48 protein-coding genes, 1 other RNA gene and 1 other annotated feature (2 of these 50 cut by a window edge) are annotated in these 57,671 nt (G+C 52.9%); of the genes, 18 read left to right on the forward strand and 31 right to left on the reverse strand.

What is annotated here, in order from left to right; translation table 11 throughout:
- On the forward strand, nucleotides 1-129 hold the 3' portion of the coding sequence (ybaK, locus tag AC2A1E_RS11160) for a Cys-tRNA(Pro)/Cys-tRNA(Cys) deacylase YbaK (protein ID WP_484383804.1). The gene continues 351 nt to the left of window position 1, outside the view; 129 of the gene's 480 nt are visible here — the last part of the coding sequence; the start codon falls outside the window, past its left edge; its stop codon occupies nucleotides 127-129.
- Between the two features lie 96 nt (nucleotides 130-225).
- Here ybaK and AC2A1E_RS11165 read toward each other — a convergent pair whose 3' ends face one another.
- Both AC2A1E_RS11165 and ushA read right to left on the reverse strand, forming a co-directional pair.
- On the reverse strand, nucleotides 226-3,621 hold the full coding sequence (locus AC2A1E_RS11165) for a glycoside hydrolase family 3 protein (protein WP_484383805.1): 3,396 nt from the start codon (nucleotides 3,619-3,621) through the stop codon (nucleotides 226-228).
- Nucleotides 3,622-3,941: 320 nt separating this feature from the next.
- Entirely contained in the window at nucleotides 3,942-5,594 is a 1,653-nt protein-coding gene (gene ushA, locus AC2A1E_RS11170; RefSeq protein WP_484383806.1) for a bifunctional UDP-sugar hydrolase/5'-nucleotidase UshA, read from the reverse strand.
- Nucleotides 5,595-5,830: 236 nt separating this feature from the next.
- Here ushA and AC2A1E_RS11175 point away from each other — a divergent pair, with 236 nt between their 5' ends.
- Both AC2A1E_RS11175 and ybaL read left to right on the forward strand, forming a co-directional pair.
- Complete coding sequence (locus tag AC2A1E_RS11175; RefSeq protein WP_484383807.1) at nucleotides 5,831-7,051, forward strand: MFS transporter; 1,221 nt, start codon at nucleotides 5,831-5,833, stop codon at nucleotides 7,049-7,051.
- 228 nt (nucleotides 7,052-7,279) lie between these two features.
- Nucleotides 7,280-8,971, forward strand: coding sequence for a YbaL family putative K(+) efflux transporter (ybaL, locus tag AC2A1E_RS11180; protein WP_484383808.1), 1,692 nt, complete (start codon nucleotides 7,280-7,282; stop codon nucleotides 8,969-8,971).
- 191 nt (nucleotides 8,972-9,162) lie between these two features.
- Here ybaL and AC2A1E_RS11185 read toward each other — a convergent pair whose 3' ends face one another.
- The 9 genes from AC2A1E_RS11185 to AC2A1E_RS11225 all read right to left on the reverse strand — a co-directional run bounded on the left by AC2A1E_RS11185 (nucleotide 9,163) and on the right by AC2A1E_RS11225 (nucleotide 18,764).
- A complete protein-coding gene (locus tag AC2A1E_RS11185; RefSeq protein ID WP_484383809.1) occupies nucleotides 9,163-10,467 on the reverse strand; it encodes an inosine/guanosine kinase in 1,305 nt (434 codons plus the stop codon).
- 59 nt (nucleotides 10,468-10,526) lie between these two features.
- Nucleotides 10,527-11,489 carry a ferrochelatase gene (gene hemH / locus AC2A1E_RS11190; RefSeq protein WP_484383810.1) on the reverse strand — a complete coding sequence of 321 codons (963 nt, stop codon included), beginning with the start codon at nucleotides 11,487-11,489 and terminating at the stop codon, nucleotides 10,527-10,529.
- Between the two features lie 175 nt (nucleotides 11,490-11,664).
- Nucleotides 11,665-12,309: an adenylate kinase gene (gene adk, locus AC2A1E_RS11195; RefSeq protein WP_459399607.1), complete on the reverse strand. Its 645-nt coding sequence runs from the start codon at nucleotides 12,307-12,309 to the stop codon at nucleotides 11,665-11,667.
- A 191-nt stretch (nucleotides 12,310-12,500) separates the two neighbouring features.
- Complete coding sequence (gene htpG / locus AC2A1E_RS11200; RefSeq protein ID WP_484383853.1) at nucleotides 12,501-14,366, reverse strand: molecular chaperone HtpG; 1,866 nt, start codon at nucleotides 14,364-14,366, stop codon at nucleotides 12,501-12,503.
- A 275-nt stretch (nucleotides 14,367-14,641) separates the two neighbouring features.
- Nucleotides 14,642-15,247 (reverse strand): recombination mediator RecR, encoded by a 606-nt coding sequence (gene recR, locus AC2A1E_RS11205; protein ID WP_484383811.1) that lies wholly within the window; start codon nucleotides 15,245-15,247, stop codon nucleotides 14,642-14,644.
- Nucleotides 15,247-15,576, reverse strand: coding sequence for a YbaB/EbfC family nucleoid-associated protein (locus tag AC2A1E_RS11210; RefSeq protein WP_037394553.1), 330 nt, complete (start codon nucleotides 15,574-15,576; stop codon nucleotides 15,247-15,249). Before AC2A1E_RS11210 ends, recR begins: the two co-directional genes overlap by 1 nt.
- Before the next feature lie 42 nt (nucleotides 15,577-15,618).
- On the reverse strand, nucleotides 15,619-17,574 hold the full coding sequence (gene dnaX / locus AC2A1E_RS11215; protein WP_484383812.1) for a DNA polymerase III subunit gamma/tau: 1,956 nt from the start codon (nucleotides 17,572-17,574) through the stop codon (nucleotides 15,619-15,621).
- Nucleotides 16,222-16,286 (reverse strand) — a sequence feature (DnaX frameshifting element). (Overlaps the previous gene by 65 nt.)
- 97 nt (nucleotides 17,575-17,671) lie before the next feature.
- Nucleotides 17,672-18,223, reverse strand: coding sequence for an adenine phosphoribosyltransferase (gene apt / locus AC2A1E_RS11220; RefSeq protein WP_484383813.1), 552 nt, complete (start codon nucleotides 18,221-18,223; stop codon nucleotides 17,672-17,674).
- A gap of 160 nt (nucleotides 18,224-18,383) precedes the next feature.
- Nucleotides 18,384-18,764 (reverse strand): DUF454 family protein, encoded by a 381-nt coding sequence (locus tag AC2A1E_RS11225; protein WP_484383814.1) that lies wholly within the window; start codon nucleotides 18,762-18,764, stop codon nucleotides 18,384-18,386.
- 126 nt (nucleotides 18,765-18,890) lie between these two features.
- Between AC2A1E_RS11225 and priC the strand changes: the two genes are divergently transcribed.
- Both priC and rsmS read left to right on the forward strand, forming a co-directional pair.
- Complete coding sequence (gene priC, locus AC2A1E_RS11230) at nucleotides 18,891-19,427, forward strand: primosomal replication protein PriC (protein ID WP_484383815.1); 537 nt, start codon at nucleotides 18,891-18,893, stop codon at nucleotides 19,425-19,427.
- Nucleotides 19,428-19,523: 96 nt separating this feature from the next.
- On the forward strand, nucleotides 19,524-19,706 hold the full coding sequence (gene rsmS / locus AC2A1E_RS11235) for a pleiotropic regulatory protein RsmS (protein ID WP_473190286.1): 183 nt from the start codon (nucleotides 19,524-19,526) through the stop codon (nucleotides 19,704-19,706).
- A gap of 49 nt (nucleotides 19,707-19,755) precedes the next feature.
- Here rsmS and mscK read toward each other — a convergent pair whose 3' ends face one another.
- The 3 genes from mscK to acrR all read right to left on the reverse strand — a co-directional run bounded on the left by mscK (nucleotide 19,756) and on the right by acrR (nucleotide 24,274).
- Entirely contained in the window at nucleotides 19,756-23,088 is a 3,333-nt protein-coding gene (gene mscK, locus AC2A1E_RS11240; RefSeq protein ID WP_484383816.1) for a mechanosensitive channel MscK, read from the reverse strand.
- Nucleotides 23,089-23,244: 156 nt separating this feature from the next.
- The gene (locus tag AC2A1E_RS11245) at nucleotides 23,245-23,598 is read right to left on the reverse strand and encodes a DsrE/DsrF/TusD sulfur relay family protein (protein ID WP_484383817.1); all 354 of its coding nucleotides are present in this window, start codon (nucleotides 23,596-23,598) and stop codon (nucleotides 23,245-23,247) included.
- 10 nt (nucleotides 23,599-23,608) lie between these two features.
- A complete protein-coding gene (gene acrR, locus AC2A1E_RS11250) occupies nucleotides 23,609-24,274 on the reverse strand; it encodes a multidrug efflux transporter transcriptional repressor AcrR (protein WP_459399615.1) in 666 nt (221 codons plus the stop codon).
- 142 nt (nucleotides 24,275-24,416) lie between these two features.
- Here acrR and sdeX point away from each other — a divergent pair, with 142 nt between their 5' ends.
- From sdeX to AC2A1E_RS11280, 6 genes are all read left to right on the forward strand, one after another.
- Nucleotides 24,417-25,607 (forward strand): multidrug efflux RND transporter periplasmic adaptor subunit SdeX, encoded by a 1,191-nt coding sequence (sdeX, locus tag AC2A1E_RS11255; protein ID WP_484383818.1) that lies wholly within the window; start codon nucleotides 24,417-24,419, stop codon nucleotides 25,605-25,607.
- A gap of 18 nt (nucleotides 25,608-25,625) precedes the next feature.
- Nucleotides 25,626-28,772: a multidrug efflux RND transporter permease subunit AcrB gene (acrB, locus tag AC2A1E_RS11260; RefSeq protein ID WP_484383819.1), complete on the forward strand. Its 3,147-nt coding sequence runs from the start codon at nucleotides 25,626-25,628 to the stop codon at nucleotides 28,770-28,772.
- 175 nt (nucleotides 28,773-28,947) lie between these two features.
- Entirely contained in the window at nucleotides 28,948-29,205 is a 258-nt protein-coding gene (locus AC2A1E_RS11265) for a type B 50S ribosomal protein L31 (protein ID WP_484383820.1), read from the forward strand.
- A 12-nt stretch (nucleotides 29,206-29,217) separates the two neighbouring features.
- Nucleotides 29,218-29,358: a type B 50S ribosomal protein L36 gene (ykgO, locus tag AC2A1E_RS11270; RefSeq protein ID WP_459399619.1), complete on the forward strand. Its 141-nt coding sequence runs from the start codon at nucleotides 29,218-29,220 to the stop codon at nucleotides 29,356-29,358.
- 754 nt (nucleotides 29,359-30,112) lie between these two features.
- Nucleotides 30,113-30,481, forward strand: coding sequence for an Hha toxicity modulator TomB (gene tomB, locus AC2A1E_RS11275; protein ID WP_484383821.1), 369 nt, complete (start codon nucleotides 30,113-30,115; stop codon nucleotides 30,479-30,481).
- A gap of 50 nt (nucleotides 30,482-30,531) precedes the next feature.
- Nucleotides 30,532-30,735 (forward strand): HHA domain-containing protein, encoded by a 204-nt coding sequence (locus tag AC2A1E_RS11280; RefSeq protein WP_431223464.1) that lies wholly within the window; start codon nucleotides 30,532-30,534, stop codon nucleotides 30,733-30,735.
- 573 nt (nucleotides 30,736-31,308) lie between these two features.
- Here AC2A1E_RS11280 and ffs read toward each other — a convergent pair.
- An RNA gene (gene ffs, locus AC2A1E_RS11285) (signal recognition particle sRNA small type) lies at nucleotides 31,309-31,405 on the reverse strand.
- A gap of 155 nt (nucleotides 31,406-31,560) precedes the next feature.
- Between ffs and AC2A1E_RS11290 the strand changes: the two genes are divergently transcribed.
- Nucleotides 31,561-31,875, forward strand: coding sequence for an MGMT family protein (locus AC2A1E_RS11290; RefSeq protein WP_484383822.1), 315 nt, complete (start codon nucleotides 31,561-31,563; stop codon nucleotides 31,873-31,875).
- Between the two features lie 51 nt (nucleotides 31,876-31,926).
- Here the strand turns inward: AC2A1E_RS11290 and AC2A1E_RS11295 are convergent, their stop codons facing one another.
- Entirely contained in the window at nucleotides 31,927-32,418 is a 492-nt protein-coding gene (locus tag AC2A1E_RS11295; protein WP_484383823.1) for a YbaY family lipoprotein, read from the reverse strand.
- 277 nt (nucleotides 32,419-32,695) lie between these two features.
- Between AC2A1E_RS11295 and tesB the strand changes: the two genes are divergently transcribed.
- Nucleotides 32,696-33,559, forward strand: a complete 864-nt coding sequence (tesB, locus tag AC2A1E_RS11300) for an acyl-CoA thioesterase II (RefSeq protein WP_484383824.1) — start codon at nucleotides 32,696-32,698, stop codon at nucleotides 33,557-33,559.
- Nucleotides 33,560-33,633: 74 nt separating this feature from the next.
- On the opposite strand, the gene amtB is transcribed toward tesB, so the two are convergent.
- The 5 genes from amtB to AC2A1E_RS11325 all read right to left on the reverse strand — a co-directional run bounded on the left by amtB (nucleotide 33,634) and on the right by AC2A1E_RS11325 (nucleotide 39,682).
- Nucleotides 33,634-34,920, reverse strand: coding sequence for an ammonium transporter AmtB (gene amtB, locus AC2A1E_RS11305; RefSeq protein WP_484383825.1), 1,287 nt, complete (start codon nucleotides 34,918-34,920; stop codon nucleotides 33,634-33,636).
- 36 nt (nucleotides 34,921-34,956) lie between these two features.
- Nucleotides 34,957-35,295 carry a P-II family nitrogen regulator gene (gene glnK / locus AC2A1E_RS11310; RefSeq protein WP_002208627.1) on the reverse strand — a complete coding sequence of 113 codons (339 nt, stop codon included), beginning with the start codon at nucleotides 35,293-35,295 and terminating at the stop codon, nucleotides 34,957-34,959.
- A 289-nt stretch (nucleotides 35,296-35,584) separates the two neighbouring features.
- Nucleotides 35,585-37,363: a SmdB family multidrug efflux ABC transporter permease/ATP-binding protein gene (locus tag AC2A1E_RS11315; RefSeq protein WP_484383826.1), complete on the reverse strand. Its 1,779-nt coding sequence runs from the start codon at nucleotides 37,361-37,363 to the stop codon at nucleotides 35,585-35,587.
- Nucleotides 37,356-39,131 (reverse strand): SmdA family multidrug ABC transporter permease/ATP-binding protein, encoded by a 1,776-nt coding sequence (locus AC2A1E_RS11320; RefSeq protein ID WP_484383827.1) that lies wholly within the window; start codon nucleotides 39,129-39,131, stop codon nucleotides 37,356-37,358. The genes AC2A1E_RS11315 and AC2A1E_RS11320 overlap by 8 nt, the downstream gene beginning before the upstream one ends.
- 89 nt (nucleotides 39,132-39,220) lie before the next feature.
- Nucleotides 39,221-39,682, reverse strand: a complete 462-nt coding sequence (locus AC2A1E_RS11325) for an Lrp/AsnC family transcriptional regulator (protein ID WP_248944693.1) — start codon at nucleotides 39,680-39,682, stop codon at nucleotides 39,221-39,223.
- A gap of 120 nt (nucleotides 39,683-39,802) precedes the next feature.
- Between AC2A1E_RS11325 and AC2A1E_RS11330 the strand changes: the two genes are divergently transcribed.
- A complete protein-coding gene (locus AC2A1E_RS11330; RefSeq protein ID WP_484383828.1) occupies nucleotides 39,803-40,843 on the forward strand; it encodes a PLP-dependent cysteine synthase family protein in 1,041 nt (346 codons plus the stop codon).
- Between the two features lie 179 nt (nucleotides 40,844-41,022).
- Here the strand turns inward: AC2A1E_RS11330 and cof are convergent, their stop codons facing one another.
- Nucleotides 41,023-41,841 carry an HMP-PP phosphatase gene (gene cof, locus AC2A1E_RS11335; RefSeq protein ID WP_484383829.1) on the reverse strand — a complete coding sequence of 273 codons (819 nt, stop codon included), beginning with the start codon at nucleotides 41,839-41,841 and terminating at the stop codon, nucleotides 41,023-41,025.
- Nucleotides 41,842-41,985: 144 nt separating this feature from the next.
- Here cof and AC2A1E_RS11340 point away from each other — a divergent pair, with 144 nt between their 5' ends.
- Entirely contained in the window at nucleotides 41,986-43,695 is a 1,710-nt protein-coding gene (locus AC2A1E_RS11340; protein ID WP_484383830.1) for an SgrR family transcriptional regulator, read from the forward strand.
- Nucleotides 43,696-43,845: 150 nt separating this feature from the next.
- Nucleotides 43,846-44,544, forward strand: coding sequence for a 7-cyano-7-deazaguanine synthase QueC (gene queC / locus AC2A1E_RS11345; protein WP_484383831.1), 699 nt, complete (start codon nucleotides 43,846-43,848; stop codon nucleotides 44,542-44,544).
- 54 nt (nucleotides 44,545-44,598) lie between these two features.
- Here queC and AC2A1E_RS11350 read toward each other — a convergent pair whose 3' ends face one another.
- From AC2A1E_RS11350 to bolA, 9 genes are all read right to left on the reverse strand, one after another.
- Nucleotides 44,599-45,012, reverse strand: coding sequence for a YbgC/FadM family acyl-CoA thioesterase (locus AC2A1E_RS11350; RefSeq protein ID WP_484383832.1), 414 nt, complete (start codon nucleotides 45,010-45,012; stop codon nucleotides 44,599-44,601).
- 168 nt (nucleotides 45,013-45,180) lie between these two features.
- Nucleotides 45,181-45,570, reverse strand: coding sequence for a ComEA family DNA-binding protein (locus tag AC2A1E_RS11355; protein ID WP_484383833.1), 390 nt, complete (start codon nucleotides 45,568-45,570; stop codon nucleotides 45,181-45,183).
- 138 nt (nucleotides 45,571-45,708) lie between these two features.
- Nucleotides 45,709-47,592 (reverse strand): peptidylprolyl isomerase, encoded by a 1,884-nt coding sequence (gene ppiD, locus AC2A1E_RS11360; protein WP_484383834.1) that lies wholly within the window; start codon nucleotides 47,590-47,592, stop codon nucleotides 45,709-45,711.
- A 167-nt stretch (nucleotides 47,593-47,759) separates the two neighbouring features.
- The gene (gene hupB, locus AC2A1E_RS11365; protein WP_024913884.1) at nucleotides 47,760-48,032 is read right to left on the reverse strand and encodes a nucleoid-associated protein HU-beta; all 273 of its coding nucleotides are present in this window, start codon (nucleotides 48,030-48,032) and stop codon (nucleotides 47,760-47,762) included.
- 215 nt (nucleotides 48,033-48,247) lie between these two features.
- Nucleotides 48,248-50,602 (reverse strand): endopeptidase La, encoded by a 2,355-nt coding sequence (lon, locus tag AC2A1E_RS11370; protein WP_459399633.1) that lies wholly within the window; start codon nucleotides 50,600-50,602, stop codon nucleotides 48,248-48,250.
- 195 nt (nucleotides 50,603-50,797) lie between these two features.
- Complete coding sequence (clpX, locus tag AC2A1E_RS11375) at nucleotides 50,798-52,069, reverse strand: ATP-dependent protease ATP-binding subunit ClpX (protein WP_484383835.1); 1,272 nt, start codon at nucleotides 52,067-52,069, stop codon at nucleotides 50,798-50,800.
- Nucleotides 52,070-52,219: 150 nt separating this feature from the next.
- Nucleotides 52,220-52,843 (reverse strand): ATP-dependent Clp endopeptidase proteolytic subunit ClpP, encoded by a 624-nt coding sequence (gene clpP / locus AC2A1E_RS11380; RefSeq protein ID WP_021180167.1) that lies wholly within the window; start codon nucleotides 52,841-52,843, stop codon nucleotides 52,220-52,222.
- Between the two features lie 410 nt (nucleotides 52,844-53,253).
- Nucleotides 53,254-54,558: a trigger factor gene (gene tig / locus AC2A1E_RS11385; RefSeq protein WP_484383836.1), complete on the reverse strand. Its 1,305-nt coding sequence runs from the start codon at nucleotides 54,556-54,558 to the stop codon at nucleotides 53,254-53,256.
- A gap of 364 nt (nucleotides 54,559-54,922) precedes the next feature.
- Nucleotides 54,923-55,237 (reverse strand): transcriptional regulator BolA, encoded by a 315-nt coding sequence (gene bolA / locus AC2A1E_RS11390; RefSeq protein ID WP_484383837.1) that lies wholly within the window; start codon nucleotides 55,235-55,237, stop codon nucleotides 54,923-54,925.
- A gap of 328 nt (nucleotides 55,238-55,565) precedes the next feature.
- Between bolA and AC2A1E_RS11395 the strand changes: the two genes are divergently transcribed.
- Nucleotides 55,566-56,144: a lipoprotein gene (locus tag AC2A1E_RS11395; protein WP_459399637.1), complete on the forward strand. Its 579-nt coding sequence runs from the start codon at nucleotides 55,566-55,568 to the stop codon at nucleotides 56,142-56,144.
- Nucleotides 56,145-56,197: 53 nt separating this feature from the next.
- On the forward strand, nucleotides 56,198-57,671 hold the 5' portion of the coding sequence (ampG, locus tag AC2A1E_RS11400; RefSeq protein WP_484383838.1) for a muropeptide MFS transporter AmpG. The gene runs 5 nt beyond the window's last position; the window shows 1,474 of its 1,479 coding nt (coding positions 1-1,474); its start codon is at nucleotides 56,198-56,200; its stop codon lies beyond the right edge, outside the window.

Below are 57,671 nucleotides of genomic sequence, written 5' to 3' on the forward strand. Positions count from 1 at the left end.
AGCCAGGCACAGCAATTCACCACGATTTTCGTTTCCGGCGGCAAGCGTGGGCTAGATATTGAACTGGCCGCTAGCGATTTATGTCGTTTGCTAACCGGCAGCTTTGCGGATATCGCCAAACGGGACTGAATGGCGGATGCTGATTCGGTGATAAATGCTGAACAACGGGGATTGAGAATAGAAAACGGTGGCCGCATCGCAGCCACCGCAGTTCACAGCTTAGGGTTACTTGATAAACTTGATGTTTTTAATCTCGTACTCAAAGCCCGCTTGCGTATTCCCCCACGCAGGGAATATCGTGAAGCTCTTAAGACTCTGATCAAAGTAAGTATTACTGACTTTAGCAATCACGCTACTCATCGGGACAACAATGGTTTGCCATTCGCCTATAACCAGCTTTGATCCTGCCAGTGATTCGACAAACATATCCCCTGTGTCACCTTTGTTGCCGTCGATTTTAATCACTAACCCGGTTTGTGCAGCATCTTGCTTTTGCGCGCCTAGCGATTTAACCAAGACATCGAACTGTAAATTACCGCTGGCGAACTGTTTGAAATTCTGGGGTGCGAAATTAAAGTGCAACAGGCCTTTGTATGACTCTGGGCTATTCGCGTTATAAGCAACGCTGGTGACAGAATCCGCCGTCGTCACCATCATATGCGTGAAGCCTTGCGGTATTGGTTGCAAATTATCCGTACTGTACTGATCGCTGGTGACTATTGTCGCATTCAAGTCCGCCAGAATATCGTAGCTTGCCCCTGCTAACGGCGGTAATTCACTTTCATGGAACGTCGTACAGGGAATGGCGTCTTTAGGTAAACCCTCTGGTTGCGGCACATAACGGATGGCACCGATATCAAAGTTTATCGCTTCTGCGGTGTAGATCAGGAAAGGCGTATTCATCATCTGGTACGACATACCCGTTTCTACCATGCATTGAACGGGGATTTTAATTGTCGACCAATCGCTTGAGGGTTTAGGTAGAACATTGGCAATGTTGACTTCACCACGGCAAGGATATTCACAGTGCGTAGACAAGTTAACCAGAGCCGGATTACCCGAGTTGACGCGAATGTCAAACTCAATAGTCGCATTAGCATTCACATAGCGGCTGTAATCAGCTCCTTTACCATCAAGGGTCTGCATATAAATTTGAGCCGCCGACTTACCGACAAAACCTTCGGTTTCCCCGGTGAAATTGACGTTCAAGGCCGACTGCTGCATCCCTTGATAATCGATCCCTTTGGTGGTTAACGTACCAATGGTCGTTTCACCTTTGGTTATGTCATGTTTGGACCAACCATTAATTTCACCTGACATTGCAGCTACAAACTCGCCTTTCGCATTCTTACCGTAAATCTCCAGAGGGGAGTCAGCGACACCGGTATCAGGTGCAGATATACCGCAACCATAATCACGGGGATCCAGAGGGAGATTATTCAAATCTTTTTCAGTCGCGGCAACGTCGGTTTTACCTGCATAGTTCAGACCATAGCCGTAGGGAAAGAGCTGTTTATATTCACCGTCAAGCTCCTGCTCAATAACCTGGCCGGTGATCCCATCAACGGGAGTGATATAGCCGGCAATATTAGGCGCAGCACGGTTAATGGTGGTGGAACACTTGGTGGCTCCCCATGTATAGGATAATTTGCCTTTAAAGTCCTTATCACCGAACAGTACATCCGTAATACCCAGCCCTTCCGTTCCGGGCAACCAGGCCGCGACAAAGGCGTCAGAGTTATTGATCTCTTCGTTGACATAAAGTGGACGCCCGGAATAAAACACCGTGACCACTTTATAGCCCTGCTCTTTGAGCGATTTAATCAGTTCTGAATCTTGCCGGTATTTCGATTTCAGCGCGGCAAACTCAAGCGTTTGTGATTTTGAGATATCACCGAACATTTCAGCGTAGGGATCTTCACCAATGACGACCACCGCCACCGCTTCTGCAGGCGTGGTGGCAGCAGCCTCGGTAATCACGTTATCTGCGCCGACTACGCTTTTCATTGCCATTAACAGGGTCTGAGCGTGTGGGAAGTCTTTTTCAATGGTGTTGCCATCCCCCTGCCATGATAACGACCATCCCCCTGTTTGCTTGGTGATATCGTTGGCAGCAGACCCCACCACCAGATATTTAGCCTTTTTCTTCAGCGGCAGCGTTTGCCCTTCGTTCTTCAACAGCACCAGTGATTCAGATACCGCTTGGCGCGCGACGGCAACGTGTTCAGGGGCACTCAGGATCTCCTGCTTACCTGCTAGAGCACGTTGGCTGGGCATCGGCTTTTCCCACAGGTTTGCACGCATTTTAACGCGCAGAATACGGGTTACCGCATCATCAATACGCTCCATCGGGATAATGCCGGATTTAACCTGATCGATGACGTTCTGGTAAAATGCATGCCAATCATTGCGTGATGTCACCATGAGAACGTCGTTACCTGCGATAACGGCTTGCGGGCAATTAGCCGCAGAACAGCCGTTGATCTCACCTTGGCCATTCCAGTCGGTCACCACCAAACCATCAAAACCCATTTTGCCTTTCAGCACATCGATGATGAGATATTTTGAGCCGTGGATTTTCTGGTTCTGCATGTAACCAGAGCCAATATCTGAAGCAGAGTAATGAGGGTTATCTACCATCGGATCGTAGTTGGCCGGGTTCCACCATGAGTTAAATGAACTCATCACTACCTGTGCCCCGGCACTCAGGCCGCCGATATAGCCCATGGCATGGATATTACGCAGATATTCTTCGGTGTAGCGGTTTTGGCCGTGATCGATACCTTGCAGAGTGCCACCGTCACCCACCCAATGCTTAACGTTCGAAATCACGTTCAGCTCGCCTTTCAGGCCTTCTTCACCACCCTGAATGCCTTGCACCATGCGTTTCGCATACTCGTAAACGATCTCGGGATCTTCAGAATAACCTTCATATACACGGCCCCAGCGGTAGTCACGCGGTGTGGCAACGGTCGGGGCAAAGGTCCAGTCTAAACCGGTCGCGACAATCTCACGCGCGGTCACCTCACCGATCTTTTCAATCAGATCCGGGTCACGCGCGGCCCCCAAGCCAATGTTGTGTGGGAAAACCGTTGCCATAAACACATTGTTATGGCCGTGTACCGCATCCGTAGCCCACATAAAGGGAATTCTGAATCCGCGCCCTTCATAAGCACGCTCCAGTGCCAACCAATATTTATCCGCTTCTTTCGCCCAATCTTCAGCCGTGGCGTACTTATTATTGCTTGGAACCGCACCGCCGCCGTTCAAGATAGAACCTAACTTATATTGTTCTGCCTCTTCGGGTGTCACATCGCGTAAATCAGGCTGTATCATCTGCCCTACTTTTTCTTCCAGCGTCATCATCGCCAGGATGCGCTGAATTTCTGCCTCCATGGCAGGATCTTTTTTGATTACGCTGTTAACGTTTTCCCAGTCGGCAAAGTAAGGCAGGCTGGTACTCGGTGGTTTAATATCGCCGCCATTACTGTTGCCGCCATTACTGCTACCACCATTGTTGTTACCGCTATTATTAGTGCTATTGCTCCCGCTATTGTTGCTGTTATCCGTAATACTTTTTTCAGCAGTATCACAGCCAGCCAAGGCTAAAGAAATAAGCATGCTAATGATTACACTTTTCGTCTTTATCACAGAATCCCTCTCCGATTAGAAAAGTAAACACCTTGGAAGATTCCAAGCCTTCTAAAACATAAGCAATGTTTAACAGAGGGGAGTAAAGAATACTAAGATATATTTCACACTTCGAAATAAATGCATGACTGGGTAGATTGGGAATGGGATGGGAGCCAGAAAACCGTTCAATTTCACTTTTAACCGGAAGAAAAATTCTCCTATTATCTTAACTTTTGCTTCGCAACAGGCCCATTGTCGGCTAAGCGCAGCCTATTACCAGACCGCGCTTATTCAACCAGACAACCCCTTTACTGATAAACAATCTCACCTTTCGGTTCAAACGCCGCCGCATCCAGCGGTGAATGCTTTTCGATATATTGTTTCAGCACTTCTGCATCGATAAAACCGGTATTCACGTAGCTCGGCAGGGTAGAGATCTTCGGATAGCCATCACCGCCCAACGCGTTGAAATTCAGCGTGGCCAGGCGATAGGTTTTATCCGCCTGCAACGGTTCACCGTTGATTTTCACGTTGCTAACGCCTTTACCGTCGGCCACTAGGCTGACGTTGGCGAACTGGGCATAGGCCCCGGAATCCACCTTCATATTCGCCACCACCGCCAGATATTGCTCTATTTCACTGCCTTTCATATCGGCATACACCAGCGTATTACCAAACGGCTGTACCTTGAGCACGTTTTTATAGGTGATATCGCCCGCCTCAATAGAATCGCGCACGCCGCCACCGCTCATCACGGCGAAATCGGCGTTAGCCCTTTCGATCTGCGCCGCCAGCAGCATGCGGGCCAGGTTGGTCTGCACAAAACGCACTTTGCTGCGATCGCCTTCGAGTTTGCCGTTAACGCTGCCGATCTTCACCCCCAACTGCGCTTGGCCTTTTTCCTGGAACGGTGTCAACAGCTTCATCATGCCCGGATCTTCGGCAATCGCCTGGGTGTAATAGACGCGTTCGCTGCTGCCATCGGCCTTCTCGACTTTCTTCTTCAGGTTGACCGGGATCAGTTGGTAATGCACCAGCTTCAATTCACCGTTGCGGAACTGGAAATCAGCACGGCCAACGTACTTGCCCCATTCATACGCCTGCACGATCCAGGTGCCGTTCTGGCGATCCGGTGCGCATGGCGTTCCTGGCACATAATCTACCTGTTTGTGGTTCTCACTGGCCATACAGACCGGGTCCTGTGAATGGCCCCCGACAATCATATCGAGATAGCCCGCAGGCAGGCTGCGCGCCATTTCCACATCGCCCGGTGCGTTAGAACCATGATTGCCGTCATCGTAATGGCCCATATGGGTGGCAGCGATAATCACGTCAGGCTTTTCATCCTTACGTAACTGTTCAACCACCTGTTTGGCTTCCTGCGCCGGAACGCGGAATTCGATGTCGGTGAAATACTCCGGGTTACCAATCTTGGCGGTGTCATCGGTGGTCAGGCCGATCACTGCAATCTTGATCCCTTGCTTGTCGAACAGCGCGTAAGGCTTGAATAAACGCTGTTGGGTGCTTTTCTGATAGATATTGGCCGACAGCAGCGGGAAAGCGGCCCACTTTTCCTGCTGGCGCAACACGCTGAGCGGGTTGTCAAACTCGTGGTTGCCGATCGCCATCGCGTCGTAACCAATCAGCGTCATACCGCGAAAATCAGGTTCTGCGTCCTGCAAATCAGATTCCGGCACGCCGGTATTGATATCGCCCCCGGACAACAGCAGCACGCTGCCCCCTTTGGCTGCCACTTCCTGGCGGATGCTGTCCACCAGCGTTTTCTGCGCGCCTAAGCCGTACTCACCGTGATCGTTTTGCCAGAAATGGCCATGGTGATCGTTGGTGTGCAGGATGGTGATGTCGTAGGTTTTATCCTTTTCCCAGGCACTGGCGGTTCCTGAAAGCAAAGTCAGGGACACGGCCAACGCACATGCGGTGGTTTTTAGCGAAAAACGCATGGCGGATCTCCATTGCTGATAACAGGTATTGTTGATGTGTGCTGAAGTGTAACGCGAATTAGCAGCAAGCAATTTCAAATTTTTGTGACATAGGCTGAATTATGCCGGATAGGCTAAAAGCTGCTCAGCATCGGGATATCATCACGGCGGAATAACATGTAAGCAACAATATTTCACGTGCAAGATAAAGGGTATAAGATGACGACTTTGCATCCACTTACCAGGCTAATAATAATATGACTGACCGTAGCGAAGCCGCCCTGCCATCAGCCAAAGGCAATGCGGTTAAGAGCACCGTTTTCCCGATTCTCGGTGCTATCAGCGTTTCTCACCTGCTTAACGACATGATTCAATCGCTGATCCTGGCGATTTACCCGATCCTGCGCGCCGATTTCAACCTCAGCTTTGTGCAAATCGGTATGATCACTCTCACCTATCAGCTCACGGCATCGCTGCTGCAACCGCTGATTGGCTACTACACCGACAAACATCCGCAGCCTTATTCGCTGCCCGTCGGCATGGGTTTTACCCTTTCCGGCTTATTGCTGCTTTCGGTTGCCAACACCTTCCCGCTGGTGCTGCTGGCGGCGGCATTGGTGGGCACCGGTTCCTCGGTTTTCCACCCGGAATCCTCCAGGGTAGCGCGTATGGCCTCCGGTGGGCGGCACGGCCTGGCGCAATCACTGTTCCAGGTGGGTGGCAACTTCGGCAGTTCGCTCGGCCCGTTGCTGGCGGCTCTGGTGATCGCGCCCTATGGCAAAGGCAATGTGGCCTGGTTCTCGCTCGCGGCGCTGCTGGCTATTGTGGTGCTGTTGCAGGTCAGCAAATGGTATCAACAGCAACATCGGGCCGCTCAGAGCAGGCCCAAACCGCCTGCACAAGGGTTACCGCTGCCAAAACGTACCGTGGTGTTCTCGCTCGGCATTCTGCTGATCCTGATTTTCTCCAAATACTTCTATCTCACCAGCATCAGCAGCTATTACACCTTTTATCTGATGCATAAGTTCGGCGTTTCGATACAGAATGCACAACTTCATCTGTTTGCCTTTCTGTTTGCCGTAGCCGCCGGAACCTTGATCGGTGGGCCTTTGGGGGATAAGTTCGGGCGAAAGTATGTTATTTGGGGCTCTATCCTTGGTGTCGCGCCATTTACCCTGGCTTTACCCTATGCATCTCTTTACTGGACCGGCATTTTGACGGTGATTATTGGGCTTATTCTAGCCTCGGCATTTTCCGCCATTCTGGTGTACGCACAGGATCTTATTCCGGGCAAAGTGGGCATGGTTTCCGGGCTATTCTTCGGTTTTGCTTTCGGTATGGGCGGTTTAGGTGCGGCCGTTCTTGGCTATATTGCCGATTTGACCAGCATCGAGCTGGTCTATCAAATCTGTGCTTTCTTGCCGTTAATCGGGATTATTACCGCATTACTGCCAAATGTAGATCATAAGCGTCACTAATCCCATTATGACCCGATTGAATGAATTTATTCATTCGGGTTATTCCCTCTTTAAACCCACATTATTTGCCTTATCAGACCTTAAATCACCTGGTTGGTGTTAAAACAGTGAAATTCTCTGCTTTTTTACATAAATGATAAAATTAGCTAAACACGAATAAGGCAAATGCAATAAACTCAATGGCTCTTTGCGCAAAATGAATGCAATTTACCACTAGAAGGAGTCTGGATGCACAACTCAACACCCTTGATCACCACGATTGTCGGAGGATTAGTACTCGCTTTCCTCTTTGGTATGCTGGCAAACCGCCTGCGCATCTCTCCTCTGGTAGGGTATCTGGCCGCAGGCGTCCTCGCTGGCCCGTTTACCCCAGGTTTTGTTGCCGATACCTCTCTGGCACCTGAACTGGCAGAAATCGGTGTGATCCTTCTGATGTTCGGTGTTGGCCTCCACTTCTCTCTTAAAGATCTTCTTGCCGTAAAATCTATCGCGATACCCGGTGCCATCGCGCAGATTACCGTCGCCACCTTGTTGGGCATGGGCCTGTCGAAATTAATGGGTTGGGATCTGGTTTCCGGCCTGGTATTCGGTCTGTGTTTGTCGACCGCCAGTACCGTGGTGCTGCTGCGGGCGCTGGAAGAGCGGCAACTGATTGACAGCCAGCGCGGGCAAATCGCTATCGGTTGGCTGATCGTCGAAGATTTAGCCATGGTGTTGGCACTGGTTCTGCTGCCCGCCTTCGCCAACATGATCAGCAGTGAGAATACCAGCTCCACGCAGTTGCTGACCGAACTGGCCATCACCATTGGTAAAGTGATCGCCTTTATCGCACTGATGATCGTGATTGGTCGCCGTTTGGTTCCGTGGATCCTGGCTAAAACCGCCAGTACCGGTTCACGCGAGTTGTTTACACTGGCGGTGCTGGCGTTGGCCTTGGGGATTGCTTACGGCGCCGTTGGCCTGTTTGATGTCTCATTTGCACTGGGTGCTTTCTTTGCAGGCATGGTGCTGAACGAATCAGAACTGAGCCACCGTGCGGCGCACGATACGCTGCCGCTGCGCGACGCCTTTGCGGTGCTGTTTTTTGTCTCCGTCGGGATGCTGTTTGATCCAATGATTCTGCTCCACGAACCCTTGGCGGTGCTGGCCACGCTGGCGATTATCGTGTTTGGTAAATCACTGGCGGCATTCCTGCTGGTAAAAATGTTCGGCCACTCCAAGCGCACCGCGCTGACGATTTCCGCCAGTCTGGCGCAGATCGGCGAGTTTGCCTTCATTCTTGCCGGGTTGGGGATGACCCTCGGCCTGATGGATCAGCACAGCCGTAATCTGGTGCTGGCCGGGGCGATTCTGTCGATTATGCTCAATCCGCTGCTGTTTACCTTGCTGGAGCGCTATCTGGCAAAAACCGAAACCATAGAAGATCAGACCCTGGAAGAGGCGGTAGAAGAAGAGAAACAGATCCCGGTGGATATGTGTAACCATGCGCTGATCGTCGGTTCTGGCAGCGTTGGCAGCCTGCTGGGGGCCAAACTCGCAAGAGCCGGTATTCCACTGGTGGTGGTTGAAAACTCACGCACGCGGGTTGAGGCGTTGCGTGAACAGGGTGTCAAAGTGGTACTGGGTAATGCGGCCAATCCAGAAGTGATGGATCTGGCACGCCTGGACTGCGCACGTTGGCTGCTGTTGACCATTCCAAACAGTTACGAAGCGGGTGAGATCGTGGCCTCTGCACGCGCCAAACGGCCAAATATCGAGATCATTGTCCGTGCTCACTATGATGACGAAATCTCGTACCTCTCTGAACATGGGGCAGATCAGATAGTGATGGGTGAGCGTGAGATTGCCAACAGCATGCTAAATAGCCTCAAGCTTGAGACGCTGTCGGAAGAAGAGAAAATGGGCGCTTGCCCAATCTGATACCGATAAGCCCACAGGAGCGCCAGACTGCTGACAAAGCCAGATATTAGGGAGAGCGTGCCGAAGGGGTCGTAGCGGCGTAAGCCGCCGGAGCGCCCCTCGGTGCGCTAGGCCCGAGTATCTCGGGCTTAAAAACCACGTTGTCATCAACCCCACAGGAGCGCCAGAACGGCGCTCCTGCTATTTCCCTTTTATCTTTCCCAGTAAGACTCTTCCAGGCTGTCTTCCCGCTCAGGCAAGCCGCGCGTCAGGCGCGGTGAATGCTGATTGAGCACCTGATAGCTGACGCGGTTGGCATATTTACACACCTGCGCCAAAGACGAATAGGTCAGGTAGTTACGCACGTGCTTGCTGGAGTTCGGCACGTTGTTGCGGTGATAACCGTTGGCCGCAATATCATGCAGCAAGGCCGACAGGGCCGCGTCGCCAGCACCGTTGGTATTCATGATTTTTTCCGGGCCGCCCATATAAGGCGCTATATGCGAATAGATGCGCCACGGGTTTTCGCAGTTTGCACGGCGCATGCCACGGCTGAATTCGTAGCGGTTGAACTCGGCAATCTGGCCCGGCAGCAGCGGATGCTGGGTTTCACGCTTGTTCGCTTCCTCGGTATAGCCTGCCATATACAGGCCGCTCGGCCCGGCGGTACACAGCACCAGATCCACCCAATCCAACGCCATATCCGCCGCCATTAGCGGATCGCTAAGCCCGGTCAACTCCAGGGCTTCGTCCTCGTTCATCGCCAGAATGGAGACGTGCTCATTGAGGAAATCGCGCCACCACTGCGGGTTGTCGGCAATCACATATTTGGTGCCCAGCGTCAGCACCACCGGCACATCGTGCTTTTTGGCATATTCAATCGCCTGCATGGCGGCGGCAGGCATCGGTTCACCCGGCTTGCAGCGCACCAGATAAGAGGTCAGCACCAACGCCGAAGCCCCGGCAATCACCTCTTCAGGAATACTCTCCGGGCGCAACTGGTTCATTTGCCCTGGGCTGATGGCGAAGGTGCGCTCACCGCTTTCCGTGATCAGCGTAAAACAGCGGCCAATCGCATTATCCACCGCTTGCAGGTAGTTGAGATCGGTACGGCTGGAGGTGTTACACAGATAACGGTAGGCATAGCTGCCAATCTTGATATTGCTGCACATCACGCCGAGCAGGATCGAACGATCGTCCGCCAACACCGAATAATTGTGCAAGGTATTGCCGATCGTCCCACCGGCAAACTGATGAGTGATCAGGTTGTTGTCTAGCAGTTCCTGATATAAGGCTTCGGCAACGTCATCTTCAATCACCAGTGAATGGCCAAGACTCAGTCCATAGCGTGCAACAAACGCATCGTCCACTTTCGCTTCGATATCCACCAGCGTCTGATCGATGCCGACGATATAAGAGGTGCCGATTTCATTTTCTGGCTGCGCCTGCTGCAATAACGGATCGCGAGCGTTAACCGGGAAATAGTGTTTGGATTTACGTTTACCAGGAAATTTCATGTGATTGACAGAAGTGACTGTGAACAGGCAGGAATATTAACATATTCCTGCCTCATAGATTAAAACCGCTGTGCCACCAGTTGCTGCATCATATCGATATGCGCCGAGTCATCATTAAGCGCAGAGATGTATTCGAACTTTTCACCGCCAGCTTCGAGGAAGATCTCACGGTTCTGCTCTTTGATCTCTTCTAGCGTTTCCAGGCAGTCTGCCGAGAAACCGGGGCAAATCAGTTGAATGTGCTTCACACCCTGAGCTGGCAAACCTTTTAGGGTTTCATCGGTGTAAGGGGTTAACCACGGCTCGCGGCCAAAGCGCGACTGGTAGGTCAGCATCACCCGATCCGCCGCCAACGGCAGCGTGGCCGCCAGCGCTCGGTAGGTGTCTTCACAACGCTGCGGATAATCATCCCCTAAACGAGCATAACGCTTGGGAATGCCGTGGAATGACATAATCAGGCGATCGGGCTGGCCGTGCTCGGCCAAAGAACGCTCGACGCTTTGCTGTAATGCAGCAATATAGGCAGGATGTTCGGCGTAATCGCGGATAAAACCGATCGATGGCAGACAGCGATAACCTTTGAGCACCCGCGCAACGCCATCCCACACCGCCGCGCTGGTCGAGCAGGAGTATTGCGGATAAAGCGGCAGCACCACCAGATTGGTCACGCCCTGCGCCAGCAGATTGTCGATCGCCTGCGCCAGGCTCGGTGAGCCGTAGCTCATCCCCAGTTCTACCGGCGTGTTCGGCATGCGTGCCGCCAACGCCTGCTGCTGACGGCGGCTGTAAACCAACAACGGTGAGCCTTCGTCCATCCATACCGACTGGTACAACTTAGCCACGCGCGGCGAGCGCAGCGGCAAAATGACCCCGTTCAGAATCGGCCACCAGAGCAGCGGTGACAGATCGACCACGCGGCCATCGCTAAGGAACTCTTTCAGATAGCGTTTGACCGCTCGCGGGGTTGGGGCATCGGGCGTGCCCAAGTTCACCAGCAATACCCCGTGTTTTTCTTGCTTCATTACAGTTCCCTTTTCCGGCCTGGCTAATAATCTGTAATTAACCATTGATTAATGGCGTCTATTGTAGCGGAAAAGCGCTGGGCCGGAACCGATATCAACCAGAGGTATTCCCCTTAGAACGTGCAAAAAAAACGCCGAGCGTCAGGCCCAGCGTTCTTAACGGCAATCAAACCGATTAGCCCAGAATGTTCGCCAGTTCAGCGCTCACTTCGGTCACTTTACGTGTGCCATCGATTTTGTGGTAAGCAGTATTGCCCGCATCAGCTTCTTGATGATAGTAAGACACCAGCGGCGCGGTCATCTGATGGTATTCCACCAAACGCTTACGCACGGTCTCTTCCTGATCGTCTTTACGGGTGGTCAGTTCTTCGCCCGTGGCATCGTCCTTGCCTTCCACCTGCGGCGGATTGAATTTAATGTGATACACGCGGCCAGATGGCGCATGCACGCGGCGACCAACGATACGATCAACGATCAGCTCGTCCGGTACGTCGAACTCCAGCACGTAATCCACTTTGATGCCGGCTTCTTTCATCGCGTCTGCCTGTGGAATGGTGCGCGGGAAACCGTCCAGCAGGAAACCGTTACGGCAATCTTCCTGAGTGATGCGCTCTTTAACCAGCGCAATCACCAGTTCATCGGTAACCAACTTGCCGGCGTCCATGATTTCTTTCGCCTGTTTGCCCAGTTCAGAGCCGGCTTTCACGGCTGCGCGCAACATATCACCGGTGGAAATCTGCGGAATACCGTATTTCTCCATGATGAATTGAGCCTGAGTACCTTTACCTGCGCCCGGAGCGCCCAGCAGTATGATACGCATTGCGTAAATCCCCTTGCTATGTAGTTTTTATAAAATTGCGAAAACACTCAACCATACCATTTACAAGGGTGCTGGCTCAAGGTAGCGAGAGGAGATCGAGGGTGGAAAAACGCGGCTGAAACGAGGCAAGAGAGAAAGAGAAGAAAAAAATACGCCCCTAACCGCTAGGTTAAGGGCGCAGGTGTTATCAATTACGCAGACAACAACTTGTTCATCCGGCGGATAAACTGGTTTGGATCTTCCAGCGTACCGCGCTCTGCCAGCAGGGCCTGATCCAGCAGCAGATCGACCCATTCAGCAAATTGCTCGTTATCGCCCACGTCAGAGGCGCGCTTGACCAGCGCATGCTCCGGGTTCAGCTCAAAGATATACTTCACTTCCGGTGCTGCCTGGCCCGCTGCGGCGAACAGTTTCGCCATCTGGGTGCTCATTTCATCGGCATCGGTGGTGACGATGGCCGGAGTATCGGTCAGGCGATGCGTCAAACGCACGTCTTTCACCCGCTCACCCAGCAACGTTTTCACCCGCTCGATAAACGGCTCAAGCTGCTTCTCGGCTTCTTTCTGCTCTGCGGTTTCATCCGCCAGTTTATCCAGCGCTTCATCCGCTTTGCTGACCGACTGGAACACTTTACCGTCGAATTCGGTCAGGTAGCTCATCATCCACTCGTCGATGCGATCGGAGAGCAGCAGCACTTCAATACCTTTCTTGCGGAACAGCTCCAGGTGCGGGCTGCTCTTGGCGGCGGCGTAGCTGTCGGCGGTGATGTAGTAGATCTTGTCCTGGCCTTCGGTCATGCGGCCGACATACTCTTCCAGCGAGACGCTTTGCGCCGAACTGTCGTTATGAGTTGTGGCAAAGCGCAGCAGCTTGGCGATGGCTTCTTTATTGCTGCCATCTTCTGCCGGGCCCTCTTTCAGCACCAGACCGAACTGCTGCCAGAACTTCTGGTAGCCTTCCGCATCGTCTTTCGCCAGCTTGTCCAGCATCTGCAATACGCGTTTGGTTAACGCGCCGCGCAGGCTTTGAGTTACGCGGTTATCCTGCAAAATTTCGCGGGAAACGTTCAGCGGCAGATCGTTGGAATCGATCAGGCCACGCACGAAACGCAGGTAGTTCGGCATGAACTGCTCGGCGTCATCCATGATGAACACGCGCTGTACGTACAGCTTCAGGCCGTGCTTGTGATCGCGATTCCACATGTCCCACGGCGCCTGCGCCGGGATGTACAGCAGGCTGGTGTACTCCTGCTTGCCTTCCACACGGTTGTGGCTCCAGCTCAGCGGATCGGTGAAATCATGGGAAATGTGCTTGTAGAACTCTTTGTACTCTTCGTCGGTAACGTCTGATTTGCTGCGAGTCCACAGGGCCTGCGCCTTGTTGATCTTCTCCCAGGTGACGGTATCGTCTTCTTCATTCTTGGTTTCGATCTCTACCGGCAGCGCGATGTGATCGGAGTATTTACCGATCACCGAACGCAGACGCCAGCCGTCGAGATATTCATCTTCACCTTCGCGCAGGTGCAGGGTAATTTCGGTACCGCGATCGGCTTTGCTGATATCGGCGATGGTGTAATCACCTTCACCCGCAGACTCCCAGAACACGCCCTCATCGGCCGCGGCACCGGCCGCGCGGGTGCGCACGGTGACTTTATCCGCCACGATGAACGCCGAATAGAAACCGACGCCGAACTGGCCGATCAACTGGCTGTCTTTCGCCTGATCGGAACCGATCGACTCCAGGAACGCTTTAGTGCCAGATTTGGCAATAGTTCCCAAGTTTTCAATCACTTCTTCGCGGTTCATCCCAATGCCGTTATCGACAATGGTCAACGTGCGCTTTTCTTTGTCGAAGGAGAGACGCACGCGCAGCTCGCCATCACCCTCATACAGATCCGGGGTGGAAAGTGCGCGGAAACGCAGCTTGTCGGCGGCGTCGGAAGCGTTGGAGATCAGCTCTCGCAGGAAAATTTCTTTATTGGAGTACAGCGAATGAATCATCAAATGCAGTAGCTGTTTTACTTCAGACTGGAACCCACGGGTTTCTTGACCTTTCATACTCATTGATTACCTCAATAGCCGATAATTTTATACCCAATGAATTTCAAGTTGTGGCTAGGCGACTAACTCGTGAGTCCCCAGGAGCTTAGAACAACTAAGTGACTGGGGCGAACGAGTGCAGTCAACAACGCCACGGCTTGAAAGGCGAAGGGTATATGACCAAATTAGAACAATGAAGGTAAAGTGGGGTCAACCCTGAGGTTTTTCAAGCGACTGGCGGGGGAATTTTTGCGAAACGATGACGGGGCAGCAGCCTGCCCCGCAGAAAAACATCAGAACTTGATCGCGTGGCGACCGACCAGGGAATGCGACAGCGTAGTGCCATCAACCATCTCCAGCTCACCGCCCACCGGCACGCCGTGGGCAATGCGGCTGGCCAGAATGCCATATTGGCCGCACATTTCGGCGATGTAGTTCGCCGTGGCATCCCCTTCCACCGTCGGGTTGGTGGCGAGGATCACTTCGGTAATGCTTTCCTTTTCCAGCCGTTGCTCCAGCCGATCCAGGCCGATATCGCCAGGCCCGATCCCGTCCATCGGCGACAGATGGCCCATCAGCACAAAGTAGCGCCCGGCGAACTGCCCGGTCTGCTCAATGGCATGGATATCCGCGGGGCTTTCCACCACGCAGATCTGGCCGTTTTGCTGCCGACGCGGATTGTTGCAGATGGTACAGGTATCCTGCTCGGTAAAGGTGCGGCAATCGGCGCAGTGGCCAATCTCCGACATCGCACGGGTCAACGCCTGCGCCAGGCGCATACCGCCGCTGCGATCGCGCTGCAACAGCTGAAACGCCATGCGCTGCGCTGACTTCGGGCCAACGCCCGGCAGGCAGCGCAATGCCTCCATCAATGATTCAAGCAGCGGGCTGGTTTGCATCAGAACGGCATCTTAAAGCCAGGTGGCAACTGCATACCGTTAGAAACGGACGCCATCTTCTCTTTCTGGGTTTCTTCGATGCGGCGCGCCGCGTCGTTGAACGCCGCAGCGATCAGATCTTCCAGCATCTCTTTATCGTCTTCCATCAGGCTTTGATCGATTTCCACGCGGCGGCAGTTGTGTGCGCCGTTGATGGTCACTTTCACCAGGCCAGCGCCGGATTCGCCCGTCACTTCCAATTTGGCGACTTCTTCCTGCATCTGCTGCATTTTTTCTTGCATTTGCTGGGCTTGCTTCATCAGGTTACCCAGACCGCCTTTACCAAACATAGTCGTCTCTCACATAGCATTGGCCGCGCACGGTGCGCCGCGTTAAATAGGGCGGATACTGTCTTCATCCAGATCCGCGTCGAAAAATCGGCGCAACGTCTGAATATGGGTATCCGCAATGATGGACTGGCGAGCCTGCGCCAGTTTTTCTTCATAAATGGCTTGCCGCCACTCCAGCGGAGTCCGCTCCACCGGATTATCGTCTTCCACCACGATGAGTTCAACCGGGCTGCCATACAGCTCGCCAAGCGCATCAGCCAGCGTCTTCTGCGCCGAAGGCGAATTCAGATGACGCTGCGAAGACCGCAGGTGGAGACAAATTCTGCCTGGTTCCAACGCTTCTTTAAAGGCGTTCAACGCCAGTTGCTGGACCAGTTTCGGTATTTGTAACCGATCGACTTCCGCCGCCCAGGCATCACGCGCAATCGCCTCAACCACCAGTTTAGCTGACAGCTCGGGCGTTTTTTCATGCTCAAGCGCCGTGCGTAATGCTTTTGGAGTAGCCAATGGCTCAGGGGCAGCTTCCGGTTCCATCTGCGCACGCCAGCGATAGGCTTCCGGCTTGGCAGGTTTTTCCTCCACCGCCTTTTCCGCCTGACGCTTCTGGCTGCGCTCAGTCACGGAAGCTAACCGCTCCAGTGCTGAGTTTGCCGACCGCGCTGTTCCAGGCGCAGCCGGCTCATTCTTTTTTGGTGTGGATGCCCCCTGTTGCCGCAGCAACTGGGTTCGCGCTTTCAGCAGTTGCGCGGTGGCATCGGGTAAACTCGTTGGTTGATTATTCTGTGGCGCTGCCGCCTGCCCTAAGGGGGGCGGCGCGTCCTGAAACTGTGGTGGCGGTGCAGGTGCTATCTGGCTTTGCGGTTGCACCATTGGAGCCTGTTGTACCATGGCGACCGGTTCAGGGATCACGGCTTTCGGGTGAAATGCCAGCGCACGCAGCAGGGTCATCTCAACGCCCATACGGCGATCCGGCGCGTAGGCCAGCTCTTTACGCCCAACCAGCAGGACTTGGTAATAAAGCTGGAGATCTGCCGGTGGCAGAGTGCGCGCTAATTCACGCAAACGCTGTTCAATGGCGGCGTAGTGGTTATCCAGCGCGGTAGGCAGCAACTGAATCATCGCAATGCGGTGCAGCAAGGCCAGCGTTTCCACCAGCAGGGTTTCCCAATCGACGCCGCGTGACGCGGCCTGAGCCACCTGCGCCATCACTTTTTCACCGTCGGCGCTGACCAAAGCTTCAAGAATCGCCAGCGGTTGCTCATCATCTAACGTGCCAAGCATCTGGCTGACGGTAACGGTAGTCACCTGCCCTTGCCCCATGGCAATCGCCTGATCGGTCAGGCTGAGGGCATCACGCATACTGCCGTCGGCAGCGCGCGCCAGCAGTTGCAGCGCTCGGGCATCACTGGTGATGTGCTCCGCCTGCAGAATAGTTTCCAGTTGAGTACGGATCTGCTCAACGTCCATCGCCTTCAGGTGAAATTGCAGGCAACGCGAAAGAATAGTCACCGGCAGTTTCTGCGGATCGGTGGTCGCCAGCAGGAATTTGACGTGCGAAGGCGGCTCTTCCAGCGTTTTCAACAGCGCATTGAAGCTGTGACGCGAGAGCATGTGCACTTCATCGATCAGGTAAACCTTGAAACGACCACGCGCCGGGGCATATTGCACGTTATCCAGCAGATCGCGGGTATCTTCCACCTTGGTTCTGGACGCCGCGTCAATCTCGATCAGATCGACAAAACGCCCCTGTTCAATCTCGCGGCAGTTATCACATTGGCCACAAGGGGTGGCGGTGATGCCGGTTTCACAGTTCAGGCCTTTGGCCAACAGGCGGGCGATAGAGGTTTTGCCCACGCCGCGCGTGCCCGAGAACAGATAGGCGTGATGGATCCGCCCCAAAGAGAGGCCATTAGCCAGCGCCGTCAGGACATGTTCCTGTCCGACAACATCTGCAAACGTTTGAGGGCGCCACTTACGGGCTAGAACCTGATAGCTCATTGATACCGGAGAAGTCGAGTGGTCTGGAGGGCCATGCTAACACAGCCCCGCGGCGTTCCGCGAGGCCGTAATGGTAATGCCGATCCGCTGCTGCAGATCAGTGTCCTGCAAAGTTGACCAGGCAGTAGCAATCAATGCCGAGGCCATTCAGGCGCGTTTCACCACCAAGTTCCGGCAGGTTGATAATAAAGGCCGCATCTTTCACTTCACCACCCAAGCGGCGGATCAGCGTTGCGGTGGCTTCGATGGTGCCGCCTGTCGCCAGCAGATCGTCTACCACCAGCACTTTGTCACCGGTGGTAATGGCATCGGTATGGATCTCCAACCGGTCGGTGCCGTATTCCAGCTCATAGCTTTCGCTGAGGGTCGCACGCGGCAATTTACCCGGTTTGCGAACCGGCACAAAACCAATGCCCAACGCCAACGCCACCGGAGCACCAAACAGGAAACCACGCGCCTCAGTACCCACCACCTTGGTAAAGCCCGCCTCGCGGTAGCGCTCAACCAGCAGTTCGATGCTGGCAGCGTAAGCCAGCGGGTTTTCCAACAGGCTGGTCACATCGCGAAACAGAATGCCCGGTTTCGGATAGTCGGGGATGGTTTTGATACTGTCTTTAATAAACTGAAGCTGCTGTGCAGTCACGGTCATAGTTATTGCCTGATAAAACTACCTGATAACTTCCACACAGGCCCCTCAAACCCCGGCATGGGTAATGCCTTGGGCAAGAATAATCAGAGGGGAGAAGCCTGCGTACGAAAACGCCCAAATCTATGCAAAATGCGCGATAAATGCAACCGACGCAGCACAATCAGCGCGTTTTTTGTTGCTCCCGATCAATAACCGGCAGCCGTAGCATAAAGGTCAGCAAGGCGACCAGCATCACCAACAGAACGCCCCTGACCCACCAGAGTTTCACCAGCCACAGTGAAACGGCGAACGTCAGCACAATAAGCAGCACCGCCTTCCATTTAGCCCCCGGCGGTAATGCACGGTGTTGCTGCCAGTGACGCAGATAGCTACCAAACCATGAGCGATACAACAACCAGTGATGAAAACGCGGCGATGAGCGGGCAAAACACCACGCAGCCAACAGCAGGAACGGCGTGGTCGGCAGCAACGGTAGCACAACGCCCAGCGTTGCCAGCAGCACCGCCAGCCAACCCAATAACATTAATAACCAACGCGTCATGCCTGTCCTTATCATCATGATGGCCGCTTACTGTATCACCGGTGGCGGGTTTATCCACACGCGGCTTGTTTCAGATGCCGTTCACGGGCAAGCTTAGCAACAAACCGTTTTCCCAAAGGACATCCCGTGAGTACGCAGCGCTTACTACAAGCCCTTGAGCAGCAGATCGCCGCATTAGCCAGCGAAGTGCAACCCCGTGGCGATGTACCGATCCCCCAGGCACGTTTTGACGTAGCGCTATTTTCCAACCACGGTACGCGTTTACGTGACTATCTGGCTGAAGTAAAAAAGAACTTTGCTCAGTTACAGACTGCGGTAAAGGATAACCGCACCGCTCACGTCGCCTTTCTGGCGGAAAAACTGGTCGCGCAGCTCACCGCATTGCAGCGTGAAATGGCCACCCAGGTGTTGAGGCGCAAAAATCAGCCCAAAGAGGTAGTAACCGTCGATTTGTATCACAAGCTGGCAGAACATCAGGATTATGAACGCCGTTTGATCTCGATGATTGAGGATCGGGAAAACCTGTTGGGGCAGCAAGCCACCTTTGCAGCGCAGAAAAAGCTACAACAGGAACTGGCGGCGATCGAAGGCCGATTAGTGCGTTGTCGGCAAGCATTAGCGCGTATTGAGCGCAATATTGAACGAAAAGAAAACGGTTTTTGAATAGTTATCACATTATTTGAATGATTATTCCCTCCCCTTGGCGATGTTCACTATACTAAACCGAAATGATATATCACTTACTCACACGTTGGACCTATGTCTATAGATAATGCTTCTCCAGAATTACAACTGGCGGTAGATCTGATTTACCTGCTGGAATGTAACGAAATCGATCCGGCAACGGCGCTGGCTGCATTGGATATTGTCAAAAAGGATTATCAGGAAAAAGTACAGCGTGCGGGTATGACGTCGCTCTATCAGCCGACTGGCCAACAATGATGGCGGGCAGGTTTTCACTTGCGCAGCACCGCCTTGTCGGCCCACTAAATTAAACCGCTGGTTGACCGCCATTATTCTGAGCTTGCGCCCGCTTCACTTCCTGCACCTCATTCCCCTGCTGATTATGTAAATACACTTCCAGTTGGTTGAAGGCGATATTGATATCGTTCTCACGGCACAAGCGTTCAATTGAGCGGTTCAGCTCATCCACGGTATAGCTGCGGTCGCGCAACTCGCGCACGTAGAGACGCAGTTCGTGATCCAGCGTGCTGGCACCAAAGTTAAGGAAGAACACCTGCGGTTCGGGATCAGTCATAACGCGCGGGTTTTCGTGCGCCGCTTGCAACAGCACCGCTTTCACCTTATCCAGATCGGAACCGTAAGCCACACCGACCTTAATCAGCACGCGGGTAATGGTGTCAGACAGCGACCAGTTAATCAGCCGTTCGGTCACAAACGCCTTATTGGGAATAATCACCTCTTTACGGTCAAAGTCGGTGATGGTCGTGGCGCGAATGCGGATTTTACTGACCGTGCCCGAAAAGGTGCCGATAGTAATGGTATCGCCAATACGCACCGGACGTTCAAACAGAATAATCAGGCCGGAAACGAAGTTGGCGAAGATCTCCTGTAGCCCGAACCCCAAGCCTACAGACAGCGCCGCCACCAGCCATTGCAGTTTATCCCAGGAAACGCCCAAAGAACTCAGCGCGGTGATCGTCCCCACGGTGGTGATCAGATAGGTCAGAATGGTGGTGATGGCATAAGAGGCTCCCTGCCGCAGTTGCAGACGCGAGAGCACCAGCACTTCGAGCAGCCCCGGCAGGTTGCGCGTCATGACGTAGGTGACAATCACCGCCACGATCGCCACCATCAGATTCCCCAAAGTAACCGCCTGTGGCACACTGGTGCCCGCGACCGTGCTGGCGTAATGCCACAGGGAAATGCTGTCGAGATAAGAGAATACCGTTACCAGATCCGACCAAATCGCGTAGAACGCGGTGGCAAAGACCAGGAACAGCACCATGGTGGTTAAACGCAGCGACTGCTGATTGATTTGGTCCAGCGCCAATGGGGGTTCCTCCACCGCCTCACTGCCTTCAGCACCTTCTTTCTCTTTTGCCAGATTCTGACGCCGCGCCAAAGCACGGCGATAGGCCAGGCGGCGGGCCGCCACGCTCAGGCCACGTATGGCGGCCTGATAAACAATATTCCACAGGAAGAACAGATACAGGCTGTCAATCCAGCGCCCCGCTAAGCGCAGCGCGGTGTAGAAATAACCCACAAATACCAGCCCCAACAGAATCATGGGCATCGCGACAATTGCCGTAACGATCACCAGCCTCACCGCATGAGAACCTTTCTCACGCCAACTGTCGCGGCACAGCGGAAATACCAGCACCGACAGCAACGCCAGCGTCAGGATCACCACCACCTGACCAATCACATCCTCCACCAGCCGCAGCGGTGCCTTTTCGCCCAGTACTGACCAGAAGATCAGCGGCAGTAAGGCGAGGCCTAACCTGAGCGTCTGGCGGCGATAATGAGCACAGTGATCGGCAGGGGTATTAAAATGACGCTCTGAAATACCGCCAGGCGCCAACATGCGGAAGGTAAAGCCAAATACCAGCCAGAATAGCGCCAACTGTTGCGACAGCGCCCAGATAAAATCGCTGACCGTGAATTCTGCCCGATAGAACCAGAACCCGCCCCCCAATAGCAACAGCGAACCCGGTAACACCTTCAGCAGCGTCAGCAGGATGGCTTTCGGCGTATGCAACTGAGTATCGCGCTTTAACTGGCCGACATCACTCGCCAGTTTCTGCAAATGGCTATCGATCAGGCGATAGCGCCAACGCAGCAGCCCGATGACGATCAGCAGCGGGATCAGGAAAACCAGTGCCTGTAATCCGCCCATCAGCATCTGGCCGGGTTCAAACTTGAAATTCAGCGCGGCAAGCTGTTCTTTAATCGCCCCCGGCATCGCTTTCAGCCAGGCAAGATCGATAGGCCGGTTGCTGTTGACCCAGAAAATCTGCTGGGTCAGCGTGTCCTGCACTGAGGTGTAAACGCTGGTCAGTTGCTGCTGGTTGATCTGCAGATTAATCGCCAGCGACAGTTGATTGTTGAGCTGTTTATTCAGTTGATCGAGCAATTCGCGGCGCATATCGATAATTTCATTCAGTGCATCAATCACATCGCCGCTGGCCTTTTCTTTGCTGGCAGCCACCAGTTTGTTGATAAAATCATCGCCCTTGAAGAGCTCATCGCGCTGCTGATTGACTTCAAACTGCTCCAAGCGCAGATCGGCGATCTGGGTACTCATGTCCGATGCCAGCGTCCTTGGCGGCAGATTCTGCTGCTGTTGATAAAGGATGCGCGACAGCACCAGACTGCCTTTCAGCACCTGGATCTGCTCTTTCAGATTACGTTCCGATTGCAGGCCACGGTCGAGCCAGTTCTTGACCTGGATATTCTGCTGGAACAGGGTGTTGCTCTGTTCCGTGGCGGCAATCAGCCGTTGGCTGATCTGGCGATTGACATCCAGCTCTTTGCTCACCAGGCGATCGTGCTGAATGTCGGTAGTATCTTCTGGGTTTTGCGCCTCCTTCGCCGTTTTTTCTGACAGCGTCAGGCGTTTGTTATTCACCACATCCTGTAACACCTGCACCCGGTGATCGAGCGCGTCGATGTTCATGGTGGTGTAATCACGCTGCTTCTGCAGCAGATCCTGCAACGTGGTGTTGGCCTCCAGGCTTCTGCGCTGCAACTCTATCTCAGCGTTGAGCAATACCTGCTCGGTATTGAGCATCACCTGTTGAGTGCTGCGCAACGCCGCCTGCCCTGGCGAGCGATCGTTAAGCAGATTACGGATCTCTTGCAGGCGCTGCGAGGCGGTGTACATGGTGCTTTGTACCCGTTCGGGCTGAGTTTGCAACGAAATAAGCTGGCTGTTGTAAGTGGAGAGGCTTTCCTGGGTGTTCTGCAGATCGTCCAGCGTCTGATACAGACGGCTTTCCAACTGACGCAGAGAAAGCGGCTGCAACTCGGCGCGGGTCAGAGCTTCATTGGCCGGGTTTTTCAGCGCCTCCAGCGCCTTGGTGATCTGCTGTAATTTTACCGGAGCCTGCTGAAGCTGCTGCTTAAGATCATTCGCCTCTTGCCGGGTACGATCAATGGCATCGAGCAGCTCCACGGTTTGGGTTAAATCTTGTTGTGACAGCTTCTCCGCTGGCGTCAGGGTTTTCTGTTTGTTTAGCGAATCAAGCTGGCTTTGAATGTCACTGCGGGAAGGAATATCACCATTCTGCGCCGCATCAGCAACGGCTGGCAGAAAGACCATGGCAAACAACAGCAGAAATAGGGCGATAGTGCGGGTCATATCTGCTCCGCGCAACAGAGAAACAGTCTGAGAAGATGCTGTGATGAACCTGCGACTCATGATTTAACATCGGTTTGGCAATGGAAAAACCAGACTAGCACGATCGCAGGGGGGCAATGAATAAGAAAAACGTTGCTGGTGATGTACCGTTAAGGTTTAGAAGGTCAGCACCTTTTCGGCTGCCAACGTCCATTGCGCCAGCTCCACCAGCGTGCCGATCTCGACACCATCAGCCAGTTTCAGTTGGCTGACACCGCGCGCGTCGGCACAGGTTTTACACAGTTTTACCATAACCTGCTGTGCCGTCAGGATCTCCAGCATCTGCTGCAAATGATAACCTTCACGCGGTTGCTGCCCGGCAATACCGGCGACGACGGCGTCGGACATCAGAAACAGCTTGAGATCAAGATCGGGCTGCTGCTCTTTCAGGGTAATCGCCAAGCGCAACGCATTGAACAATGACTCCTGGCCGTAAGCCGCACCATTAGCGATCAGTAAAACGGATGACATAAAGCTCTCCTTATAGAGGTTGGCGCTCTGTCAGCTCAGGCGGTTGCACGCGCAGGGTCGGGCTGAGTTGCACCATATCGATGAAGGTATCTACTAATACACTCGCTTCGGCTTTCAGATCAAAGCTTTCCGGCATAAACAGCCAGTTTTCCATCAGGCCCGTGACATAGGCATGTAGTATGATAGCGGCACGGCGGGTGTGTAAATCGGCGGGTAGCTGGCCATGATCCATGCTATTGCGCAATACGCATTCGATACGATCGTAACCTTCCAGATAAAGTATTTTGCGCGCGTCATGCAGCGGCATCATTTCACCCACGAACTCGCACTTATGAAATACAATCTCCATCAGGGCGCGGCGACGGCTGTCATCCACCGTAGCTGTCAGAATGTAAATCAGAATCTCTCTTAAAATACGCAGTGGATTATCAGGAAACTTTGTCTGATACTCTATCTCCAGGTCGCCTATTTTCGACTCTGACAATTCCCAGACCTCGCTGAACAGGTCTACCTTATTTTTGAAGTGCCAGTAAATTGCACCACGCGTAACCCCCGCCGCGGTAGCAATATCTGTCAGTGACGTTGCTGAAACGCCACGTTCAGAGAACTCTCTCACTGCGGCGTCGAGAATCTGTTGTCGTGTTTCTAGCGCCTGCTGTTTGGTTTTTCGTGCCATGACGTTGCTTTTTAGGGGAAGTGTGATTTACATACATTCGCGAATGTATGTACCATAGCACGCACATAAAATTAACGCAGCAATGGGTTTTAAAGCTTGTGATCCATTGATCATTTTGAAATCGGACACTTGAGGTTTTTCTATGAACAAAAACAGAGGGTTAACGCCTCTGGCGGCAGTTCTGATGCTTTCAGGCAGCTTAGTGCTTACAGGATGTAACGATAAAGAAACTCAGCAACAAGGTGCCCAACACCCCGCTCCTACCGTGGGTGTCGTGACATTGAAGGCTGAACCTCTCAACATCACTACCGATCTTCCTGGCCGCACCGCAGCATACCGCATCGCCGAAGTTCGCCCTCAGGTTAGCGGCATTATCCTGAAACGTAACTTTACCGAAGGCAGCGATATCAAAGCCGGTGTTTCACTCTATCAAATCGATCCGGCAACCTATCAGGCCGCTTATGACAGCGCCAAAGGCGAACTGGCCAAAGCCCAGGCCGCTGCGGAAATCGCCCGTCTGACGGTGACGCGCTACAAACCTTTACTGGGTACCAACTACGTCAGTAAGCAGGATTACGACACTGCCGTTTCAACTCAGCTGCAAGCCAACGCCGCCGTGGTGGCTGCCAAAGCCGCAGTAGAGGCCGCACGCATCAATCTGGCTTACACCAAGGTCACTTCGCCGATCTCCGGCCGGGCTGGCATCTCTACCGTAACCGAAGGCGCGCTGGTTTCCACCGGGCAAGTGACTGCCATGACCACCGTACAGCAGCTTGATCCGATGTATGTGGATGTCACCCAGTCCAGCAATGACTTTCTACGTCTGAAACAGGAACTGGCCGACGGTAGCCTGCAACAGGAAAACGGCAAAGCCAAGGTGAAACTGCTGCTGGAAAACGGGCAGACATATGCGCATGAAGGGACGTTGGAGTTCTCGGATGTTACCGTTGATCAAACCACCGGCTCCATCACCATCCGCGCAATCTTCCCTAATCCAAATGATGCCCTGCTGCCCGGTATGTTCGTCCGTGCCCGTCTGGATGAAGGCGTGCGCAACGACGCCTTGCTGGTCCCACAACAGGGTATAACACGCAACCCGCGTGGCGAAGCAACGGCCTTGGTTGTTGGCGCTGACGATAAAGTGGAATTGCGTACGCTGACTGCCGCGCAGGCCATTGGCGATAAATGGCTGGTGACTGCGGGCCTGAAAGCTGGCGACCGTGTGATTGTCACTGGCTTGCAGAAGATCAGACCAGGAGCCCAGGTGAAAGCGCAAGAAGCTGACAGCCAGGCCCCCGCTCAGACTCAGCCTGAATCCGCGAAGAAGTCATAAAAAAGGAGCCGGTAATACATGGCTAAGTTCTTTATAGATCGCCCCATTTTCGCATGGGTAATTGCCATCATTATTATGTTGGCAGGTATCTTGTCGATAATGAAGCTGCCTATCGCGCAATATCCGACCATTGCGCCACCGGCGGTGACTATCTCCGCCAACTATCCAGGTGCTGACGCCAAAACGGTGCAGGATACCGTAACGCAGGTTATCGAACAGAACATGAACGGTATCGATGGCCTGCTGTATATGTCCTCCAGCAGTGATTCGTCTGGCAACGTTCAGATCACGCTGACGTTCAACTCGGGTACCGATCCGGATATCGCTCAGGTACAGGTGCAGAACAAACTGCAACTGGCCATGCCTCTGTTGCCGCAGGAAGTGCAGCAACAGGGCGTGAGCGTAGAGAAATCAAGCAGCAGCTTCCTGATGGTCGCCGGCTTTATTTCTGAAGACGGCAGCATGACGCAGGAAGATATCGCGGACTACGTAGGCTCCAACATCAAGGATCCTATCAGCCGTACCTCTGGTGTCGGTACTGTTCAGCTCTTCGGCTCCCAATATGCGATGCGTATCTGGCTGGATCCGAACAAGTTGAACAACTTCCAGTTGACGCCTGGAGATGTTATCGCGGCTATCAAAGTGCAGAACAACCAGATCGCGGCAGGCCAACTTGGTGGGACTCCACCGGTTCCAGGCCAGCAGCTGAACGCCTCGATCATTGCACAAACCCGCCTGACCTCGCCGGAAGAGTTCAGCAAAATCATGCTGAAAGTAAATACCGACGGCTCACAGGTGCTCCTGCGCGACGTTGCCAAGGTTGAACTGGGTGGTGAAAGCTACAACGTGATTGCCCGCTTTAACGGTAAACCGGCTTCCGGTATCGGTATCAAGCTGGCGACCGGTGCCAACGCGCTGAATACGGCAGCGGCTGTCAAGGCCGAACTGGCTAAGCTGGAACCGTTCTTCCCGTCCAGCCTGAAAGTCGTTTATCCGTATGACACTACCCCCTTCGTTAAAATTTCGATTCACGAAGTGGTAAAAACGCTGATTGAAGCGATCATCCTGGTGTTCATGGTGATGTATCTGTTCCTACAGAACTTCCGCGCCACGTTGATCCCAACGATCGCCGTGCCGGTGGTCTTACTCGGGACGTTCGCCATCCTGGCGGCCTTTGGCTACTCGATAAACACCCTGACGATGTTCGGTATGGTGTTGGCGATAGGCTTGTTGGTAGACGATGCCATCGTGGTGGTAGAAAACGTCGAGCGTGTGATGGCGGAAGAAGGTTTACCGCCAAAAGAAGCCACCAGAAAGTCCATGGATCAGATCCAGGGCGCATTGGTGGGGATAGCGCTGGTGCTGTCGGCGGTATTTGTCCCAATGGCCTTCTTCGGCGGCTCAACCGGGGCGATCTATCGTCAGTTCTCAATTACCATCGTTTCTGCCATGGTGCTGTCGGTGCTGGTGGCGTTGATTCTGACGCCTGCGCTGTGTGCCACGATGCTGAAACCGATCGCGAAAGGCGATCACGGTGTGACCACCGGGTTCTTCGGCTGGTTTAACCGTCTGTTTGAAAAGAGCACTCACCACTACACCGACAGCGTAGCAAACATCCTGCGCAGTACCGGCCGTTATCTGGTGATCTACCTGCTGATCGTGGTTGGTATGGGCCTGCTGTTCCTGCGCTTGCCTACCTCGTTCTTGCCGGATGAAGATCAGGGCATGCTGTTAACCATGGTGCAAATGCCGGCAGGTGCGACTCAGGAACGTACCCAAAAAGTGCTGGAAGAAGTGAACGATTACTTCCTGACCAATGAAAAAGACAACGTTAACTCGGTGTTTACCGTTAACGGCTTCGGTTTCAGCGGCCAAGGGCAGAACACCGGTCTGGCATTCGTCAGTTTGAAAGACTGGTCTGAGCGCAGCGGTGAACAAAACAAGGTGCCCGCTATCGTAGGTCGTGCCATGGGGGCGTTCTCACAGATTAAAGATGGTCTGGTATTCGCCTTTAACCTGCCAGCGATTGTTGAACTGGGGACTGCGACAGGCTTTGACTTCCAGTTGATCGATCAGGGTAACCTGGGGCACGAAAAGCTGACCGAAGCCCGTAACCAACTGCTAGGCATGGCGGCACAGCATCCTGACTTACTGGTCGGTATGCGCCCGAACGGCCTGGAAGATACACCGCAGTTCAAACTGGAAATCGATCAGGAAAAAGCGCTGGCACTGGGCGTTTCCCTGAGTGATATCAATACCACCTTAAGCTCGGCACTGGGCGGATCTTACGTCAACGATTTCATCGATCGTGGCCGTGTGAAGAAAGTGTATCTGCAAGCTGAAGCCCCGTTCCGCATGTTGCCAAGTGATATTGATAACTGGTATGTCCGGGGCAGTTCCGGCCAGATGGTGCCCTTCTCTGCTTTCGCCAGTGCGAAATGGGAGTTTGGTTCGCCACGCTTGGAACGCTATAACGGTCTGCCATCCATGGAGATCCTCGGTCAGGCAGCACCCGGCAAAAGTACCGGTGAGGCTATGGACATGATGGAAGAACTGGCGGCTAAACTGCCAAGCGGCGTGGGCTATGATTGGACCGGTATGTCCTATCAGGAACGTCTGTCCGGCAACCAGGCTCCGTCACTGTATGCTATCTCGCTGATCGTGGTGTTCTTGTGTCTGGCTGCACTGTACGAAAGCTGGTCAATACCCTTCTCGGTAATGCTGGTGGTGCCATTGGGGGTAGTCGGTGCTCTGGTCGCTGCAACCCTGCGTGGGTTGGAGAACGACGTTTACTTCCAGGTAGGCCTGTTGACCACCATTGGGCTATCGGCGAAGAACGCCATATTGATTGTGGAATTCGCCAAAGACCTGATGGAAAAAGAGGGCAAGGGTCTGGTCGAAGGCACGCTGGAAGCGGTACGTATGCGTCTGCGCCCTATCCTAATGACCTCGCTGGCGTTCATCCTAGGGGTAATGCCGCTGGTTATCAGTAGCGGTGCAGGCTCTGGCGCACAAAATGCCGTAGGTACGGGTGTGATGGGCGGGATGGTCGCCGCAACCGTCTTGGCTATCTTCTTTGTACCGGTGTTCTTCGTGGTGGTTCGCCGCCGCTTCAGTAAGAAATCTGAAGAGCTGGAACACAGCCATCCGGTTAAACATCACTGATACTCTTTCAGAGTAACACCAAGGCCGCACTCTGATGCGGCCTTTTTCTTTGCCTGTCATGCTGTAAATGCAAACTACTCTCATTAAATAACCTGAAAACGCATTTTCTCCTTGATCCTCTTCTCGGTGCAATTTATAGTTAATGTTATATTATAACATAACAATTAGGTTCATTATGAAAGCAGGCATTCATCCCAATTACCGCACCGTGGTATTCCACGATCTCAGCGCCGATACCTATTTCAAAGTAGGTTCGACGATTAAAACCGAGCGTACTATCGATCTTGATGGCCAACGCTGGCCCTATGTCACGATCGATGTCTCCTCTGCTTCGCATCCGTACTATACCGGCAAGCAGAAAGAGTTCTCAAAAGAAGGCAGCACCGCCCGTTTCCAACAACGGTTTGGCAGTTTCCTCGGCAGCAAAAAATAATAGGGAGTCATCATGCAGGTTCTGAGTTCATTGCGTTCGGCAAAGCATCGCCATCCGGATTGCAAAGTGGTACGCCGCCATGGCCGAATCTATGTGATCTGTAAATCCAACCCACGATTCAAAGCAGTACAAGGGCACAAGAAAAAGCGTTAACGCCCGAGTGCTATCTGCACCAACGCCCCGTGGTTGCTCTACGGGGCTTTCTTATCCCCCCTCTCACAACCTGGGTTGCCGTAAACATCCCTCGCTTCTGTTTGTCACGCCAGTGATCAATCCGGTTATTCAGGTATGCACAAATGTTAGTGAACGGTAAAAAAAATTTATTCGACGAAAAATTTGCCCCTCAATGAGCAGAAAAGGAGTAGGATAGAGAGGTAAATCGTGCAACAGTCTGATACTTCGTACATGTAACATTGATCTGTTGTAACAGAGTAGGCATACTTTCTGTGAAACAATTAAAAAAAGTGATTAATAATAAGTAATCTAAGTAAATACTTATACTAACAGCAGGCTGTATGCTTATTCAGAGAATGTATTTTACCCTGAAAACTCATTAGAAACACTTGAGCTGAATTTATAGACAGCCTCTATAATTCAACAAGTTACCACCAATAGAGGTCAGTTTTAACACGTATCGGGATATCAACGCTGGCGAATACATTAATGATACCCGTGCATTTACTCTGACAAAAAGAGCCAAGTATTTGATGTCAGCGATAACTTGGCCCATCAACGGCTAATGAATTGTAAGTTTGAGTAATAGTAACAGGCCAAATGGCAAGAAATGACTTATATTAATTATACGGGTAGTTTATTTAGTTCTTGTTAAGCTGTATCCGTCTATGATGTAAATCAGTGTACTCACAGAGTGTTATCAACACCGAAATTAAGACTTACGGGGGATGATATGGATGAGTATTCGCCTAAAAGGCATGATATTGCACAACTCAAATTCTTGTGTGAAAATTTGTATGACGAAGGCATGGTCACTTTGGGTGACAGCAGCCATGGGTGGGTAAACGACCCAACGTCTTCCGTCAATCTGCAGCTTAACGAGTTGATTGAACATATTGCTTCGTTTGTAATGAGCTTTAGAATTAAATACATGGACGAAAGTGATTTGTCGGAGTTAGTTGAAGAATATCTCGACGATACCTATACACTGTTCAGCAGTTACGGTATTAATGATTCCGATTTGCGCCGCTGGCAAAAAACCAAGACGCGATTATTCAGAATGTTCTCAGGAGAGGGCATCTGTACGACGATGAAAACTTAGGGGATAATTATCCTCAAACAATTTTACGGTTAATAAGATTAAAGGTTACCATGACAAAAATTGACTATCTGATGCGTTTGCGCAAATGCACCACGATTGACACTCTTGAGCGAGTTATTGAGAAAAATAAGTACGAACTCTCCAACGATGAGCTGGAATTGTTCTACTCTGCTGCAGACCATCGTCTGGCCGAGCTGACTATGAACAAGCTGTACGATAAGATCCCAGTTGCCGTTTGGAAATTCGTAAGATAATCAAAGCACCACCGCGTTGGGCCGATATTGCTATCGGCTTCAATTGCTGCCCTGATTAGGTATTTATCTTAAAAACTCAGGGGCTTTACTATGCCGCAAACAATCCTTTTGAAATAACTGGAAATGTTTTTCAATTAAGGATGGCGGTTTCTTTTGCGCTGCGTATTAACGCCACAGTGCCGTTAACTGACGGTTACTCCAAACGAATAGCGGTTAATTATTCATCATTTGGATAGATTGCATGTCACTACGGTAAAAATAGTGGCTGCTAATTGCAAACAAACTCATCCATACAGAATATCAGGGAAACCGGTCTGATAGCGTGACATTAATTTCTGGCGGGTGACTATCTGCCAACGCTAATCCGCTGATGTTTTTGTTCGAAAGCCCGCTAATCTCCTGCTACACCCCATTGCCATCAACTCCACTCATGATCAAAAATCATCGCGGTTAAAAGAGAATTAAGTGTCGTAACAGGTTGTCTTTAGCAGCATCTATTACTTCATTATGCGGATGAAATAACGAGAGAAGGTATTAGTCAGTGATTTCTGGGGATACTGAAATTGGTGGGGACCCTGCCAGCTACATCCCGGCACACACGTCACCTGCTACGGCTGCTTCCTTCCGGATCTGACCGAGTTCACAAGTTAGTGTTGCGGGAGAACCAACAGGGCCCCCATTGACGGCTTCATTAACTGCGAAGCGGTGGGCATTATCAGCGATGGCTACCCAAATAGCAAGCCAACCCAGGCCAACCGCTGTTTTCTTACCCACCCAGGCTGTGGCACACTTCCTTTTATGGATTGATGCAGCAGGAAGAGAGACATGGCACCAGCAGACGCTACATTTCGTCAGCGCGTATTTCACGTGGTTGCCGCTATCCCCTACGGCAAAGTGACCACTTACGGTGACGTTGCCAGGCTGGCGGGTTCATCACGCGCCGCACGTCAGGTGGGTGGGGTGCTGAAAAAGTTGCCGGAAGGCAGCACCCTGCCCTGGCATCGAGTCATTAATCGCCACGGCCAGATTTCGTTACGCGGCGAGGATCACACCAGGCAAAAACAGGCACTGCTTGCCGAAGGTATTGCGTTCAACACACAGGGCAGTATCGATTTACAGATTTATAGCTGGCGCTGGTAAAAAAAGCCTTTGGCCGCTAGGCACAAAGGCTATTTGATTCAAGAACCCATGTTACGGCGTGAGTGCCGAGGTTGCCTGAAGAGGCACATTCTGCACAGGAACCAGCAACAGCTCGGCCTGAGTTCCGTTGCGATTAATGACTTCCTGAATGGTGTCCGTGATAAAGGTCAACTGGCCGTTCAGCGTAATCGCCGCGCTCAGAATGATTCGCGCATTAGGCTGAATGTCCGCCGGGTTATAGGGCAGCACAAAACTGAACGGTGCCTGTTGGCCCTCAGTACGCGTCACCCGTTGTGCAATGACTTTTGACGGCGCATCAGCCAGTGATGCATCAGACAATGTGACCGTCAATACGGCATCCGGTGGCAACGCAATGCGCTGACGAATATTCACCGAACCTTTCACCGCTGGGCCTTGTATCTGCGCTTGTGACGCCGCGGGGGTACTTTTAGCCGGTGTTGGCACGTCCGTACTCTGGTGGGCACAGCCTGCCAGGGTAATCGTCAACACGGCTACTCCACCTGCTACTTGCCAGAGTTTCATAGATCGCTCTCCTCTACTTTCAGCAACACGTTGGTGGCTTTAACCACCAAGACATTTAAATATAGCATAAAGCACCATTTAAATCACAAAAATAAGCACATTAACAACTTAGCAAGCTAATTTAAGTCAACGTTAACAACGCGTTATTGCCCATAAAAACCCAATAACGTACAGATTAACGCCAACAGAAAGGTGAAAGGGATAATGCAATGTATTGACGTTTTGCCGTAATATTCCTCACACTGCGCACCATGATGATGAAAAGGGTTACCACTTTATGAGTCAGGCATTACAAAACCTCCTCGACCTGCTGAATTTGGAGAAAATTGAAGAAGGCTTGTACCGCGGCCAGAGCGAAGATCTGGGATTACGCCAGGTATTTGGCGGCCAGGTCGTTGGTCAGGCGTTGTATGCTGCCAAGCAGACCGCTCCTGAAGAGCGCAGCGTTCACTCATTCCACAGCTACTTCCTGCGCCCTGGGGATAGCAGTCAGCCGATTATTTATGAAGTAGAAACCCTGCGCGACGGCAACAGCTTCAGCGCGCGCCGCGTCAGCGCCATTCAACATGGCAAGCCGATCTTCTACATGACCGCTTCTTTCCAAACCCCGGAACAAGGGTTTGAACACCAAAACACCATGCCGGATGTACCACCGCCAGAAGGGCTGATGTCAGAATCGGAAATCGCCCAAAAGCTGTCGCATATGCTGCCGGAAAAGGTGCGGGAAAAGTTTATTGGCCAAAAACCGATCGAAATGCGCCCGGTAAGATTTCATAACCCAATGAAAGGTAGCGTGGAGGAACCTTATCGCCACGTGTGGTTCCGTGCCAATGGCACCATGCCGGATGACCTGCGGATCCATCAATATTTACTGGGCTACGCATCAGACTTCAACTTTCTGCCAACGGCGTTGCAGCCGCACGGCGTGGGGTTCCTTGAACCCGGTATGCAGGTGGCTACCATCGATCACTCCATGTGGTTCCATCGCCCGTTCCGCTTGGACGACTGGTTACTGTACGTGGTGGAAAGCCCCTCGGCTTCCGGTGCCCGCGGGTTTGTACGCGGTCAGTTCTATACCCGTGAAGGGGTGCTGGTCGCCAGCACGGTGCAAGAAGGCGTTATCCGCCAGCGCGACGCCTAAAAAGAAAAAGGGCGATGTCACCATCGCCCCACTATTTTTATCAGTGATCATTCAGCCTACTGTTCTTTCCAAGTTTACTGGTTGTAGGCGTTCTCGCCGTGGCTGTTGACGTCCAAGCCCTCGCGCTCTTGATCTTCTGGCACACGCAGCCCAACCACCGCACCCGCCACTTTGAAGGCAATAAACGCCGCTACGCTTGACCATACCAGGGTAATCACCACGCTCAGCAACTGGATCCACATCTGATGCGCCATGGTAACGCCAGCAGCGTAGCCCGTACCACCAAGTGAAGAAGCCGTAAACACGCCGGTCAACAGGCAACCCACGATACCGCATACGCCGTGGACCCCAAACACATCACAGGTATCGTCAACTTTCAGCCATTTCTTCAGTGTCACCACCCCCCACAGGCCAGCAACACCGCCTACCAGGCCGATAATCAGTGCCCCGCCCACACCAACAGTACCCGCAGCCGGCGTAATCGCTACCAGACCCGCGATACAGCCGGAACAGGCCCCTAACAGAGAAGGCTTACCGCGCAGGATCCACTCGGCGAAGGTCCAGGAGAGGATCGCACCCGCCGTCGCTATTACGGTGTTCAGGAACGCCAGGGCGGCAATGCCATTGGCCGCGCTGGCAGAACCCGCATTGAAACCAAACCAACCGATATACAGGATAGAGGCCCCGGTAAACACCATTGGCAAGTTGTGCGGTTTAAACGCTTCTTTGCCAAAACCGGCACGCTTACCCAGCAAGTAAGCACCGACCAACCCCGCACTGGCAGCGTTGATGTGCACTACCGTACCACCGGCAAAGTCCAGCGCACCATCGCTGGCCAGTAAACCACCGCCCCATACCATGTGCGCAATCGGCAGGTAGGAAATGGTGAACCAGATGGCCGCAAAAATCACTACGGCGGAGAAGCGAATCCGTTCGGCAAAGCCCCCCACCACCAGCGCCACGGTAATACAGGCGAAGGAAGCCTGGAACGCCACGTGGATCATCTGGCTAAACGTGCCGGTTACGCTGTCAATGCCGATCCCTTTCAGCATCACCGTCTGGAAGCCACCAAAGAAGGCATTCCCTTCGCTGAAGGCAAAACTGTAGCCATACAGCACCCACAGCACGCATACCAAGGCAAAGGTCACGGTGACCTGTGTCAGCATGGAGAGCACGTTCTTGGCACGCAACAAACCACCGTAAAACAAAGCGACGCCGGGCAAAGTCATGAACAACACCAACGCGGTGCAAATCATCATGAAAGCGTTGTCAGCTTTGTCTGCCACCGCCGGAGCGGCCAGAGCCAAAGAAGGAACCATGGTTACCGTACTCAGGCCCAACATGGATAAAAGTTTTTTCATTATTAACCATCCCCGTTTACTTTACTGAGCCTGTGATTACAGTGCGGCTTCGTCTGTCTCGCCAGTGCGAATACGAATGACACGTTGCAATTCGGCAACGAAAATTTTGCCATCGCCAATTTTGCCGGTGTAGGCCGCTTTGCTGATCACATCAATCACTTCATCTAACTGGTCATCGGCGATAGCAATATCGATTTTGACTTTAGGTAAGAAGTTGACGCTGTATTCGGCTCCGCGATAAAGCTCGGCATGGCCTTTCTGGCGACCAAACCCTTTGACTTCAGTTACGGTCAACCCCTGAATACCTACAGAGGATAAGGCTTCGCGCACGTCCTCTAACTTGAATGGTTTAATCACCACGGTAACCAGCTTCATATTGCCTCTCCACCCATTAAGCCCAAAAACTCACCCCCGGTACGAGTCTTATCAAGCAAAGGCTATGCCATAAATCATTTCGTATAAGAATTCTGCTAATTACGTGGGTGAATGAAGGTATAGAGGTCAACAATGAGCAGTGGCGCGAATAGCTGATGGCTTATTACGCACCATTATGGTGCGTGGCGCGTTGAAAAAGTGCAGTAAGCAGGAGAGAGGAAGGAAAGAATGCCTGTTGGTGGTGCGGAAAATCAGGAACCCCGCCAGCGGTGCACACTGGCGGGCGACCTTATGCCGGTTGAGTTTCCTCATGCGTGGCGGCAGCCAGTTCTTCACCAGCCAGTTGCAACTGGTACATCTGGTAATAGCGGCCCTGCTGCGCCAGCAGTTGCTGATGATTCCCCTGTTCCACTGCATGCCCGCGGTGCAACACCAGAATCGAGTCAGCCTCAACGATAGTTGAAAGACGGTGAGCAATCACCACCAGCGTGGTGTGCTCACGGATCAACCGCAATGCACGCTGGATCGCCTGTTCGGTGCCTGAATCGATATTGGCCGTGGCTTCATCCAGGATCAGGATCTGCGGAGCCTGCACCAACACGCGCGCCATCGCCAGCAACTGTTTCTGACCGACGGAAAGATTATTGCCCTGCTCGCCAAGGCGCGTCTGGATCCCTTGCGGGAATGAGCGTACCAGGTCCGCCAGTTGAACCGCTTCCAGCGCCTGCCACACGTCCTCTTCACTGATGTTGCGACCCAGCGTCACGTTCGCCAGCACCGACTCGGCGACCACCACCGGATCCTGCTGCACCATGGCAATGCCTTGGCGCAAGGTGCGATGTGAAAGCGTGGACAATGGGCGCCCATCAACCCGCACTTCGCCGCTGTTCACCGGATAGTAGCCCATCAGCAGGTTTGCCAAGGTGCTCTTGCCGCTGCCGGTATGCCCGACCAACGCCACAAAACCGCGCGATGGTACGGTCAGCGAAATATGCTGCAACACCTTTTGCTCATCACGATAGGCAAAGCTCAGATTGTCAATCTCGATTCGGCCGCTTTCCAATGGGCGATCGTCTGCCCCATAGCTCTGCTGGCTGCGATCCATCAATTCAAAAATGCGCTCACCGGCCACTACCGCCTGTTGCAGGATCGACTGCTGCGAGGTCAGTTCAATCAGCGGCTCATTCAAACGGCCAAGATAGTTGATAAAGGCATACAGCACGCCCACGCCAATCACCCCTTCACCGCTGAAACCAAACAGCATCAGCAACCCGCACAACACCAACGCCGAAAACAGGCTGAGCAGTGGCCGCAGCAGGAAACCGTCCAGACGCAGCGTCTGCATACGTGCGATATAGTGTGAACGGCTGGCGGCGCTCATACGCTCACCAAAACGTATCTGCTGGCGGAACTGCTGGATCACCCCCATCCCGCTGATCACTTCATTAAAGCCATCATTAATATCCGCCAGATAGCTGCGTACCCGGCGCACAACCGGCGTGCTGTAGTATTGATAGATCCACATCACCACCAGCACCGCCGGGAAGATGCAGATCGCCACCAGCGCCATGCGCCAGTCGAGGCTAAACATCGCTACCAGCATCGCACCGATCAGCGCCGCGCTTTTCAGCACGGTAGCCACCACCATCACATACAGATCTTTAATCACCTCGGTATCGTTGGTGACTCGCGATATCAGTTGCCCGACCGGCTGGGTATCAAAGGCGCTCAGCGGCTGGCGCAGCGCCGCATCCATCACGTCGGTCCGCAAACGCTGTACCACCCCCACCGCAGCCCGATTAAACAACAGGGCCTGGAAATACTGTAGCGTGGCGGCCAGCAGCTCGAGCAAGATATAAGCCACTGCCAGCCCGCTGACCACCATTAGCGGCAGTTGCCCTTTGGCAACATAATTATCAATGAAATAGCCGATCAGGATTGGCCCGGCGACTTCCGCCGCTGCGGCGATCCACAGCATCAACACCGCCAGCCCCAGCGGCTTACGGTAAGGCGAACCATAGGCCAGCAGCCGCTTCAGCGTTGGCCAGATCTTTTGCATTTTACTCATCAGCCAACGCCTCCTCAGCGGGTTCTGGGGCTTCGTCCAGCGCCGCCTCCAGTTGCTGGTAACGATACATATCGCGATACCAACCAGGCTGTGCCGCCAATAACGCGTGCTGCCCACGCTGGGTCACCGTACCCTGCTGCAACACCAGGATTTCACTGGCTTCGGTCAGGGCAGAAAGGCGGTGCGCACTGATAATTACCGTGCGGTTTTGCCCCCAACTGCGCAGGTTATGCAGGATCTGGTGTTCTGTGCGGCCATCTACCGCCGAAAGCGCATCGTCAAGGATCAGGATCTCCGCCTCCAGCAGCAGCGCTCGCGCAATGGAAATACGCTGTTTCTGGCCACCGGACAGCATCACGCCTCGCTCGCCCACTTCGGTTTCATACCCCTGCGGCAAACGCAGAATGTCTTCATGCACGCTGGCCAGGCGCGCAGCCTGCTCGATCTGCTCCTGCGTAGCCGCAGGGTTACCGAGAGCAATGTTATTGGCCACGCTGTCAGAGAACAGGAACGGCGTCTGGCTGACCACCGACAGGCGTGAACGCCATTGATCAAGCTTGATCTGGGTGAGTGGCATGCCGTGGTAACTGATTTGCCCATCATCAATATCAAACTGACGCTGGATTAAGGACAACAGCGTCGATTTCCCCGCTCCGGTCGGCCCGCACAGACCAAGCATTTGCCCTGGCTGCAACTGCAACGCCACGTCATGCAACGCAGGCCGGCTGGTTTCCGGATAATGGAAAGCGTCAACCTCCACCGCCAGTTGGCCGCGCCCGGCAGGCAGTTCAGACTCGCCGTCTTTCACCGCAGGAGCTTCTTCCAGCAGGCTACGGATGCGGCTATAGGCCGCGCTGCCGCGTTCAACAATATTAAACATCCACGCCAATGCCAGCATCGGCCAGATCATCAGGCCGAGATACATTACAAAACTGGTGAGTTGCCCAAGGGTGAGTGAACCGTTGACCACCATCCAACTGCCACCGCCGATTGCCAGTAGGTTAGAAGCGCCGATGGCGATATAAATGGTGGGATTGAAACGTGCGTCAACGCGCGCTACGTGCATATTTTTCGCACCGGTTTGCGCCGCGACCTCGGCAAACTGATTGGATTGATGATTTTCCAGGCCAAAGGCTTTGATCATGCGGATGCTGGTCATGCTTTCCTGCGCCTGATCGTTCAGGCTGGAGAACGCTGCCTGCGCCGATTTAAAGCGCTCATGCAGTTGATCGCCATAGTGCTTGATGGCAATGGCCATGATCGGCATCGGGATCAGCGAAAGCAGCGTCAGTTGCCAACTGATCTGCGTGCTCATCACCAGTAATACCACCAGGCCCATCACCATTGAATCCACCAGCGTCAGCACGCCCTCACCGGCGGCAAACACCACGCGATCCACATCATTGGTGGCCCGAGCCATCAGATCGCCAGTACGGTGCCGCAGATAAAAAGCCGGGTTCTGGCGGCTGAGCTGGCGATAGAAATTCTCACGCAGTTCCACCGCTAACTGATAGGATGCGCCAAACAGCAGTACCCGCCACACATAGCGCAGCAGGTAAACCACGATCGCGGTGCCAACCATCAGCCCCAGCCATGCCAGCAGCACACGGGTAGACATCTGTTTCCCGGTCACACCATCCACAATGATCCCCACCAGCTTGGGCGGCAGCAGTTGCAGAATGGCAATAATGATCAGCAGCAGCACCGCGCCAAGGTAGCGGCGCCACTCGCGGCGGAAGTACCAGCCGATTTGAGCAAATAATCTCACGCAGTTTTATTCCAGAAGGGTAACGGTTTTTTCTCTTTTGCCTTAGCGGCATAGAATAGCACCGGTAAAGCGGCTATTTGGTGAACTTTTCACTCCGGCACCGGCAGTGCGGTGGTGTATTTGATTTTTTCCATCGCGAAGCTGGAAGTCACATCAATTAACCCCGGCACGCCGGTCACCAGGCGCTTGTAAAAGTTGTCATAGCTTTTCATGTCTGCCACTTCGACCTGCATCAGGTAATCGTATTCCCCCGCCATGCGGTAAAATGCCAGCACCTCTGGCATCTGCGCCGTCAGCTCAACAAACTTCTGATACCACTCGCTGCTGTGTTGCTGGGTTTTAATCAGGACAAACGCCGTCAGCCCAAGCCCGAGTTTTTCATTATCCAGCAGCGCAACGCGTGCGCGAATATAGCCCTCATCCTCCAGCCTTTTCAGCCGTTTCCAGCACGGGGTTGAAGTCAGGTTCACCGCTTCGGCCAGAACCTGTAGCGATTGCGTACAGTCTTGTTGCAGCATACACAGCAGTTTGCGGTCTGTTTTGTCCAACATAGCCCAATCCGGAGAAAATTTTTCTCCTATTAGGCGATTAAACAGGAAAAATGGCAATCCTTTTTTCCCAGTGAAACGCTATGCTACCCATCAATAAGCCCCCTATTCTGAGACCTGATCATGACAAATTCTTGGGTAAAATATGCTATCGGTGAAATAGAAGCGGATTTTCAGCGCTCCGCCGACACGCACTTGATACGCCTGAACCTGCCGGAGTTTCCCGGCATCTGCCTGTATCTGAAAGATGAAAGTACCCATCCCACCGGCAGCCTGAAACACCGTTTGGCACGTTCGTTGTTCCTTTACGGCCTGTGTAACAGCTGGATCAGCGAAAACACCCCCATTATTGAAGCCTCTTCCGGCAGTACCGCGGTATCGGAAGCCTACTTCGCCCGGCTGATCGGCCTACCGTTCATCGCCGTGATGCCTTCCTGTACCGCCCGCCGTAAAGTGGAGCAGATTGCGTTCTACGGTGGACGCAGCCATTTCGTCGATCATGCAGCGCAGATTTACGCTGTTTCAGAGGAGTTGGCAAAAGAGCTGAACGGCCATTATATGGATCAGTTCACCTTCGCCGAGCGTGCCACCGACTGGCGTGGTAACAACAATATTGCCGACAGCATTTTCCGCCAGATGGCGCGTGAACCTTACCCCATTCCCAAACATATTGTGATGAGCGCCGGTACCGGCGGCACCTCCGCTACGCTGGGGCGCTATATTCGTTACCAAGGGCACGATACGCAACTTACCGTGGTCGATCCGGAAAACTCGGTGTTCTACGACTGTTTCCACCATGGCGATCGCACCATCATTGGCAGCTGTGGCAGCCGTATCGAAGGCATTGGCCGCCCACGTGCCGAGCCCTCGTTCATCCCTTCGGTGATCGACAGCATGTTGCGGGTGCCGGATGCTGCCAGCGTGGCCACCATTCATTGGCTGGAAAAAGTATTGGGTCGCAAAGTCGGTGCCTCCACCGGAACCAACGTTTGGGGCGCACTGCAACTGGCAAAGCAAATGCGCGAAAAAGGCGAACAAGGGGCAATTGTCACTCTGCTGTGCGACAGCGGGGAACGCTATCTGGATACTTACTACAATCCTGAGTGGGTCAGCAATAATATCGGCGACCTGACGCCTTATTTAGCGCAACTGGCCAACCTTTAAGCGAAGAGAATAAAAAAGCCGGGTAGTCTACCCGGCTGGCTGTATACCCTAAATAATTCGAGTTGCAGGAAGACGGCAAGTTCGAGAATCCCCAGGAGCATAGATAACTATGTGACTGGGGTGAGCGAACGCAGCCAACGCACATGCAACTTGAAGTATGACGAGTATAAAAGGCTCCTTTATACGGGGGTATAGGGGGAGCGTGGTGAACGCAGCCAATGTTGCAAATAGTGAGCCACTGCCTGTTTTTCGCAGTGGCCGATAACCGGAAGGTCAGGAAGCAGCGACTTCAACTGTGGCAAAGCGTTACCCATCACCACGCCGTGCCCCACGCCAGCCAACATTTCTTTGTCGTTCATCGCATCGCCAAACGCCATACAGTCTGCCAGCGTCAGGCCCAGATACGCGCTTAGTTTTTCCAACGCGGTACCTTTGTTGCAGCCCAACGGCAGCACTTCAAGACATTCGTAAGCCGAGAAGCACAAATCAACACGCCCCGCAAAATGGGCGTGCAATTGCGCCTGCAATTCGATTAAGGCTTCATGGGGGCCGCAGAAACAGACTTTGCTGTTGCCTAACGCAGGTAAACGCCGCAAATCGGTCAGTTGGAAATGAAAACCGCTGAGATGATGAGCCGCCAACATCTCCGGCAGCGCCTGATCGGTCAGCCAGCCTTCATCGCGGAATACATGCGTGCTGGCTGGGGTCTGCCAGTGGGTCTGCAAAACCTCTTCGGCAACGTCGGCTGGCAAATCCGTGGCATGCAATTGCTGCCCCTGTTGGTCATAGACACGCGTGCCGTTGCCGGTAATGAGATACCCCTGCAAGCCAAGCTGCGACATGATCGGTTGCGCATCCAGATAATGTCGCCCGGTGGCAAAGGTCACCACCATGTTTCTGTCGATTAGCTGATTCAACGCGGCCAGCGTTTCCGGCCCAACCCGGTGATCGGGCGTCAGCAAAGTGCCATCCATATCGAAAGCAGCCAGACGATACATAAAAACCTCTCAAAGACTGTCAGGGGAGCACTATGATAATCGCAACAGTATGGGATGGTATTTACGGAAGTAATAGTGAACAATTCAGGAAAATACTTCCGGATTTATAATCAAGTTACGGCTTGAAAGATAAAGGATATTGCTATGCGCCTGGTTCATCGTCTCAGCCAGTATCAACGCCTGTACCAACAACTGGGTAGCGCACCGGTAAGCATTACCGTCGCGGAACTGGCGGCAATGTTTTATTGCAGCGAACGCCATGCGCGCACGCTGGTACAACAGCTGCAAGAACAGGGCTGGCTGAGTTGGCATTCTCAAGCCGGACGCGGTAAACGTGCGCAACTGCAATGCCTGAAAACGCCGGATGAATTGCGTGCCACCCATTTGCAACGCCTGTTGCAGATCGGCGATCATCAGGGTGCTCTGGAAATGGCGCAGCTTGCCCCCCAGCACTTGCAGGAACTGTTGAGCCCGCATCTGGGTGGTCAATGGCAGGAAGGCAGCCCTACGCTGCGTATCCCCTATTACCGCACGTTGGAAAAACTCGATCCACTCACGTTAAGCGGCCGGGCTGAGCAACATCTGGTCGCTACCCTGTATGCGGGTTTGACCCGCTTCAATACCGGTAGCCCACAGCCGCAGCCAGATTTGGCGCATCATTGGCAGATCAGTGAGGACGGCTTGCACTGGCAGTTCTTTCTGCGCAGCCAGTTGCGCTGGCATAACGGGGAGCCCCTGACCGGCCAGCAGTTGCTGCAAGCGCTGAGTAAGCTGCATAAGCACCCACGTAGCCAACCGTTATTGAGCAGTGTGGAAGCCATCGGCTTGCCACATGCGTTGTGTATTCAATTCGATCTGCATATGCCGGATTACTGGCTGGCACACCGGCTGGCAGAATTACCCTGTCTGATGACCCATCCAGAATACCCGATGATCGGCGCAGGGCCGTTCAAACTGGCCTTGAATGATCCGCAAATGGTGCGGTTGGAGCAGCACCCTTACTACCATCTGCAACACCCTTATCTGGAAAGCATCGAGTATTGGATCACGCCAGATTTACTCACCAGCGGTAATGACACCAGTTGCCAGCATCCGGTGCGGATCACCATCGGCCAACAGGAAGAATTGGCGCAGGCGCGGCCGGTACAACGCAGCATGAGCCTGGGCTGGTGCTACTTGGCTATCAACCAGCGGCGAGGGGGACTCAGCGAAGCCCAAGGGCAAAAGCTGTTAATGCTTATCCAACGCTCGGGGTTGCTGGCCAATCTGCCAATTCCCAACAGCGTAATCACCCCAAGCCATGAAATGCTGCCTGGATGGGCGATCCCCGCGCATCAGGTAGAAAAGGTCACGCTGCCCGCCAGGTTAACTCTGCTTTATCGCCCCCCGGTCGAGCTTGAAACGCTGACACAGGCTTTGCAACAGTTGCTGGCGGAACAAGGTTGTGAGTTAGAGATACATTATTGCCCCGATAAACGCTGGCAAAGCACCGAGCAACTGGCACAGGCCGATCTGTTGCTGGCAGATAACCTGATTGGTGAAGCACCGGAAGCCACGCTGGAAAGCTGGTTACGCCGTGATGTGCTCTGGCAAGGTATTCTGACCGAGGAGAACTGGCAGCACCAACAGCAGGTTTTGCGCCATATTCAGCAGTTTCCGAATCAGCAACAGCGCTACGACCTGTTGAAAACCTATTACCAGCAGTTGATGAAAGCAGCAATATTGACGCCGCTGTTTCATTATCAATATCAGGTCAGCGCACCACCTCGTATCCAGGGGGTAACCCTCACCGCTCATGGCTGGTTCGACTTTTGCCAGGCCTGGTTGCCACCACCATTGGCGGATAACGAGTGATAGCTTCGCTCTAGGGTAGCGACGCCCGATCTGCTACCATCACCACCGCATGTGTAATTCCCTCCTCTGTGATGCCAACTGCTCATGGAGGGGATAAACCAGCCGCCCGAATGTGCATCGGGAATGGCTCCTCTACAGAAGGTTGATTCTATGAAACGCGCAGTCGTCGTTTTCAGCGGTGGACAAGACTCCACGACCTGCTTAATTCAGGCATTGCAACAGTATGATGAAGTTCACTGCATTACATTCGATTACGGCCAGCGTCATCGTGCTGAAATCGAGATTGCCAAGGGCTTAGCTCAACGATTGGGCGCTAAAGCACACAAAGTGCTGGATGTGGGATTACTTAATGAGCTGGCGATCAGCAGCCTGACTCGCGATAGCATTCCGGTTCCCGCCTTCGACAGCCCGCAGGATGACGAGTTACCCAGCACCTTTGTGCCAGGGCGTAACATTCTGTTCCTGACCTTGGCGGCGATTTATGCCTATCAGGTGGAAGCTGAAGCCATAATAACCGGGGTGTGTGAGACCGACTTCTCCGGTTATCCAGACTGCCGTGACGAGTTCGTTAAAGCGCTGAATCATGCTGTGGTATTGGGTATCGCACGCGATATCCGCTTTGAAACGCCATTGATGTGGCTCAACAAGGCCGAAACCTGGGCACTGGCCGATTACTACCAGCAGTTGGAACTTGTCCGCCGGGATACCCTCACCTGCTACAACGGCGTGCAAGGTGACGGTTGCGGTGAGTGTGCGGCTTGCCATCTGCGAGCTAACGGCTTGCATCAATATCTTCAGGATAAAACCACAGTCATGGCTAGCTTGAAACAGAAAACCGGGCTGGTTTAACGCGGTTTGGTGGGCGGCAGGTTGGCCGCCCACTCAATGTGATGGATCACAACCTCAAGACTGCATATCTTTCTGCTGCAACGCCATCAAATGCTCGCGTAGTTCTCCTTCGATCGGCAATGCTTTTTGGGTTTTCAGATCGACACAGACAAACGTCAGTGTTGCATCTGCTACCGGTGTCCCTTCAGGCTCCAGCGTCACCTGCTGGCTCAATACTCCGCTCTTACCGTTCAGTTGCTGCATTTGGCTGTCGATGCGCAGCTTGTCACCCAGCACCGCCGGTTTGCGGTAATTGATATTGATGTTCACCACGATGAACGCGATATTGTTTTGCGTCATCCAGTGAAACGCATCCAGATTTTCCAACCATTCCCAACGCGCTTCCTCCAGGAACTCCAGATAGCGGGCATTGTTAACATGCTGATAAAAATCAAGATGGTAACCACGAACTTTAATATAGGTGTGCATAGTGAAATGACCGCTCCTGCCTCTGGTGATCATAGGTGAAAACGGGCGCATCGCGCCCTAGCCAGTTCGAATTTATCCTCATCATCAGCGATGAAACTGGTACGACCTGTAGAATGTAGCAGAGGAAAGCGGCTGCCTGCACACTTTGCCACGCAGCCGCGACCGGGATCACATTTTCAGCCGAGCACGATTCTTTTCCAATAACGTTGGCCCGATTCCTGGTACCTCCTGTAGTTGTTCAATCTGAGTAAAGGGGCCGTTCTGTTCACGGTACCGCACGATAGCCTCTGCTTTTTTCATCCCAACGCCATTCAATATGCTGGCAAGTTCTTCAGCATCCGCTTCGTTGATATTGACCGTTGCCTCGCCTTCGGAGGGCGTTTCAACGGCAGCCTGCCGCTCGACTTTGGGTGGACTCTGAATCACCGGTTGCGGCTCTGGTGGCGTTTTCTCTGCGGCGATTGCCGAGGCCCCAGTCAGGCTGAACAACGCCGCCGCCAACAGGAACTTTACGGAATGAGAAAAACGGATAATCGCTTTATTTTCGCTGAGTTGCATGCTGTATCCTCCTTATGTTTAACAGCGAGGCTACCTTGCCGCAGCGGCAAATATTCAGCAAATGGCAGATGTTAAATGTGGAAAAGGCCGCGAAAGCGGCCTTTGTGAATTACATTCTGTTGCAGAGAAATGCGGCGCTTATTGAGGTTGTTGCTCTGCCGCACCCATGGTGATTTTAGCTTCTTTACGCAGATTAGACAGCAGTGAATCGAGGGCAATACCCACCGCGTTCTCTTCCATTTTGCTGACGAAGGTCTTCATTTCATCTGCCGGTAAAGTTCCAGGCCGCACCGTATCCAACGCGATCAGTACTACGTTGTCTTGGCGATCCTGCGACATGCCATAAACTGATTTGCCATCCTGCGGATGAGGCAATGAGAATACGGTTTCCAGCAGTTGACGCTCTTCTGAATTGCGCGTCATTTTCTGCACGCTGCCAAAGCTCAGGCCTGCCGCTTTCATCGCGTCATCACCTTTACCCTGCTTCAGTTCAACCAACAGCTTCTCGCCTTGCAGTTTCGCTTCCTGCAACGCCTTATTGCGCTTCACCATCTCAGTAACGCGATCTTTCACCTTGTCGAACGGCTCAATGCCTTCTGGCTGGTGGCCGGTGACGCGGATAACAAACGCACGGTCACCGTCTACGGTGATCACATCTGAGTTACTGCCAGGAGCGCCATTCTCACCGATCAATGAACCGTCGAAAATTGACTGTACAACCGGTTTGAAATTCAGCGCTGCCGGGATATTGTCACGGGTAAACCAGTCGGTTTGCACAGCCTTGGCACCGGCGGCTTCTTCCGCAGAGGCCAGAGACTCGTTATCGCTAGTCGCGGCTTCACTCACCTTCTGCTGCAATGCATAGTAGGCATCAACCGCTTTTTCCTGCTTCACCTGCTTGGTGATGGCATCATGCACTTCACTTAATGGTTTCACTACTGCCGGTTTGATGTCGTTCAAACGGACAATCAGGTAACCTACGGAAGATTTCACCACGCCAGACAGTTGGCCTTTCTCGGTCAGATTGGCCTGCTTCAGTTCGTCAGCGGTAGTTTCCGGCTCAAGCCAGCCCAGCACCCCGCCGTCACGGCGTGAGATAATGTCGGTAGACTTCTCTTTTGCCAGCGTGGCAAAGTCCGCGCCTTTTTTCAGCTCATCCAGAACCGCCTTGGCATCCGCTTCGGTTTTCAGCTGGATCACGCTGTAATTTCTACGCTCCGGCTGGCCGTAATTGCTCTGATGCTGGTCGTAATAGGCACTGATATCCGCCTCGCTGACGGTAACTTTATCTTGCAGCGCCGTCGCATCCAGCGCGATAAAGCTCACCTTCACCTTCTCTGGCGCGATAAAGCTGTTCTTGTTCTGCTCATAATACGCTTTCAGCTCATCGTCTGTGACGGTCTGCTTGGCCTGCAATGCTTTCAGGTCGATCGTCGCCAAGCGCACATCACGCTCTTGCAACATCAGCGCTGACATGGCTTGAGACTCGGAAGGCAGCACAAAGCCGGAACCGCCAAAGCCCTGGAGCATCTGCTGGTTAATCAGCTGCTGACGCATGGATTGCGCATAGTTGTCGGCGCTGTACCCCATACGGCTAATCAGATCGAGATATTTGGCGTTATCGAACTGGCCATCAGTCTGGAAATAAGGCGCCTTGCGGATGGCGTCTTTCACCTGCTCGTCACTCACGTTCAGGCCTAACTTTTTGGCATACTGATCGAGCAGCATGTTGTCAATCAACTGTGACAGCACCTGTTGGCGCATCTGCTGCATGTAACCTTCGTTGCCCGCCAATGCGGAAAACTGGTCACCCAACTGCTGCTGCATACGACTGCGTTCACTCTGGAAAGCCTGCTCCAGTTGAGCACGCTCGATCGTCTGCCCATTGACTTTCGCTGCATAATCGCCGGAACCACCGGTCAGGTAGCCGCCCACCCCTGTCAGAACAAATGACAAAATGATCAGGCCCAGGATGATTTTTAGCACGATGTTGTTAGCAGCCGCGCGTAAATTGTCCATCATAGTGTGACAACACTCCGCTGTGATATGGATTAAAAACCCTTGTGCAGGCGCGTTCCCTGCGACAAAAATAAAAAAGCGCATCAATCTGATGCGCCTTGTATCTTACCTCACCAGCACCGCTGCGTCAGGTGATTGTTTATGTGTTGCTATTCGTTTAGACGCGGTAATCAGTTTACGGCGTCTTTCAACGCTTTCCCTGCACGGAATGCCGGAACTTTGGCTGCCGCAATTTTGATTTCTTTACCGGTTTGCGGGTTACGGCCGGTACGAGCTGAACGCTCACGCACGGTGAAAGAACCGAAACCAACCAGAGCTACATCATCCCCTTCTTTCAAGGATTCGGTAACGGATGCAATAATTGCATCTAAAGCACGCCCGGCTGCCGCTTTAGAAATATCAGCGCCTGCGGCAATTTTGTCGATCAGTTGTGACTTATTCACTCTATCATCCCCTCTAGAATTCAAACGTCGCACCGGAAAATCCCTACGGCTGCGACAGCGCAGCTGTTATATCAATCCTGTCGAGCCTTGGCAAGCCGCCAAACAGCAGCGATACGTGGCACGACAGGGATCTAACTTAGCGGCACAAAAAAATACTGGCAAGTCCGAAATGGCTTGCCAGCATAAGTTTTCTCAGTGGTTTTTGCGATCCATCACTATTTTACTGCGACAGGCAGTGCGCCGAAGGCCGGGTTCTGCAATGCGATGTTCAAAACTTCATCAATTTTCTGCACCGGATGAATCTCCAGATCAGCAATGACGTTATCCGGAATCTCCTCCAGATCGCGCTTATTCTCGTAAGGAATCAGCACGGTTTTGATACCGCCACGGTGTGCCGCCAGCAGCTTCTCTTTCAGGCCGCCAATCGGCAATACCTGACCACGCAGCGTGATCTCACCGGTCATCGCCACATCGGCACGCACCGGGTTGCCGGTCAGGCAGGACACCAGAGCGGTACACATGGCAATACCTGCGCTTGGGCCATCTTTCGGCGTTGCCCCTTCAGGAACGTGCACGTGGATGTCGCGTTTTTCATAGAAATCCGCGTTAATGCCCAGTTTCTCGGCACGCGCACGCACCACGGTCAATGCAGCCTGGATCGACTCCTGCATCACTTCACCCAGAGAACCGGTGTAGGTCAGCTTGCCCTTGCCCGGCACACAGGCGGTTTCAATGGTCAGCAGATCGCCGCCCACTTCCGTCCATGCCAGACCGGTCACCTGACCCACGCGGTTTTCCGTATCGGCACGCCCGTAGTCGACACGCTGAACGCCCAGGTAATCTTTCAGATTATCGCCATTAATCTCAATGTGCTTGAGCGTTTTATCCATCAACAGCGATTTCACCGCTTTACGACACAGCTTGGAGATTTCACGCTCCAGGCTACGCACCCCAGCCTCACGGGTGTAATAACGGATAATGCCGGTAATGGCACTATCATCAACCGTCAGTTCGCCTTTCTTCAGCGCGTTACGCTCAAGCTGCTTCGGCAACAGGTGCTGTTTGGCAATGTTCAGTTTTTCGTCTTCGGTATAACCGGAAAGACGGATCACTTCCATACGGTCCAGCAGCGGTGCCGGAATGTTCATCGAGTTAGAAGTCGCAACGAACATCACGTCAGACAGATCGTAATCCACTTCCAGATAGTGATCGTTAAACGCCACGTTCTGTTCTGGATCCAGCACTTCCAGCAGTGCAGAAGCCGGATCGCCACGCATGTCGGATGACATCTTGTCGATCTCATCCAGCAGGAACAGCGGGTTTTTCACCCCAACCTTGGCCATTTTCTGGATCAGCTTACCCGGCATGGAGCCAATGTAAGTCCGACGGTGACCGCGGATTTCCGCTTCGTCACGCACGCCACCCAACGCCATACGCACATATTGGCGGCCGGTGGCACGGGCGATCGACTGCCCTAACGAGGTTTTACCGACTCCCGGAGGCCCAACCAGGCACAGAATCGGGCCTTTGATTTTGCTGACGCGGCTCTGTACTGCGAGGTACTCAAGGATACGATCTTTGACACGCTCCAGGCCGTAGTGATCGGTATCGAGCACTTCCTGCGCCTTGACCAGGTCTTTTTTCACCTTGCTACGCGCATTCCACGGTACCTGCAACATCCAATCGATGTAACCACGCACCACGGTGGCTTCCGCTGACATCGGCGACATCATTTTCAGCTTTTGCAGTTCCGCTTCGGTCTTCTCGCGCGCTTCTTTCGGCATTTTTGCCGCTTCGATCTTACGCTTCAGCGCTTCATGCTCGTCTGGCGTATCATCCATTTCGCCCAATTCTTTCTGAATGGCCTTCATCTGCTCATTCAGATAGTACTCGCGCTGGCTTTTTTCCATCTGCTTCTTGACGCGGTTACGGATGCGCTTCTCAACCTGCAACAGGTCGATCTCCGACTCCATCATCGCCATCAGGTATTCAAGACGTTCGGTAATGTCGAACATCTCCAACACCGACTGCTTGTCGCTGAGCTTCAGCGGCATATGCGCAGCAATGGTATCCGCCAGGCGTGCAGCATCGTCGATGCTGTTCAATGACGTCAGCACCTCCGGTGGAATTTTTTTATTCAGCTTGATGTAACCTTCAAACTGATTGATTGCGGTACGCACCAGAACTTCTTGCTCACGCTCATCGATCGCGGGTGATTCAAGGTATTCGGCCTTGGCGGCAAAGTGCTCACCGCTGTCAGAAAGCGTAGTGATGCGCGCACGCTGCAAGCCTTCGACCAGCACTTTCACCGTGCCGTCCGGCAGCTTCAGCATCTGCAAAATCGACGCTACGGTACCGACAGAGAATAAATCGTTAATGCCAGGTTCATCCGTTGAGGCCTCTTTCTGTGCCACCAGCATGATCTTTTTATCGTGATCCATTGCGGCTTCGAGGCACCGAATCGATTTTTCCCGGCCAACAAATAACGGGATCACCATGTGCGGATAAACCACCACGTCGCGCAATGGCAGAACGGGGATTTCAATGCGTTCGGAACGCTCAGGGTTCATAGAGCTCTCTCTTAGTTTAATTTCCGCCAGGTTGAGGGGGAATCTCATGAGACGCCAGCATCAAACGTTTCACAAAATCTGGATTATGAGTATATGGGGATGAATCTCTTACATTCAACGGCAAGAATGTATGGAAAAAGAAATGGGGGATAAAATCCCCCATTTTGCTAATAACCTTCTGGTTTGGCTGGCTAATTATTCGCCAGATGCCTGTGCTTCCGGTTTACCGTAAATCAGCAACGGCTTGGAATTGCCGGAGATCACCGACTCGTCGATCACCACTTTGTCCACGCTCTCCAACGAAGGCAGGTCATACATGGTATCCAGCAGTGCACCTTCAACTATCGAACGCAGGCCACGAGCCCCGGTTTTACGCGTCATGGCTTTCTTGGCAATGGCGTTCAGCGCTTCATCGCGGAACTCCAGTTCCACACCTTCCAGATTGAACAACGCCTGATACTGTTTCGTCAGGGCATTTTTCGGCTCTTTCAGGATCTGGATCAGCGCCTCTTCGCTCAGTTCGCTCAGCGTTGCAACCACTGGCAGACGGCCGATAAATTCCGGGATCAAACCAAATTTAATCAAATCTTCCGGTTCAGCCTGCAACAACAGTTCGCCTTCGGTCGCTTTTTCAGATTCACCCTTAACGGTGGCACCAAAGCCAATACCGGTACCGGTATTCACCCGCTGGCCGATCACTTTATCCAAGCCAGCAAAGGCCCCACCACAGATAAACAGGATCTTGGAGGTATCAACCTGCAAGAATTCCTGCTGCGGATGCTTACGCCCACCCTGCGGCGGCACAGCGGCAATGGTGCCTTCGATCAGCTTCAACAGTGCCTGCTGCACACCTTCCCCCGAGACATCGCGAGTGATGGAAGGGTTGTCTGACTTGCGGGAAATCTTATCGATTTCATCAATGTAGACAATGCCACGCTGGGCTTTCTGCACGTCATAGTCACATTTCTGCAACAGTTTCTGGATAATATTCTCCACGTCCTCACCCACATAACCGGCTTCGGTCAGTGTGGTGGCATCGGCCATGGTGAAAGGCACATCCAGAAGGCGCGCCAGGGTTTCTGCCAGCAGGGTTTTACCGCTACCGGTCGGGCCAATCAGCAGAATATTACTTTTGCCTAATTCGATGCCGTTACTGCTATCACCATTGCGCAAGCGCTTATAATGGTTGTACACCGCCACCGCCAAGACTTTCTTCGCCTGTTCCTGACCAATGACATAATCGTCCAGATGATGGCGGATTTCGTGCGGCGTTGGCAATGAGTTGCGCTCGCGATGCGGGGCAACTTCTTTAATCTCTTCGCGAATAATGTCGTTACACAGATCAACACATTCATCGCAGATATACACTGACGGCCCGGCAATCAGCTTACGCACTTCATGCTGGCTTTTGCCGCAGAAAGAGCAGTACAGCAACTTTCCTGAACCGTCTTTGCGCTTATCTGTCATGAGTAAAACCTCTTATTTTGTCTTTGTCCCGCAGGAATTTACGGCGGCAGTGCACCCAAACTTTATACCGGGAACGCCGATAATACTGTTCAGAGCGAGCGTAGCTCACTCTGAATACTATAGTCTATCAGCTCGCACTTATATTTCGCCCTAGCTGCGGTGCGTCAGAATACTGTCTACCAGACCGTATTCTACCGATTCTTCTGCGGTCATAAAGCGATCGCGCTCGGTATCGCGTTCAATCTGCTCCAGCGATTGGCCGGTATGCTGCGCCATCAGCTCATTCATGCGAGCTTTCACCTTGAGGATTTCGCGCGCATGGATTTCGATATCCGTCGCCTGCCCCTGATAACCGCCCAGCGGCTGGTGAATCATCACGCGTGAATTCGGCAGGCAGAAACGCTTGCCTTTGGTACCTGCGGTCAACAGGAATGAACCCATTGAACATGCCTGGCCCATACAGATCGTGCTAACGTCCGGTTTGATAAACTGCATGGTGTCATAAATTGACATGCCAGCAGTGATCACGCCACCCGGTGAGTTGATATACAGGAAAATGTCTTTTTCCGGGCTTTCTGCTTCGAGGAACAACATCTGCGCCACGATCAGATTAGCCATATGGTCTTCTACCTGACCGGTCAGGAAGATAATACGCTCTTTCAGCAGGCGGGAATAAATATCGTAAGAACGCTCCCCGCGTGAAGTCTGCTCTACCACCATTGGCACCAGAGCCATGTTAGGTGCAAATTGATCTCGTTCGCCACTGTATGACATTACCGTCTCCTAATAGAAATTGCCTTGGCGCCATTGTCTGTCGATTCTACTTGAGAACGCTCACCATGACTACGTTCAAGCTGACGACAGGCTCCACGCTAACCTGACGGCGTGATCATCAAAACAGCCCATGCTGTTGTAGAAGTTGGGGCCACAGACAGAATTTCAAGCCCGGTGAACTATTTTCACCGGCATCCCTGTGTGGCAAGGCTACGACGACAAGCTTTCCGCCACCATCTGCAACCCATAACAAAATAAATATAGTGCATATTGCCACAGTGAACTTGAGATTAATCAGTCACGTGGCAAAAGAAAAGCCCGTAACCGGAGTTACGGGCTTTTCACAACGTAGGGTGCCAACACGCTAGCACCATAGGCACAACAGGTTGCGCCCCTACGTTCAACCGGCATTACGCCTGTTGAGGCTGGTTCATCAGTTCGCTGAAAGTGGTGGTTTTTTCAGACACTTTCGCTTTTGCCAGCAGAGCTTCAACCGCTTGTTCTTCCAGAGCCACGTTACGCATGTTGTTCATCAGCTCTTTGTTTTTGCTGTAAAACTCGATAACTTCGCTTGGATCTTCGTAGGCAGAGGCCATTTCTTCGATCAGGGCTTTCACACGATCTTCGTCAGCTTTCAGCTCGTTGGTGCTGATCACTTCGCCCAACAGCAGGCCGACAACAACGCGACGCTTAGCCTGCTCTTCGAACAGTTCACGTGGCAGTTCCAGCGCTTGCTTCTCGTTACCGCCGAAACGCTGTGCAGCCTGACGACGCAGAACGTCGATTTCGCCATCGATCAGCGCAGCAGGTACGTCGATTTCGTTAGCGCTGACCAAGCCGTCAATAGCCTGAGTCTTGATGCGGTTACGCACGGCGCCTTTCAGTTCGCGTTCCATGTTTTTACGCACTTCAGCACGCAGACCTGCGATAGAACCATCAGCCACGCCGAAACGTTTGATGAATTCTTCAGTCAATTCTGGCAGTTCGCGCTCTTCAACTTTCTTCAGCACGATAGCAAACTTGGCCGCTTTACCTTTCAGGTTTTCTGCGTGGTAATCTTCTGGGAAGTTAACGTCGATGGTGAACTCTTCGCCCGCTTTGTGCCCAACCAGACCCTCTTCAAAGCCTGGGATCATACGACCCTGACCCATCGCCAGCACGAAATCAGACGCTTTACCGCCTTCAAACTCTTCGCCATCGATAGAACCAGAGAAATCAACGGTCACACGATCTTCAGCAGCCACTGCACGATCGGTCTCTTTCCAGGTTGCCTGCTGCTTGCGCAGGGTGTCCAGCATGGTGTCAACATCAGCATCGTTAACATCAACCACTGGCTTCTCAACTTCGATGTTTTCCAGGCCTTTCAGCTCAACTTCTGGATACACTTCGAACTCAACCGTGAAAGCGAAATCTTCGCCTTCTTTATAATCGCCCGGTACATAGTTTGGTGCACCAGCCGGGTTAATTTTTTCTTTGATGATGGCGTCAACAAAGTTGCGCTGCATCAGTTCGCCCAGCACATCCTGACGAACTGAAGCACCATAACGCTGTTCAACGATGTTCATCGGCACTTTGCCTTTACGGAAACCGTCGATACGCACGCTTTTCGCTGCGTTGATCAGCTCTTTCTTCACCGCTTGCTTGATAACATCAGCGGGTACAGTAATAGAGAGACGGCGCCCAAGGCCTTGAGTGGTTTCTACTGAAACTTGCATCTTGTTACCTCAAAAAAATCACAGTGCTCGGTCAACTCCGTTCCAAGAACCAGGACGGCTACATTACAGAACCGAGTTCCCTGATGTCAGAAGTGCCCGAAACCATTCCGGAAAAATAAGACGCGACATTATAGCGGCGCATGCGTAGCGAGTCGAGGATGGCAAGGCGGTACTGGTGCGTTAAAAATCACACTTTTGCCGGTTTTTCGCCAAAATAGCGTCGAACCAAGACCATCGGAACTGCATTCCACATCGGCTTTGTCGTCATCAAAAACAGCAACGGCCCGCAGGCCGTCGCAAAATTCGTCAGTAGTAATACCTTAAATAGTGGGGAAAGTTCCACTGATACCGTAAATTTTAGCCATCACGCCTCTGTCCCTGCACCACGACAAGGCGGTGAAGCCGGTACCGTATCCTGCAGCTCTTCCCACTCTTTGAGGGTATAAGTATGTAATGCCAGCGCATGTACGCCGTCCGCCAACTCCTGCGCTAGCACGGCATAAATAGAACGATGGCGCGTCAGAAAGCGCTCGCCGACAAAACGATCGCTGACAATGACAACTTTGAAATGGCTCTCTGAACCCGCCGGAACATGATGGTTATGGCTTTCATTAACCACATCCAGATGCGCGGGCTCAAATGCCGCCCTTAATTTTGTTTCTATCTGCTCGCGAATCATAGATTCTCCTTACAACACTGGCACTATTTACCTGCCCATCCAATTCAATATTAGCCGCTTCTACTCCCGCCAGACTCTTCACTGGCGTAAATTTATCTGCCCTCAACTGAGAAAAATGCCAACATAATGTAGCGCTTGGAGTTTATCTGATTGAGCTGGACGAAAAAGCATGTTTTTATCAACGCCGGGTAAAAATTTATCACTCGGCCACGTTCAACGCTTCCCCCTGTTGGCGACGATGCTATGATGTCGGCAATTTGTTGTTGACTCTAGCGCTTTGATTACTAAGCGCCCATAAACTAATAACCACGATTGATGAGACAGTCATATGTTAAAAAAACTTTTTCTTCCACTGCTGGCTGCATTGATGCTTGCCGGTTGTGCCGCTAGCACCAATACGCTGAACGTGACCCCAAAGATCGTTCTTCCTCAACAGGATCCGACTCTGCAAGGCATCACTATCAGCATCAATGGGGCCGATCAGCGTCAAGACCAGGCGCTGGCTAAAGTGAACCGTGATGGCCAGTTAATTACCCTGCTGCCTTCACGCGATCTGCGCTTCCTATTACAGGAAGTGCTGGAAAAACAAATGGGCGCACGCGGCTATATGATTGGCCCAGCTGGCGCGGTAGATCTGCAGATCGTCGTAAACAATCTGTTTGCTGACGTCTCCGAAGGCAACCTGCGTTACAACATCACCACCAAAGCGGATATATCCATCATTGCTCAGGCGAAGAACGGCAGCAAACAGGTGAAAAACTATCGCTCTACCTATAACGTACAGGGTGCCTTCACCGCAACGAACGAAAAAATCACTAATGCGGTTAACACCGTGCTGGGCGATGTCATTGCCGATATGGCACAGGACACCAGCGTCAACGAATTTATCAAGCAAAACGCACGTTAATCCGTTAATGCCTTGTGCTGCCTGGTTTTTCGGGCAGCGCAAACAAGGACCTCATGTCTAAACAGTATCTGAATATTTTTACTCAGCGTAACTCCATTATGCTGCTAGTGCTGGGCTTTGCCTCAGGGCTGCCACTGGCATTGACTTCCGGTACACTGCAAGCCTGGATGACCGTCGAAAATATCGATCTGAAAACCATCGGGATCTTCTCGCTGGTGGGTCAGGCCTACGTCTTCAAATTCCTGTGGTCACCGTTTATGGATCGCTACACCCCGTCATTTCTCGGGCGGCGGCGTGGCTGGCTGTTAATCAGCCAATTGCTGCTGGTGGTAGCGATTGTCGCTATGGGGTTTATGAACCCAACGCAACATTTATGGTGGCTGGCCGCACTGGCGGTGGTGGTCGCGTTTTGCTCTGCCTCGCAGGATATTGTTTTTGATGCCTATAAAACGGATCTGCTGTCGGCGGAAGAACGCGGTGCCGGTGCGGCAGTTTCGGTACTGGGTTACCGCTTGGCGATGCTGGTTTCCGGCGGTTTGGCTCTGTGGTTGGCCGATCGTTACCTCGGTTGGCAGGCTACTTATTGGCTGATGGCCGGGTTGATGCTGATCGGCGTCGCCGCAACCCTGATGGCGCCAGAACCGGACAACAGTATTCCTGCACCACGCACCATGGAGCAGGCGGTAGTAGCACCGCTGCGAGATTTCTTCGCCCGCAATAACGCCTGGCTGATCCTGCTGCTGATCGTGATGTACAAATTGGGTGATGCCTTTGCGGGTAGCCTGAGCACCACTTTCCTGATCCGTGGCGTGGGGTTTGATGCCGGGGAAGTTGGGCTGGTAAACAAGACGCTTGGGTTGTTTGCAACTATAGTCGGTGCGCTGTTTGGCGGCGTATTGATGCAGCGCCTGACGCTGTTCCGCGCTCTGATGCTGTTCGGTATTTTGCAGGCGGTTTCCAATATCGGCTACTGGCTATTGGCGGTTACCGATAAAAATATCATCACCATGGGCAGCGCTATTTTCCTGGAAAACCTGTGCGGTGGCATGGGCACTGCGGCGTTTGTCGCCCTGCTGATGACCCTGTGTAACAAATCTTTTTCCGCTACCCAATTTGCCTTGCTCTCGGCGCTTTCAGCCGTCGGGCGTGTCTATGTCGGCCCGATCGCTGGCTGGTTTGTCGAGGCTCACGGCTGGCCGCTGTTCTATCTGTTCTCCATTGTCGCGGCCCTGCCTGGTTTGCTGCTGTTGGCCATTTGTCGCCAAACGCTGGAATACACTCAGCAGACCGGCAATTTCATGCCACGCACCGAGTTCCAACAAAGCTATCGTTGGGCGCGACGCCTGCTAGCTACGGGTTGTTCGCTGCTCGCTCTGTGGTTGCTTTTGCTGATTACCAACGCGCTTGATTGGACGCAGTGGACAAATCTTGCCGTCCAGATACTGCAAACGGGAGCCCTTCTGAGTCTAGTGGGTATTGTGATGGGTAGCGCTCTCGACTATCTGGCTCTACGCCGCACACGGTTAG

The organism is Serratia sp. HNCC26DJ206 (assembly GCF_057180605.1).

Excerpts from the sequence above, each read along its gene's own strand:
- AC2A1E_RS11165 (WP_484383805.1), bottom strand. The coding sequence starts at position 3,621 with ATGCTTATTTCTTTAGCCTTGGCTGGCTGTGATACTGCTGAAAAAAGT.
- ushA (WP_484383806.1), bottom strand. The coding sequence starts at position 5,594 with ATGCGTTTTTCGCTAAAAACCACCGCATGTGCGTTGGCCGTGTCCCTG.
- AC2A1E_RS11175 (WP_484383807.1), top strand. The coding sequence starts at position 5,831 with ATGACTGACCGTAGCGAAGCCGCCCTGCCATCAGCCAAAGGCAATGCG.
- ybaL (WP_484383808.1), top strand. The coding sequence starts at position 7,280 with ATGCACAACTCAACACCCTTGATCACCACGATTGTCGGAGGATTAGTA.
- AC2A1E_RS11185 (WP_484383809.1), bottom strand. The coding sequence starts at position 10,467 with ATGAAATTTCCTGGTAAACGTAAATCCAAACACTATTTCCCGGTTAAC.
- hemH (WP_484383810.1), bottom strand. The coding sequence starts at position 11,489 with ATGAAGCAAGAAAAACACGGGGTATTGCTGGTGAACTTGGGCACGCCC.
- adk (WP_459399607.1), bottom strand. The coding sequence starts at position 12,309 with ATGCGTATCATACTGCTGGGCGCTCCGGGCGCAGGTAAAGGTACTCAG.
- htpG (WP_484383853.1), bottom strand. The coding sequence starts at position 14,366 with ATGAAAGGTCAAGAAACCCGTGGGTTCCAGTCTGAAGTAAAACAGCTA.
- recR (WP_484383811.1), bottom strand. The coding sequence starts at position 15,247 with ATGCAAACCAGCCCGCTGCTTGAATCATTGATGGAGGCATTGCGCTGC.
- AC2A1E_RS11210 (WP_037394553.1), bottom strand. The coding sequence starts at position 15,576 with ATGTTTGGTAAAGGCGGTCTGGGTAACCTGATGAAGCAAGCCCAGCAA.
- dnaX (WP_484383812.1), bottom strand. The coding sequence starts at position 17,574 with ATGAGCTATCAGGTTCTAGCCCGTAAGTGGCGCCCTCAAACGTTTGCA.
- apt (WP_484383813.1), bottom strand. The coding sequence starts at position 18,223 with ATGACCGTGACTGCACAGCAGCTTCAGTTTATTAAAGACAGTATCAAA.
- AC2A1E_RS11225 (WP_484383814.1), bottom strand. The coding sequence starts at position 18,764 with ATGACGCGTTGGTTATTAATGTTATTGGGTTGGCTGGCGGTGCTGCTG.
- rsmS (WP_473190286.1), top strand. The coding sequence starts at position 19,524 with ATGTCTATAGATAATGCTTCTCCAGAATTACAACTGGCGGTAGATCTG.
- mscK (WP_484383816.1), bottom strand. The coding sequence starts at position 23,088 with ATGACCCGCACTATCGCCCTATTTCTGCTGTTGTTTGCCATGGTCTTT.
- AC2A1E_RS11245 (WP_484383817.1), bottom strand. The coding sequence starts at position 23,598 with ATGTCATCCGTTTTACTGATCGCTAATGGTGCGGCTTACGGCCAGGAG.
- acrR (WP_459399615.1), bottom strand. The coding sequence starts at position 24,274 with ATGGCACGAAAAACCAAACAGCAGGCGCTAGAAACACGACAACAGATT.
- sdeX (WP_484383818.1), top strand. The coding sequence starts at position 24,417 with ATGAACAAAAACAGAGGGTTAACGCCTCTGGCGGCAGTTCTGATGCTT.
- acrB (WP_484383819.1), top strand. The coding sequence starts at position 25,626 with ATGGCTAAGTTCTTTATAGATCGCCCCATTTTCGCATGGGTAATTGCC.
- AC2A1E_RS11265 (WP_484383820.1), top strand. The coding sequence starts at position 28,948 with ATGAAAGCAGGCATTCATCCCAATTACCGCACCGTGGTATTCCACGAT.
- ykgO (WP_459399619.1), top strand. The coding sequence starts at position 29,218 with ATGCAGGTTCTGAGTTCATTGCGTTCGGCAAAGCATCGCCATCCGGAT.
- tomB (WP_484383821.1), top strand. The coding sequence starts at position 30,113 with ATGGATGAGTATTCGCCTAAAAGGCATGATATTGCACAACTCAAATTC.
- AC2A1E_RS11280 (WP_431223464.1), top strand. The coding sequence starts at position 30,532 with ATGACAAAAATTGACTATCTGATGCGTTTGCGCAAATGCACCACGATT.
- AC2A1E_RS11290 (WP_484383822.1), top strand. The coding sequence starts at position 31,561 with ATGGCACCAGCAGACGCTACATTTCGTCAGCGCGTATTTCACGTGGTT.
- AC2A1E_RS11295 (WP_484383823.1), bottom strand. The coding sequence starts at position 32,418 with ATGAAACTCTGGCAAGTAGCAGGTGGAGTAGCCGTGTTGACGATTACC.
- tesB (WP_484383824.1), top strand. The coding sequence starts at position 32,696 with ATGAGTCAGGCATTACAAAACCTCCTCGACCTGCTGAATTTGGAGAAA.
- amtB (WP_484383825.1), bottom strand. The coding sequence starts at position 34,920 with ATGAAAAAACTTTTATCCATGTTGGGCCTGAGTACGGTAACCATGGTT.
- glnK (WP_002208627.1), bottom strand. The coding sequence starts at position 35,295 with ATGAAGCTGGTTACCGTGGTGATTAAACCATTCAAGTTAGAGGACGTG.
- AC2A1E_RS11315 (WP_484383826.1), bottom strand. The coding sequence starts at position 37,363 with ATGAGTAAAATGCAAAAGATCTGGCCAACGCTGAAGCGGCTGCTGGCC.
- AC2A1E_RS11325 (WP_248944693.1), bottom strand. The coding sequence starts at position 39,682 with ATGTTGGACAAAACAGACCGCAAACTGCTGTGTATGCTGCAACAAGAC.
- AC2A1E_RS11330 (WP_484383828.1), top strand. The coding sequence starts at position 39,803 with ATGACAAATTCTTGGGTAAAATATGCTATCGGTGAAATAGAAGCGGAT.
- cof (WP_484383829.1), bottom strand. The coding sequence starts at position 41,841 with ATGTATCGTCTGGCTGCTTTCGATATGGATGGCACTTTGCTGACGCCC.
- AC2A1E_RS11340 (WP_484383830.1), top strand. The coding sequence starts at position 41,986 with ATGCGCCTGGTTCATCGTCTCAGCCAGTATCAACGCCTGTACCAACAA.
- queC (WP_484383831.1), top strand. The coding sequence starts at position 43,846 with ATGAAACGCGCAGTCGTCGTTTTCAGCGGTGGACAAGACTCCACGACC.
- AC2A1E_RS11350 (WP_484383832.1), bottom strand. The coding sequence starts at position 45,012 with ATGCACACCTATATTAAAGTTCGTGGTTACCATCTTGATTTTTATCAG.
- AC2A1E_RS11355 (WP_484383833.1), bottom strand. The coding sequence starts at position 45,570 with ATGCAACTCAGCGAAAATAAAGCGATTATCCGTTTTTCTCATTCCGTA.
- ppiD (WP_484383834.1), bottom strand. The coding sequence starts at position 47,592 with ATGATGGACAATTTACGCGCGGCTGCTAACAACATCGTGCTAAAAATC.
- lon (WP_459399633.1), bottom strand. The coding sequence starts at position 50,602 with ATGAACCCTGAGCGTTCCGAACGCATTGAAATCCCCGTTCTGCCATTG.
- clpX (WP_484383835.1), bottom strand. The coding sequence starts at position 52,069 with ATGACAGATAAGCGCAAAGACGGTTCAGGAAAGTTGCTGTACTGCTCT.
- clpP (WP_021180167.1), bottom strand. The coding sequence starts at position 52,843 with ATGTCATACAGTGGCGAACGAGATCAATTTGCACCTAACATGGCTCTG.
- tig (WP_484383836.1), bottom strand. The coding sequence starts at position 54,558 with ATGCAAGTTTCAGTAGAAACCACTCAAGGCCTTGGGCGCCGTCTCTCT.
- bolA (WP_484383837.1), bottom strand. The coding sequence starts at position 55,237 with ATGATTCGCGAGCAGATAGAAACAAAATTAAGGGCGGCATTTGAGCCC.
- AC2A1E_RS11395 (WP_459399637.1), top strand. The coding sequence starts at position 55,566 with ATGTTAAAAAAACTTTTTCTTCCACTGCTGGCTGCATTGATGCTTGCC.